At 45.1% G+C, this 57,671-nt stretch carries 54 protein-coding genes and 1 pseudogene (2 of these 55 only partly in view); 29 read left to right on the forward strand and 26 right to left on the reverse strand.

The genetic code is table 11. The features are described from left to right. From OKC24_RS00590 to OKC24_RS00600, 3 genes are all read left to right on the forward strand, one after another. A protein-coding gene (locus OKC24_RS00590; RefSeq protein ID WP_130144196.1) for a LysR substrate-binding domain-containing protein crosses the window boundary here: on the forward strand, nt 1–550 show its 3' portion. 344 nt of this gene lie to the left of the window's left edge; only the last 550 of its 894 coding nucleotides appear in the window; the start codon falls outside the window, past its left edge; the stop codon is at nt 548–550. 62 nt (nt 551–612) lie between these two features. Next, nucleotides 613–1,317, forward strand: a complete 705-nt coding sequence (locus OKC24_RS00595) for a hypothetical protein (protein WP_130144195.1) — start codon at nt 613–615, stop codon at nt 1,315–1,317. Between the two features lie 121 nt (nt 1,318–1,438). Beyond that, a complete protein-coding gene (locus tag OKC24_RS00600) occupies nt 1,439–2,047 on the forward strand; it encodes a glutathione S-transferase family protein (protein ID WP_130144194.1) in 609 nt (202 codons plus the stop codon). 183 nt (nt 2,048–2,230) lie between these two features. On the opposite strand, the gene OKC24_RS00605 is transcribed toward OKC24_RS00600, so the two are convergent. Together OKC24_RS00605 and OKC24_RS00610 are read right to left on the reverse strand one after the other, a co-directional pair. Then, nucleotides 2,231–3,838: a bifunctional 3-(3-hydroxy-phenyl)propionate/3-hydroxycinnamic acid hydroxylase gene (locus OKC24_RS00605; protein ID WP_265464496.1), complete on the reverse strand. Its 1,608-nt coding sequence runs from the start codon at nt 3,836–3,838 to the stop codon at nt 2,231–2,233. 333 nt (nt 3,839–4,171) lie between these two features. Beyond that, a complete protein-coding gene (locus tag OKC24_RS00610; protein ID WP_130144192.1) occupies nt 4,172–4,396 on the reverse strand; it encodes a hypothetical protein in 225 nt (74 codons plus the stop codon). A gap of 573 nt (nt 4,397–4,969) precedes the next feature. On the opposite strand from OKC24_RS00610, the gene OKC24_RS00615 reads away from it, so the two are divergent. From OKC24_RS00615 to OKC24_RS00635, 5 genes are all read left to right on the forward strand, one after another. Then, nucleotides 4,970–5,977, forward strand: a complete 1,008-nt coding sequence (locus tag OKC24_RS00615) for a CobW family GTP-binding protein (RefSeq protein ID WP_130144191.1) — start codon at nt 4,970–4,972, stop codon at nt 5,975–5,977. Nucleotides 5,978–6,042: 65 nt separating this feature from the next. Continuing rightward, nucleotides 6,043–6,573, forward strand: a complete 531-nt coding sequence (locus OKC24_RS00620; RefSeq protein ID WP_130144190.1) for a YaeQ family protein — start codon at nt 6,043–6,045, stop codon at nt 6,571–6,573. Between the two features lie 134 nt (nt 6,574–6,707). Next, nucleotides 6,708–7,340 (forward strand): MgtC/SapB family protein, encoded by a 633-nt coding sequence (locus OKC24_RS00625; protein ID WP_005008113.1) that lies wholly within the window; start codon nt 6,708–6,710, stop codon nt 7,338–7,340. A gap of 100 nt (nt 7,341–7,440) precedes the next feature. Beyond that, a complete protein-coding gene (locus OKC24_RS00630) occupies nt 7,441–7,779 on the forward strand; it encodes an FKBP-type peptidyl-prolyl cis-trans isomerase (protein ID WP_005008114.1) in 339 nt (112 codons plus the stop codon). A gap of 125 nt (nt 7,780–7,904) precedes the next feature. After that, on the forward strand, nt 7,905–9,764 hold the full coding sequence (locus OKC24_RS00635) for a sensor domain-containing diguanylate cyclase (RefSeq protein ID WP_130144189.1): 1,860 nt from the start codon (nt 7,905–7,907) through the stop codon (nt 9,762–9,764). Nucleotides 9,765–9,798: 34 nt separating this feature from the next. On the opposite strand, the gene OKC24_RS00640 is transcribed toward OKC24_RS00635, so the two are convergent. Further along, complete coding sequence (locus tag OKC24_RS00640; RefSeq protein ID WP_130144188.1) at nt 9,799–10,251, reverse strand: GNAT family N-acetyltransferase; 453 nt, start codon at nt 10,249–10,251, stop codon at nt 9,799–9,801. Between the two features lie 131 nt (nt 10,252–10,382). Here OKC24_RS00640 and OKC24_RS00645 point away from each other — a divergent pair, with 131 nt between their 5' ends. Beyond that, nucleotides 10,383–10,613: a hypothetical protein gene (locus OKC24_RS00645; RefSeq protein ID WP_131276018.1), complete on the forward strand. Its 231-nt coding sequence runs from the start codon at nt 10,383–10,385 to the stop codon at nt 10,611–10,613. A 78-nt stretch (nt 10,614–10,691) separates the two neighbouring features. Continuing rightward, nucleotides 10,692–11,171, forward strand: coding sequence for a hypothetical protein (locus OKC24_RS00650; protein ID WP_130144186.1), 480 nt, complete (start codon nt 10,692–10,694; stop codon nt 11,169–11,171). Here the strand turns inward: OKC24_RS00650 and OKC24_RS00655 are convergent. The 3 genes from OKC24_RS00655 to OKC24_RS00665 all read right to left on the reverse strand — a co-directional run bounded on the left by OKC24_RS00655 (nt 11,164) and on the right by OKC24_RS00665 (nt 13,571). After that, nucleotides 11,164–11,742, reverse strand: a complete 579-nt coding sequence (locus OKC24_RS00655) for a TetR/AcrR family transcriptional regulator (protein WP_130144185.1) — start codon at nt 11,740–11,742, stop codon at nt 11,164–11,166. The two genes, OKC24_RS00650 and OKC24_RS00655, sit on opposite strands and share 8 nt — an antisense overlap. Beyond that, a complete protein-coding gene (locus OKC24_RS00660; RefSeq protein WP_130144184.1) occupies nt 11,729–12,652 on the reverse strand; it encodes an alpha/beta hydrolase family protein in 924 nt (307 codons plus the stop codon). The genes OKC24_RS00655 and OKC24_RS00660 overlap by 14 nt, the downstream gene beginning before the upstream one ends. A gap of 121 nt (nt 12,653–12,773) precedes the next feature. After that, nucleotides 12,774–13,571 (reverse strand): crotonase/enoyl-CoA hydratase family protein, encoded by a 798-nt coding sequence (locus OKC24_RS00665; protein WP_130144272.1) that lies wholly within the window; start codon nt 13,569–13,571, stop codon nt 12,774–12,776. A gap of 209 nt (nt 13,572–13,780) precedes the next feature. Here OKC24_RS00665 and OKC24_RS00670 point away from each other — a divergent pair, with 209 nt between their 5' ends. Both OKC24_RS00670 and OKC24_RS00675 read left to right on the forward strand, forming a co-directional pair. Further along, the gene (locus OKC24_RS00670; RefSeq protein WP_130144183.1) at nt 13,781–14,077 is read left to right on the forward strand and encodes a hypothetical protein; all 297 of its coding nucleotides are present in this window, start codon (nt 13,781–13,783) and stop codon (nt 14,075–14,077) included. A 238-nt stretch (nt 14,078–14,315) separates the two neighbouring features. Further along, nucleotides 14,316–14,813 (forward strand): DUF2505 family protein, encoded by a 498-nt coding sequence (locus tag OKC24_RS00675; protein WP_130144182.1) that lies wholly within the window; start codon nt 14,316–14,318, stop codon nt 14,811–14,813. A gap of 118 nt (nt 14,814–14,931) precedes the next feature. Here OKC24_RS00675 and OKC24_RS00680 read toward each other — a convergent pair whose 3' ends face one another. The 3 genes from OKC24_RS00680 to OKC24_RS00690 all read right to left on the reverse strand — a co-directional run bounded on the left by OKC24_RS00680 (nt 14,932) and on the right by OKC24_RS00690 (nt 17,272). Further along, entirely contained in the window at nt 14,932–16,245 is a 1,314-nt protein-coding gene (locus OKC24_RS00680; protein WP_131276017.1) for an MFS transporter, read from the reverse strand. A gap of 159 nt (nt 16,246–16,404) precedes the next feature. Further along, the gene (locus OKC24_RS00685; RefSeq protein ID WP_130144180.1) at nt 16,405–16,608 is read right to left on the reverse strand and encodes an amino acid transport protein; all 204 of its coding nucleotides are present in this window, start codon (nt 16,606–16,608) and stop codon (nt 16,405–16,407) included. An 85-nt stretch (nt 16,609–16,693) separates the two neighbouring features. Beyond that, nucleotides 16,694–17,272, reverse strand: coding sequence for a DedA family protein (locus OKC24_RS00690; RefSeq protein ID WP_131276016.1), 579 nt, complete (start codon nt 17,270–17,272; stop codon nt 16,694–16,696). A 149-nt stretch (nt 17,273–17,421) separates the two neighbouring features. Between OKC24_RS00690 and def the strand changes: the two genes are divergently transcribed. After that, nucleotides 17,422–17,907, forward strand: a complete 486-nt coding sequence (gene def / locus OKC24_RS00695; protein WP_131276015.1) for a peptide deformylase — start codon at nt 17,422–17,424, stop codon at nt 17,905–17,907. A 14-nt stretch (nt 17,908–17,921) separates the two neighbouring features. On the opposite strand, the gene OKC24_RS00700 is transcribed toward def, so the two are convergent. Beyond that, entirely contained in the window at nt 17,922–18,704 is a 783-nt protein-coding gene (locus OKC24_RS00700) for an AraC family transcriptional regulator (protein WP_131276014.1), read from the reverse strand. Nucleotides 18,705–18,808: 104 nt separating this feature from the next. Here OKC24_RS00700 and OKC24_RS00705 point away from each other — a divergent pair. From OKC24_RS00705 to OKC24_RS00715, 3 genes and pseudogenes are all read left to right on the forward strand, one after another. Beyond that, nucleotides 18,809–20,029, forward strand: a pseudogene (locus OKC24_RS00705) (MFS transporter). A 138-nt stretch (nt 20,030–20,167) separates the two neighbouring features. After that, nucleotides 20,168–20,617: a hypothetical protein gene (locus OKC24_RS00710; RefSeq protein ID WP_265464507.1), complete on the forward strand. Its 450-nt coding sequence runs from the start codon at nt 20,168–20,170 to the stop codon at nt 20,615–20,617. A gap of 64 nt (nt 20,618–20,681) precedes the next feature. Then, the gene (locus OKC24_RS00715) at nt 20,682–21,056 is read left to right on the forward strand and encodes an endonuclease domain-containing protein (RefSeq protein ID WP_131276011.1); all 375 of its coding nucleotides are present in this window, start codon (nt 20,682–20,684) and stop codon (nt 21,054–21,056) included. Between the two features lie 93 nt (nt 21,057–21,149). On the opposite strand, the gene OKC24_RS00720 is transcribed toward OKC24_RS00715, so the two are convergent. Together OKC24_RS00720 and metH are read right to left on the reverse strand one after the other, a co-directional pair. Beyond that, nucleotides 21,150–21,980, reverse strand: coding sequence for a TIGR02391 family protein (locus OKC24_RS00720; protein WP_265464510.1), 831 nt, complete (start codon nt 21,978–21,980; stop codon nt 21,150–21,152). 177 nt (nt 21,981–22,157) lie between these two features. Beyond that, on the reverse strand, nt 22,158–25,847 hold the full coding sequence (metH, locus tag OKC24_RS00725) for a methionine synthase (RefSeq protein WP_131276009.1): 3,690 nt from the start codon (nt 25,845–25,847) through the stop codon (nt 22,158–22,160). Nucleotides 25,848–26,312: 465 nt separating this feature from the next. Here metH and OKC24_RS00730 point away from each other — a divergent pair, with 465 nt between their 5' ends. Continuing rightward, entirely contained in the window at nt 26,313–27,932 is a 1,620-nt protein-coding gene (locus OKC24_RS00730) for an inorganic phosphate transporter (RefSeq protein WP_131276008.1), read from the forward strand. 205 nt (nt 27,933–28,137) lie between these two features. Here OKC24_RS00730 and OKC24_RS00735 read toward each other — a convergent pair whose 3' ends face one another. Together OKC24_RS00735 and OKC24_RS00740 are read right to left on the reverse strand one after the other, a co-directional pair. Further along, entirely contained in the window at nt 28,138–29,685 is a 1,548-nt protein-coding gene (locus tag OKC24_RS00735; RefSeq protein ID WP_265464511.1) for a hypothetical protein, read from the reverse strand. 184 nt (nt 29,686–29,869) lie between these two features. Beyond that, entirely contained in the window at nt 29,870–30,037 is a 168-nt protein-coding gene (locus tag OKC24_RS00740; RefSeq protein WP_165381125.1) for a hypothetical protein, read from the reverse strand. A gap of 216 nt (nt 30,038–30,253) precedes the next feature. Between OKC24_RS00740 and OKC24_RS00745 the strand changes: the two genes are divergently transcribed. Next, nucleotides 30,254–30,547, forward strand: a complete 294-nt coding sequence (locus OKC24_RS00745) for a DUF7710 domain-containing protein (protein ID WP_005008173.1) — start codon at nt 30,254–30,256, stop codon at nt 30,545–30,547. A gap of 103 nt (nt 30,548–30,650) precedes the next feature. On the opposite strand, the gene OKC24_RS00750 is transcribed toward OKC24_RS00745, so the two are convergent. Continuing rightward, on the reverse strand, nt 30,651–31,268 hold the full coding sequence (locus OKC24_RS00750; protein ID WP_130144171.1) for a rhomboid family intramembrane serine protease: 618 nt from the start codon (nt 31,266–31,268) through the stop codon (nt 30,651–30,653). A gap of 158 nt (nt 31,269–31,426) precedes the next feature. Here OKC24_RS00750 and nfuA point away from each other — a divergent pair, with 158 nt between their 5' ends. Beyond that, nucleotides 31,427–32,065, forward strand: coding sequence for a Fe-S biogenesis protein NfuA (gene nfuA, locus OKC24_RS00755; protein WP_005008176.1), 639 nt, complete (start codon nt 31,427–31,429; stop codon nt 32,063–32,065). Nucleotides 32,066–32,233: 168 nt separating this feature from the next. Next, nucleotides 32,234–34,282 (forward strand): TonB-dependent receptor domain-containing protein, encoded by a 2,049-nt coding sequence (locus OKC24_RS00760; RefSeq protein WP_265464515.1) that lies wholly within the window; start codon nt 32,234–32,236, stop codon nt 34,280–34,282. A gap of 37 nt (nt 34,283–34,319) precedes the next feature. Here the strand turns inward: OKC24_RS00760 and OKC24_RS00765 are convergent, their stop codons facing one another. After that, complete coding sequence (locus OKC24_RS00765) at nt 34,320–35,327, reverse strand: hypothetical protein (RefSeq protein WP_131276004.1); 1,008 nt, start codon at nt 35,325–35,327, stop codon at nt 34,320–34,322. Between the two features lie 39 nt (nt 35,328–35,366). Next, the gene (locus tag OKC24_RS00770; RefSeq protein ID WP_131276003.1) at nt 35,367–36,401 is read right to left on the reverse strand and encodes an alpha/beta fold hydrolase; all 1,035 of its coding nucleotides are present in this window, start codon (nt 36,399–36,401) and stop codon (nt 35,367–35,369) included. A gap of 415 nt (nt 36,402–36,816) precedes the next feature. On the opposite strand from OKC24_RS00770, the gene OKC24_RS00775 reads away from it, so the two are divergent. Beyond that, nucleotides 36,817–37,431 carry a carbonic anhydrase gene (locus tag OKC24_RS00775; RefSeq protein ID WP_131276002.1) on the forward strand — a complete coding sequence of 205 codons (615 nt, stop codon included), beginning with the start codon at nt 36,817–36,819 and terminating at the stop codon, nt 37,429–37,431. A gap of 65 nt (nt 37,432–37,496) precedes the next feature. On the opposite strand, the gene OKC24_RS00780 is transcribed toward OKC24_RS00775, so the two are convergent. Continuing rightward, the gene (locus OKC24_RS00780) at nt 37,497–38,126 is read right to left on the reverse strand and encodes an arylesterase (RefSeq protein ID WP_131276001.1); all 630 of its coding nucleotides are present in this window, start codon (nt 38,124–38,126) and stop codon (nt 37,497–37,499) included. 47 nt (nt 38,127–38,173) lie between these two features. Here OKC24_RS00780 and OKC24_RS00785 point away from each other — a divergent pair, with 47 nt between their 5' ends. Next, nucleotides 38,174–38,899: an ABC transporter ATP-binding protein gene (locus OKC24_RS00785; RefSeq protein ID WP_131276000.1), complete on the forward strand. Its 726-nt coding sequence runs from the start codon at nt 38,174–38,176 to the stop codon at nt 38,897–38,899. Between the two features lies 1 nt (nt 38,900). Continuing rightward, nucleotides 38,901–41,402, forward strand: coding sequence for an ABC transporter permease (locus tag OKC24_RS00790; RefSeq protein ID WP_265464517.1), 2,502 nt, complete (start codon nt 38,901–38,903; stop codon nt 41,400–41,402). Nucleotides 41,403–41,437: 35 nt separating this feature from the next. Here the strand turns inward: OKC24_RS00790 and OKC24_RS00795 are convergent, their stop codons facing one another. Beyond that, a complete protein-coding gene (locus OKC24_RS00795) occupies nt 41,438–42,253 on the reverse strand; it encodes a rhomboid family intramembrane serine protease (RefSeq protein ID WP_131275998.1) in 816 nt (271 codons plus the stop codon). 77 nt (nt 42,254–42,330) lie between these two features. Between OKC24_RS00795 and mtgA the strand changes: the two genes are divergently transcribed. Together mtgA and ppk1 are read left to right on the forward strand one after the other, a co-directional pair. Continuing rightward, nucleotides 42,331–43,005 (forward strand): monofunctional biosynthetic peptidoglycan transglycosylase, encoded by a 675-nt coding sequence (mtgA, locus tag OKC24_RS00800; protein WP_130144163.1) that lies wholly within the window; start codon nt 42,331–42,333, stop codon nt 43,003–43,005. Between the two features lie 126 nt (nt 43,006–43,131). Then, on the forward strand, nt 43,132–45,213 hold the full coding sequence (gene ppk1, locus OKC24_RS00805) for a polyphosphate kinase 1 (RefSeq protein ID WP_131275997.1): 2,082 nt from the start codon (nt 43,132–43,134) through the stop codon (nt 45,211–45,213). Nucleotides 45,214–45,234: 21 nt separating this feature from the next. Here ppk1 and OKC24_RS00810 read toward each other — a convergent pair whose 3' ends face one another. The 5 genes from OKC24_RS00810 to rubA all read right to left on the reverse strand — a co-directional run bounded on the left by OKC24_RS00810 (nt 45,235) and on the right by rubA (nt 49,905). Beyond that, nucleotides 45,235–45,876: a transcriptional regulator gene (locus OKC24_RS00810; protein ID WP_130144161.1), complete on the reverse strand. Its 642-nt coding sequence runs from the start codon at nt 45,874–45,876 to the stop codon at nt 45,235–45,237. A 690-nt stretch (nt 45,877–46,566) separates the two neighbouring features. Then, complete coding sequence (oxyR, locus tag OKC24_RS00815; RefSeq protein ID WP_005008203.1) at nt 46,567–47,472, reverse strand: LysR family transcriptional regulator OxyR; 906 nt, start codon at nt 47,470–47,472, stop codon at nt 46,567–46,569. A 13-nt stretch (nt 47,473–47,485) separates the two neighbouring features. Beyond that, nucleotides 47,486–48,424 carry an esterase EstB gene (estB, locus tag OKC24_RS00820; RefSeq protein WP_005008206.1) on the reverse strand — a complete coding sequence of 313 codons (939 nt, stop codon included), beginning with the start codon at nt 48,422–48,424 and terminating at the stop codon, nt 47,486–47,488. Nucleotides 48,425–48,480: 56 nt separating this feature from the next. Continuing rightward, nucleotides 48,481–49,662, reverse strand: coding sequence for an NAD(P)/FAD-dependent oxidoreductase (locus OKC24_RS00825; protein ID WP_130144160.1), 1,182 nt, complete (start codon nt 49,660–49,662; stop codon nt 48,481–48,483). Between the two features lie 78 nt (nt 49,663–49,740). Next, on the reverse strand, nt 49,741–49,905 hold the full coding sequence (gene rubA, locus OKC24_RS00830; RefSeq protein ID WP_005008208.1) for a rubredoxin RubA: 165 nt from the start codon (nt 49,903–49,905) through the stop codon (nt 49,741–49,743). Nucleotides 49,906–50,399: 494 nt separating this feature from the next. On the opposite strand from rubA, the gene OKC24_RS00835 reads away from it, so the two are divergent. Beyond that, nucleotides 50,400–50,942 (forward strand): adenine phosphoribosyltransferase, encoded by a 543-nt coding sequence (locus tag OKC24_RS00835; RefSeq protein ID WP_131275996.1) that lies wholly within the window; start codon nt 50,400–50,402, stop codon nt 50,940–50,942. A 44-nt stretch (nt 50,943–50,986) separates the two neighbouring features. Here the strand turns inward: OKC24_RS00835 and OKC24_RS00840 are convergent, their stop codons facing one another. Continuing rightward, nucleotides 50,987–51,493, reverse strand: coding sequence for a YqiA/YcfP family alpha/beta fold hydrolase (locus OKC24_RS00840; RefSeq protein WP_130144158.1), 507 nt, complete (start codon nt 51,491–51,493; stop codon nt 50,987–50,989). A 445-nt stretch (nt 51,494–51,938) separates the two neighbouring features. On the opposite strand from OKC24_RS00840, the gene lysS reads away from it, so the two are divergent. Further along, entirely contained in the window at nt 51,939–53,468 is a 1,530-nt protein-coding gene (gene lysS, locus OKC24_RS00845) for a lysine--tRNA ligase (protein ID WP_130144157.1), read from the forward strand. A 238-nt stretch (nt 53,469–53,706) separates the two neighbouring features. Beyond that, on the forward strand, nt 53,707–55,176 hold the full coding sequence (locus tag OKC24_RS00850; RefSeq protein ID WP_130144156.1) for a capsule assembly Wzi family protein: 1,470 nt from the start codon (nt 53,707–53,709) through the stop codon (nt 55,174–55,176). 436 nt (nt 55,177–55,612) lie between these two features. Here the strand turns inward: OKC24_RS00850 and trpS are convergent, their stop codons facing one another. Beyond that, nucleotides 55,613–56,626, reverse strand: a complete 1,014-nt coding sequence (gene trpS, locus OKC24_RS00855; RefSeq protein ID WP_130144155.1) for a tryptophan--tRNA ligase — start codon at nt 56,624–56,626, stop codon at nt 55,613–55,615. 190 nt (nt 56,627–56,816) lie between these two features. Between trpS and OKC24_RS00860 the strand changes: the two genes are divergently transcribed. Continuing rightward, nucleotides 56,817–57,671: the 5' portion of a DUF808 domain-containing protein gene (locus tag OKC24_RS00860; protein WP_130144154.1), read on the forward strand. Its footprint extends 90 nt past the window's final position; 855 of the gene's 945 nt are visible here — the first part of the coding sequence; the start codon lies at nt 56,817–56,819; the stop codon falls past the right edge of the window.

Consider the following 57,671-nt stretch of genomic DNA (forward strand, 5'->3'; position numbering starts at 1 on the left):
GCAGTTTCCGGAATTGAAAATCCATTTTCATAGTCTGACGGATGCTGAGCAGCTTAAATCACTGCATAAAGGGGAAATTGACATTGCGTTTACACGCTATGCTGAAGATGCTCCAGATATTGAGTCTGTGCAGGTATTTACTGAACCGCTGGCTTTAATTATGCCGAAAGACTGTCCTGAGGCTATGCTGCGCCATATCAGCATTAAAAGCTTTAATCAGCAGGAGTTTATTGTCAGTGATGAGCATTCATCGCCAGAATTGTTCCGCATTATTCAGGAGTTTTTCAAGCAGGCTAAATTAAATGTCAATGTGGTGCAGTATTCAACCAATATCTTGCTGAATGTGAATTTGGTGGGCATGGGCGTGGGCTGGAGTTTGGTGCCGTCTTATGTGATTCCGCTGCTGGGCGATAAAATTGTGGTGAAAAGCACTATTGAGCCGCTGCCGATGATTGGGCTGTACGCCAGCTACCGCAAAGACAAGAAAAATGAAGCGATTGAGCTGATTTTAAAAGTGCTGAAAGAGCAGTTTTATATGGGCTTTTTTTAATTGTTGACATGAAATTAAGGAGATATGCATAATGCTATCTCCTTAAATATATTAAATAAAATATGTTAATAAAAAGCTTAGATAATTATAAAATTAGTCTTTATGAGTTTTTAACTTTAGTCTTTTTTATAGGTATTTCTTACGCTTATTTAAATAAAATTATTCTATATGAAGCTCTTGGAATATCATGGCTTATTGGCAGTTTAACGCCAAATTATGTATTGGTTAGTTCGTTAGGTTTTATTTTTTCAACTTTTGTTGGTGCATCCATAGGTTTATTGTTGCCTATGAAAAGACTATTTTTTATAACAATGATTGTGTTGGGATTTGTGTTTAGTGGTTTATATTCGCTTATAAATTATTTTGATTTTTTAAGTGTGCACTTAGATAAGAACTTTAATTTTTTAGCTTTAATATTTTGGTGTCTTGTTTGTATGTTTTGTTTTGGGATTACTAAATTTAATATTGAAATGCATCGGTTAACCAAAAGTATGGGAGGAAAACCAGTACCACTTGCAATAAGTATTTCTCTATTTATAATTCTAGTATTAGGTACCCCATCATGGTTGAGTAAGATTGAACAGAAGAAAATCTTTGAAAAACCTGAAATTTTTTATAGTCAGGTATCTATAAAAAATGATACTCGGAAATGGTTTTTACTTGAATTTATTGGAGATAAAGCACTTATAAAATTAGCAGGAAATGATTTGATCTACAAATATGTTGAATATAAAGACATCGAATTATACGAGGCTAAAAGTAGATAAGATCAAATTTTAAATTTATAAAAAAATAGCTAAGTTAGATACTAGCAAAATACAAATTCATACAGATTAATTTTTCTGCATTTTATACTCTAAAAAAAAACGGCAGAGGAACAATATTTCAATGAAATACTACAGCAATAAACAATCCCGCGGAAATACGCTGCTGCCTTTATTTAAAGAGCTGGGCATAGAAAATGACATTGAAATGGTTGAAGTGGATTATGCCAAAATTCATGATGCCGAATATTTAAAAATTAACCCAATGGGCAAAGTGCCGTGTCTGGTGGATGGGCCGGCCGTCATTAGTGAAACTGCCGCTATCTATGCCTATTTGGCGGATAAATATCATGAAAAAGGCCTAGCGCCAGCGTTGAATGATCCGATGCGCGGCGAATATTTGAAGTGGCTGTTTTTTTGTCACGGGCCAATGACCGAATATATGGATCTCAAATATTTGCAGGTGCCGGAAGCGCAAATCGAAAAATGCCGATCCGCGCTGAGTATGGGCAATGAAGACGCTGTTTTCGCATTTTTAAAGCAGGGCATGAAGCAGGCCAATCCATATTTGACGGGTGAAAAGTTTACCGCTGCGGATTTGTATTTGGCCTATTGGATTGCCTACGCCGTGCAATTTAAAATTCTGCCTTATTTGGACGAGTTTGATCCTTTCATTCAGCGGGTGAAAAAGCGCGATTCAGTACAGAATATTGACTGGCTGCAAAAGCTGTAATGATGAATTTAGTGCTCGCCAAATCAGAAAACTAAGCGCGATTTGTCTATCAATATTACCGGTTTCATCATGAGCCATCGGTCTTTATGGGATGGAAAACAGACCCTATAAAAAAGACCACGCATAGTGCGTGGTCAGGCCTCTGAATATTCAGAAATTTTAATTTTTATAGGTATGACGGTCTTACTTGACGTGAAGCTTAGCAAACAGCTGCTGGCTGACTTGGTCTAAAGTCTGCGGAATGGCGAGCGCTGCCACAAAACGGTCAGGGCGCAGCACGACAACAGATTCAGAGGTTTTTCCGAACCATGTGCGGATATCCGTGCCAATGTCACCAATGGTGATCACGCCTTCAGGCTGCTTGCGGTTGGCATTGTTGAACTGTACCGCAGGAATCACCTGAATGAATTTAACACCCAGTTTTTTCCATTGTTTGATGGCTGCATCCGACAAGCCCCACTGCGGGTCTACACCCCAAGCAATCAATGCAAAGTCATTGCCAATCACTTCATCCAAAAGCACAGTTTCGCCCGTAGCCAATTTTACTTCCGGCTGAATAAACATTTTGCCGACTGGCGAATCTTTAGCGCCACTGGTGACTAAAGCGCCATCATGGTATTTCGGCATTGGCTTGAAGCGCATTTCCAGCAGGTACTGTTTGATGGGCTTGATATAGTTCAAGGCATAGGCAATACCGTCACGCACAAAACCTTGCCATTTTTTAGGCGGTGCGAGCACGTGGCCAGCCATTACAGACAGGTCAATCATCGCTTTGGCATGGTCTTTACGTTCAATTTGGTAAGAATCCAGCAATTCAGCGCCCGCTTTGCCTTGCACCACCAAAGCCACTTTCCATGCCAAGTTGAAAGCGTCACGCATGCCGCTGTTGTAGCCTTGGCCTTGCCATACTGGCATGATGTGGGCCGCATCACCGGCAAGCAGAATACGGTCGACACGGAATTTGTCCGCAATACGTGCATTGTGGGTATAGACACGCTGGCGGATGACATCAATGCCGTCAGTCGTTGGCATCACTTTAGACAGTAATTTTGCAATGTTTTCCGGCTTGCTGAGTTCTTCTTGAGTTTCACCCGGCATCACCATGAATTCAAAGCGGCGGATGCCGTGAGGCAAAGCAGCAGAAACATATGGACGCACAGGGTCACAGCACAAGTAAATATGCGGTGTGGCCAATGGGTCATTGTCGATGTCAATGACGATCCACTGGTTTGGCGCTGTTTCGCCGTCAAAGGCAATGTTTAGGGTACGGCGGACAATAGAATTGCCGCCATCGCAGGCAATTAAGTACTGCGCTTTGACAATTTCGGCTTCACCCGCTTTATTGGTAATGCTTAGGCTGACACCCGACGCATCCTGATGAAACTCAGTCAGATTGCGTGAGAACAGCACTTTAGTTTTGTCGTATTGCTTTAAGCCTTCAAGCAGCACATTGTCGACTTGCGGCTGAATAAATGCGTTGCGGCGTGAGAAGCCGAATTCGCGGGTTAAAGGCTGAATGTCTGCAAAGCAGCGGCCTTTAGGGGTTAAAAAGCGCATGGCGTGGTTAGGTGTGGTATGCGGTAATACTTGATCCACCAAGCCTAAAGATTGAATAGTGCGTAATGATTCATCATCAATACCAATTGCACGCGGGTAATCAATTAAACTGTCCAGCTGTTCAATGATGGTCACTTGAACGCCTTGCTTACTTAAATAGTTCGCAATCGTTAGGCCGACTGGGCCAGCGCCCAAAATAGCGACTTCAGCCATGTAATTCGCTTTATTGCTCATGTGCAAACATCCAATTCTTACGCATTGAGCTTATTAACGGTGAATTAGGGGGATGAGACAAGCTATGCCTAAGTAGATGGGATAGAAGAATATTATACCGAAGGGCGGTATTTATTTTATTAAGATATTGATTGTTAATTATTAAGTTTAATTCTTTCAATAAGCTTTGATGATTCATCGATCATTAATAACTATCATTGCCTTGATCTGCTGTAAAAAAACCGAAGCGCTTAGAAAAGGGCTCCGGTGCTGTTTTTAGGCTAAAACATTGAAAAACAATGTTGAGCTGCGGTCAGCTCAGATATAGCCGCTGATTGATAAGGCCTTGCGATTTTATTGCGCAGGCTGTGCCGGCGCAGCACCTGCATTTGCTTCAGAAGCAGGTTGGGCTGCACTTGAGCTTGCTGCAGCGTCTTCAGCGGCAACGGGCTGTTCTTGTGTACTGACCACAACTTTTTGTTCTTCTTGAACCGGTGACGATTGAGCATTTGAAGCAGCAAAAGAAGTTGCAGTGACTGCAGCGAAAGTTGTAGCAAGTAAAATTTGCGTTAATTTCATGATGGCATCCTTAATTGTATATTTTAGTCATCCGCTCATATTGAGCATCACGCTCGATTTGAACGGATGCCCATGCTAAGAGCCGAAACCACAGCAGGCAATGATTGCAGCAAAAGACGGCTCTACGCGTTACAAAAACGCTGTAATACTCAAAAAATTGTTGATTTATGTAAAATAAAAATTGAAATAAGCGCCTAAAATGTATGTAAATATTTCAATAATATGCATCAGAAGCTTTTAGCGTTACAGCGCAGTTACACAGAAGGGGATTTGCAGAAAATAGCATGCTGAAAAAGCGCATAATAAATGTAACACTTCATTGCAGATTGAGCCCAACCGCAAAGCAATATGTCATTTCAGTCAATCCATGACAGGTTTTGATATTTCATTCCGATCTTCATTCGAATTCTTGTCCCATAGGCTTTGATGCCGCTCTTCAGGCTAAAAAACAGCAACCCATCACGGCTCAGGCGCTCAAGAGATGCGGCAAAGATCAATCCAGCAAATGGGCTTGCAAGGGCGGCATCCAGCTATACAATGTGCCCACTTACATATTCTTTTGCAGGTGATCTTTTGAAGCTTTTTACAGCATCACAGGCTATCCCCGTTCATATTATTTCCGGCTTTTTAGGCGCAGGTAAAACCACGCTGCTGAAGCATTTGCTGAGCCAAAAACCGGAACATGAAGTATGGGCGGTGCTGATGAATGAGTTTGGCCAAATTGGCGTTGATCAGCAGCTGCTGCCGCAGGATCAGGGCTATGCCGTCAAGGAGCTGTTGGGCGGATGCCTGTGCTGCAGCAGTCAGATGCCGATGCAGATAGCGCTGTCGCGCTTACTGTCAGAATCGAAGCCAGACCGTTTATTCATTGAGCCGACAGGGCTGGGGCATCCAGCACAGCTGCTGGAACAGCTGACTGAGCCGCATTGGCAGCAGCATTTGAATATGCGCGCGCTGGTCACTGTCGTGGATGGTTCCCGGCTGCATGATTTGGCTTGGAGCAAGCAAAACCTGTATGCAGATCAGCTGAAAGCCGCGAAAGTTGTCGCGGTGTCTCATGCAGACAGCATGACTGAAGACGATGAACAGGCTTTAGCCGCATTGCAGGCTGAATATCAGCCCTATCAGCAGCTTTGGCTGAAAACCGCAATGGGTGAGCTGGCGCTATCCGATATTGATTTGCCCTATGCCGGCACTGCACGGAAAATACAGCCTTTGTTACAGGTGCAAAAGCAGATGCGTGATGATGAGGCGCGGCCGGAAATTAAGCAGCTGCCGTATCATTATGTCGAAAGCGCGCAGGGCTACAGTGTAGCGGGCTGGAAAATGCCGAAGCGCTGGAACTTCGATTTCTATGATTTGCTGGATTTGCTGTGTGAACAGCAGGATTGGCTGCGCATCAAAGGCATTTTTCAGACCAGCCAAGGCTGGAAAAGCTTTAACTTTAATCCGAAACAGTTTAATTATCAGTCTGCGCCAGAGAATATCGATAACCGCTTGGAAATTATTTATCAGCAAGAACGGCAATGGCTGGAATTTGAAACCCTATTGATGAACTGCCGTACAGATGAGGGGAAATAGCCGAATCTTTTCTGCAAAGTGCGGTTAAATCTTATATGCTAAGCGCCAAATTCGAGGACTTGATCATGGCGCTGAAAGCGACAATTTATAAAGCAGATTTGAACATTGCCAATATGGACGTGCATCAGTACGGTGATTACCAGCTGACTATGGCGCTGCATCCATCTGAAACCATTGAACGCCTGATGGTGCGGATTTTAGCGTATGCGCGCTATGCGGATGAAATGCTGGAATTTACCAAGGACCTGTTTGAAACCGATGAACCGGCATTGTGGGAAAAAGACCTGACGGGTCAGCTGGTGAAGTGGATTGAAGTCGGCAGCCCGGATGAAGACAAAGTGAAAAAAGCCTGCGCGCGCTGCAGCCAAGTCGCGATTGTAACTTATGGCACTGCTGTCGATGAATGGTATAAGCGCAACAGCAAGCTGAAAACGTTAAAGAATCTTGAAATTTGGAAACTGTCTCTGGCGACGACAGAAGCGATTCAAGCGTTATGCGAACGCACTATGCAGCTGCAGCTGAATGTGATGGATGGTGAATGGACGCTGATTGGCGATAATGCTCAGGCCGTGATTGAGTGGGAGCAGCTGCAGTAGGCAGTAATTATACTGTTGCCGCTGTGCATGAGAACAAAATGAGCCCCAAAAAAAGATGCAGGCAAGGCTTGCATCTTTGCCCTAAAGCTGGGTATATCTGGATCAGAACATTATCATAATAAGGGTGCAGCGGCATGTACGCAGATTATTTGGATCTCATCCATCTGCTGATTGCGTTAGGGATAGGCGCGGTGATAGGCGCAGAGAGGGAATACCGCAGCAAATCAGCGGGCCTTCGCACCATGATTATGGTCAGCCTCAGCTCATGCTTATTTACGATATTGTCGCTGAAAATTGGCGTTGAAAACCCTGACCGCTTAGCCGCCAATATTTTAACGGGCCTCGGCTTTCTGGGTGCAGGGGTTATTTTTAAAGACGAAAACCGCATTTCAGGCATTACCACCGCGACCACGATTTGGATGACAGCAGCCCTTGGCATGGCGGTAGGCGCAGGCTATATTGTGCTGAGCCTGTTTGCTGCATTTATTGTGATGATTGTGCTGGTGATGCTGATTTACGTGCAGGAGCGCATAGAGCAGCTGCATCAGGCGCGGACATACCGCATAGTCTGTCCATACCGTCAAGAAACATTGGATAAATACGAAGAATTATTCAAAACCTTTGATATGCACGTGATCCGCAATACGCAGCATAAAACAGAACATAAAATTACAGGGCGCTGGGTGCTGATCGGCACGGCAGAAAATCACCGCAAGCTGACCGAATACTTACTGGATGATGCCAGCATTATGGAACTCAGCTTTTAATGAGGTGGGGCTTTTAGCCAAACGGTGCAGAAAACCGCAGATTTTCGCCAGCAGCGGTTTATAATGCAGCACGGTAAAGCTTTATTTGAGGTGTATGAAGATGTCAAACGAATTGGAAATTATTGATTTAAAAATCGGCGAAGGCAAAGAAGCCGTTAAGGGCGCGTTAATTACAACGCATTACACTGGCTGGCTGGAAGACGGCACCAAATTCGATTCATCGATTGACCGCGGCAATTATTTTGAAACGGTTATTGGCACTGGCCGTGTCATTAAGGGCTGGGATCAAGGGATTATGGGCATGAAAGTCGGCGGCAAGCGCAAACTGATTGTGCCTGCGCATTTGGGCTATGGCTCACGCAAAATGGGCAATATTATTCCAGCAAACTCAAATTTGATTTTTGAAATTGAATTATTTGATGTGAAAACGCGTGATTAATCTTTAATCTGCGTCAAAAAATTGACCGGCAAGGATGCTGTTGATCAAAAAATAGAAAAAATATTTGGAAATCATCGAGTTTCATTTTACATTGAATTTTATGTCGATAAAAGGAATAGGACTCCTTGCGTTATTTGCATGATGCAATCCGTATTTTTCAGGGATTACTGCTGCTGAGCTGTGTCATTGTTTTTGGGCAAACTGCTGTGTTTGCCCAATATGAGCCTGTACCAGCATCTTTTTATGAAAAATACCGAGACAGCATTAATGATGTGCAATTCACAGAAAACAGCAGTACCCAGCTGCCAGGGCAATGGCTATTTTATCCGCGGCATTTCTTAACTGAATCCAGCACCATATTGGCCGCACAGCCTGTCTTTTTACCAGCGTCATTTAAAGAGTTGACCGGCAGCAATGAAAATTACGGCACATTTGTCGGCTACTTTAAAATCCCGAAAGAATTCATCGGGCGCCGCATTGCCATCAAAATTCCAAACCAATACGGGGCATACCGGGTTTATCTGAATGGTGATTTTCTCATGCGCTTGGGTGAAGTAGGAACTTCGCCCGATACCCAATTTCCCGAAAATGCCCCTAGAATTGCCTATTTTGTCGCTGAAAAAGAATATTTCACCTTAGCGATTCAAGCTTCAAACTTTTCCAGCCTGCATGGCGGCTTAGAAAACCCGATGCGGATAGGCTTATCGAAAACCATCAACCGCCAGTTCCAGCAGCTGATGATGAGCGTTTCTGTCATCTGCGGGATTGTACTGGGGGTAGGCCTGTTTAACATCTTATTTTCAGTATTCCGCGGTTCAACACAGCGCAACAGTAAAAGCATTTTTGTCTTTGGTATTTTTATTGTGTTTTTGGCGCTGCACAACTTTTTTTCTGCGCCCTATGCCTATACGGCAGTGACGGAAATCAACTGGCTGTGGGGCACGCGCTTAGAATATCTGTTTACCTATTTTACGGTAGTTTTTTTTATCAGCTATATTCACCTGCTCAATGCGCGCTATCTGCACCGTTTGATTTATCAAATCGCCATGCTGCTGCTGGGGCTGAATATTGGGGTGACGCTGGTTGCGCAGCCTGAAGTTTTTGAGCGCTTGGCGCTGTATTGTTCAGTATTTAGCCTATTTGTATTGGCCAATTTTATTTATGGCTTTTATCAGACTCTCAAGTTAAAGGAGTCCTATTCTGTCCTGAATTTATGCGCGGTCATTTTTCTATGCGTGACTTTCTTAAATGATTTCATGCTGCTGATGAATTGGATTGATTCGGTGAATTTATCCTTTGTCTCGACCAGCCTGTATGCCTTGCTGATTATGTTCCAGCAGTCACGAAACTATGCCTATCAGACCTATCATACAGAGCAGCTGAATAACAACTTGATGGAGTTGAATGCGCTGCTGGATCAGAAGGTGAAATCGCGGACGGAACAGCTGCATGAGCTGAATGCAAAACTTGAACATCAGGTGAAAGTGGATGCGCTGACTGGCGCATATAACCGCCGCGCGCTGAATGATGAAATTCAGGAGCGCTTTTCTGAAGTCAAACGTCTGCCGCACGGCACCTTAATGTTCGCGATGCTGGATGTGGATTATTTTAAAAATTACAATGATTATTATGGGCATTTGAAAGGCGATGAAATTCTAAAGCAGCTGGTGCAGGTCATTGCGAAAACTTTGCCGGCTTCGGCTTTTCTGGCCCGCTATGGCGGCGAAGAGTTCGCCATTGTGATGCAGAATGTGCCGCTGCAGGTTTCATTCGATCTGATGGATAAAGTCATGAATGCTATCCGTTTGGCCCAGTTTGAACACTGCAAGCGCGGTGACCATAAAAACTTTGTGACCGTCAGCATGGGCATGGCGTGTATGGACCGGGAGCAGCATTATAAGGATATTCATGCCTTAATGAAGGCAGCGGATGAAAAATTATACGAAGCGAAACAGGCGGGGCGTGATCAGCTGAAAGCCGCCTAGCTCAATCTCAGCGCGTGCTGTAGATTTAATTCAGTTAAGCCAAATATTTAACCAAATGGGTAAGCGCCGTGCCAGTTTCATCTTGCTGCGGCTGATGGTGCTGAAAGCCGCATTTTCTGTAAAAGGGCAGTGCGGTATGCGTGCTGTTCAGAGTGATTTGAGCAATGTTCTTTTCGCGCAGGCAGTCAATCATATTCATCAGCAATGCTGTGCCAATGCCTTGCTGCTGCAGTTCAGGGCGAATGTAATTCAGCAGAATTTTTCCATGATCATTCACAAGAATAAATCCGGCGATCTGCTTCTGTTCAAGATATACCCAGCTGTCATTGTAAAGCATTCCAAGCAGCAGGCTGGACTGATTGGTTTTTTCCAGCCATATTTGAATCTCACTTTCATTGCGCTGATGGTCTTGAATGCAGGAGCGGACACTTTCGTGGATGACCCGTATGATTTCAGGAATATCTTCAATCCTTGATTCGCGTATCATAATTGTTCTTATCGAATTGAAAAAGTCGGTACATTTCAAAAGATAAATCCACTTTTAGAAAGTTGAATTATGTTGCTTTATGATGCGTTTCTGAAGCATCTGCTGTGCAATGATGGAGTTTTATCTCAGTTTTGTTTCAGTATTTTAATGGTTTAAATAATAAAGTGATTCAAATCACATTGCTGCGTTTGAATCCATTGGGCGGTTTTAAGATCAGACTGTCTCAAAATGATTTTGAAGGCGGCAGGAAAGAGCCTGTCGGAAATATTCAGCAAGTGCAGGCGCGCTTGACCGCAATGCTGAGAATAAATCTGTCCCTGAAGGCCCGCTTAGGTATAAAAGCGGTTTCAGTCATGTATTGAGATTGTTTAAAAAACATTCAATTCCGCCGTGTTATACTTCATAAAAATATAAAATTAAACTGTTGCGGGGATTCAGTTATGGTCAAACTGTTATTGATGCTATGCGTCGTGATTGTGATTACTGTGGCTTGGGTAATCGGCTTTAAAATTTATAAAACACAGAAAATGAGTCAAAAGTGGCGTAAATATCAGGCGCCTGAGAAACGCGCCAGCGTGACCGATACCGCTGCTGCTGAACGCGGCGGAGATGCCGTGGCCGTGGTGGACGCCTATGAGCAGCAGCTGTTTGATGATATTGCGGCACTGTTCATGGAGAGAGGGAAATGGCATGATATCGCCGATGCGGCGCAGGTGCAGGCTGAGGTTTTCCGCAAAATGCCTGTCAGTTCAAAAACCCAAATCCGTAAAATGGATTTGGATGAATGGTCAATTTATTGGACTTTTTACGACCAGTCTTTAGAATATTATGTTGGGAAATACGGTGTGTTTTATGCGCATGTTGACCGCTTCGGCGAAGAGCATAAGCATGATATCCGAACGCAGGGCCGCTTTAGCTGAGCATGGTATCGCCTCTGTTCAGCTGGCTGATAATCCGCTGCTGCAGCAAACTTAAATAGCCTGCTTCAGGCCGAATGCGGGACATTAAAATGGCGCCTTCATAATCGGCAACAGACAGCTTTGCCCAAATCTGCGCTTGCGTTTCGTGCATGCATTGGCAGAAGAAGATAAAAAATGCCTGCTCCCAGTCCTGAAAAACATCTCTCAGCTTTTTTTGAATCATCTCCGGCAAATTAGGCTGTTCTGCACTGAGAATGCCCGCCAAACAGCCCATGCCGCCAAAACTGAAAAAATACTCTGCATTGGCGTGTATTTGCCTATAGGCGGCTGTCAGATTGCTGTGCGTCTGGCGCAGCTGCAGAAAGATTCCGTTGCGCAGCTGCTGATGTGTGGTATCTAAAATTTCATACAGCAGCGCGTCTTTGCTGCTGAAATCATAGTAAAGCGCTGCTTTGCTTAATCCGCAGGCCTGCGCCAGCATGCTGACACTGGTGCCTGTATAGCCATGCTGTTTAAAGCATAGTGCAGACTGCAGCAGGAGCTGTTCGCGGCTGAGCTTACGCGGACGCATGCTTTGCGCTTTCCAAAGTGTGCATGGTTTTGAATTGATGCAGTGCCTGATCCCAGATTTTCTCTGCGCCTTTGCGGAAATAGCCCATATGGCCAATGGCTTGCATGCCGTAGTCTTGTGCCTGCATATCAATAAACTGCATAGGCGCATTGCGGTAATGCTGCATAAAAGCATGGCGTGAAGCAGGCAGCGCCCAATCATCGTCTAAAGCCGCCACAGCAAAAATAGGGCTTTTCACTTGCGCATACTGAGTTTTCAGGGCGCGCTGTTCTGGGTCGGCAAAAAAATAGGTCGGATTTTTGCACCATTTTCGCCATTGGCGGTAAACATCTACAGGCAAGTCTGCGCCCATATTCAGCTTGCTCCACGGCAGGTAACCAGTTAGGGCGACCAGCGGCGGAAAGACAATATTCCAAATTACCTGAACTTTAATTTTCTCTTTCAGCGGCATATAGCCATGCCAGCCAGCGCCTGTGCCATAGCATTGCATGGCCTTGACCAGATGATGATTGCGGGTGAGGCCCAGCGCCTGGCCGCCGTAGGAATGCCCAATCATATAAATCGGCAAGCCGTCTTTCGCTAAAACATCAATGGCGCTGCTGAGGTCATGGCGTCCCCAGTCTAAATACGACATGCGGAAGCCTTTCAGGCTTTGCGGCGATGAAGCGCCAATGCCGCGGTAATCGAAAGTCAGCACTTGAAAGCCTTGCTGCGCGGCATATTCTGCAAAACGGCGGTAGAAGCCTTGCGGCACGCCTGTAGCGCTGGAGACCACAATGCTCGCATGCGGTTCTGGCGGCGCATACAGCAGGCCGGATAGCGGATAGCCGTCCGCTGCGGTAAATGCAATTGTGCTGGATTGAATTTCAGCCTGTGCTTTTGACGGCGTCATGTAGGTATTTTCGCTCATTTTTTACTTCTTTATTTTTAAATATTTTCGCATTTTTCGGTAAGGCCTGTATGGGCCCGCTATTCTTCAGCCAATGAAAGAAATTCGACAACATGAATGGTTTTGAGCAGCCGGCCTTAAATTACTGTCCTTTAAATTGCGGCGCTCTGCGCTGCAGCATCGCCATCACGCCTTCCTGTGCATCCTGACTGTGCAGCAATGGGTTCAAATGCTGCTGCAATTGCGAAAAAGCAGTCTCGGGGCCATGCAGCGCGGCTTCCTGCGCCGAAGCCAGTGTCGCTTGAACCGCTAAAGGCGCTGCGCGGCAAATGTGTTCCGCCAATTCAATCGCGCGGGCCAGCGGCGATGCCTCGGTAATCTCGGTAATCAGGTTTAAGTCTAAGGCGGTGTGCGCATTAAAACGGTCGCCGGTCAGCAGATAGCGCATGGCTTTGGCCCAGCCGGCAGCCTGTACAAAGCGCACGGTGGCGCCGCCGAAAGGCAAAATGCCGCGCTGCACTTCCATTTGCGAAAATTGGCAGTTGTCTTGCGCAATCACCAAATCTGCATTCAGCATCAGTTCAATGCCTGCGGTATAGCAATAGCCTTGCACAGCGGCAATCACAGGTTTGCTGCGCTTGCGGGAAGTGGTGCCCCAAGGGTTAATTTGAGTGTCCGAAAAATCGAAAACGCCTGATGTGAGCTTAGGCTGAAGTTCTACTAAATCCAGCCCCGCGGTAAAGTGTTCGCCATGCGCAAAAATCACCGCACAGCGTAAATCGGGACGATCTTCATATTCGGTCAGCGCCAGCGACAAGTCATGAATCATATGGCTGTCAAAAGCATTGCGCTTTTCAGCACGGTCCAGTCCAATCAGCATCAGCTGTCCGCGGATCTCCCGGCTGACTTTGCCTTGGCTGCTGTGTTCTTGCAGTTCCATCATGCAGTTCCTTTTTTATTGATCATTCTTTAGGCTGAATCTATTTTTAAACGATCGTTAGAATACTGTCAATGCAATAAAAGTGACTGCGCCATTCAAATAGGGCTGCGCGCCGGATTCACCGTTTTAAGTTCAGTCATGCAAACGCAGCGGTGTGTGTTATAAGCGCTATACTAGGGAAAATTGAGAAATTTTGTTGAGGATGGAAGATGCTCATCGACTTTCAGCACGAACAGCAGAAAAAATTTGATGCGCTGGCATTTGAAATTTTGCAGCAGCCCAGCGCCTATTTAAGTTTTGACTGCATCAGTGATTTTTATCAGGCGGATTGGCTGCAGCAGTTCCCTAAGGGAACGGTGTGGTCGGCAACCGGTTTGGATGATGGCGCAGAGGAATACTGCATCCGCATTGAGTATAAAACGCAGTTTTTATGGATTGATTATGCTGAAAATCGGCTGTCGGTACTGTATGAGAAAGCAGGTGAAAAGCATCTGTATCAATCTTAGCGGAGGGGCAGCGCTGTTCGGGTTAAGAAGCGCATGCTATTTTTATTTTTGACAGCAGGTCTTTTTAAGTCAGGGTGCAGAAGAATATCAGGCCGCATATTAGGGGGTTGGCATTGCTGCGCAGATTGCCTGCATTTGAGTCAATGACAGCCTAAGAATAACAGGATTTAATACGCTGCAAGCTGTATTGTGCATCAGCAATAAAAACAAATAGAGTAATTAAGAATAGGAAAGTAAAATGGCGCATCAATTTACGGTGAATGCTGCAATTCAGGGCGTTTCATTGGATGATTTTAAACGCTTGGCCGAAAATATTTCATTGCACGAAGCGGTGTGCAGACGAATTCCAGGTGAAAATTTAGAAATTTTAGAATCGCAAAAAGCCGGTGATATTTATACGCTAAAGCGTGCGTATAATTTAGAAGTGAATCTTCCAGATGTCGCAAAAAAATTTTTAAAGGATGCATTCCGCTTAAAGCGTACCGATGTCAGCAATTTATCTCAAATGACCTCTGTGGTGACTTTAGATCCGAATTTGCCTTTAGAGGCCAACTGTCAGCGCAGCGTCACTGGCGATGATTCGCAAATTAACTTTCAGCTGGAATGGACCGTTAAAGTGAAGGTGCCTTTGATTGGCGGGATGCTGGAAAAGCATGCAGAAGGCGAAATCCGCCGTTTCAGCCAGCTGGAAATTGAGATTGTGGAAGATGAGCTGCGCAATAATTTAAAGGCTTAAACTCCGAATATTTAAGTGCTGAAAGCTGGGGTGCATGTATGTTTCACCATATAGGCCTAAGCGGAAAAAGAGCGGATCATCCGCTCTTTTTTTTGTTTTTTAATTTCAGTGATTGTGTTTAGCTGAACTCTGTTTCCGCGGCATTGCTTTGGCGGGCAGCCTGCTTTTCAAAACGCGCCCGATACAGCAGAGCCGTTAAGAATGCCGCCAAGCACACCGCCCAAATGTAGTATAAGGCGCCAATTTTGCTGTAGACGCTGAGCCATTGAACTAAAGGCAAGGTCATGCCGCCAGCGATCGCATAAGCCAGGTTATAGGAAAAAGAGATGCCCGAGAAACGGATCTGCGCAGGAAACATTTTCACCATGCTGTAGGACACCATACCGACGGTTCCTGAGCTGAAGCCCAGCAGCATATACAGCATAAATACGGTCGATGGCGAGACATGGCCTAGGCTGTGATAGAACACGCCAGCTATTGCCGCTACAGAGAATGAACCGAACAGCATGACTCTGCCTGCACCCAAACGGTCCGCCAATAAGCCTGCTGCTATACAGCCTGCCATTTGCATGACAATGGCTGCGCTTTGCATTTTAAACGCATCCGCGCGTTCAAAGCCGAAAGCGCCAGTCAGCAGGTTCGGCATGGCTAAAATCAGCACCACCACGCAGCCCGTTAAGAACCAGGTAAACAGCATGCCTATGGCCACAGCGGTTTTGTGCTCTGCCAAAACCTGTTTTACCGGCAGCTCTTTCGCCAGCGTTTTTTTCGCTTGCATGGCTTTAAACACGGGGGTTTCTTTTAGGTAGCTGCGCAGATACAGCGCCACAAAGCCAAAAATGCCGCCAACAATAAATGGAATGCGCCACGCCCAGCCATGAATTTCGGTTTCACTGAATTTAAGCGAAATAAACAGAGACATCAATGCGCCCAGCAGGATGCCTAAAGACAGCCCTGCAGTCAGCAAGCCATTGGCAATGCCGATTTTTTTTTCAGGCACATGCTCTGAAACAAAAGTCCATGCTGCTGGAATTTCACCGCCAATCGCAATGCCTTGCACCACGCGCATCAGCAATAAAAGAACTGGAGCCGCATAGCCAATGCTTTCAAAGGTCGGCATCACACCAATCATTAATGTCGGCATTGCCATCAGTAAAATAGACAGGCTGAATAAGCGCTTGCGGCCAATCAAGTCACCAAAATGCGCCATGACCACACCGCCTAGCGGGCGGAAAAAATACCCTGCTGCAAAAATGCCGTAAGTATTCAGCATGGCCCAAAATGGACTGAGTGTGCTGGGGAAAAATAATTCAGAAATGATTTTGGCGTAAAAAACATAAATCACAAAATCATAGAATTCCAAGGCGCCGCCTAAGGAGGAAAGCCCCAGTGTGCGTTTGTCTTCATTGGTCAAGCGTGGCTGAACGTCCATGCAAATCTACCATGTGCGGTTGGCTGTTAATAAAGTGAAATTTTAAAGAACTGAGAAATTGTTGAATAATCAATCTTTATTGCATCGTAAATAACTTTTTTTTATCAAACTGTAAAATTTATATTATTTAAAGGGAGGATTTTTTGTATGGGGCGGCCTTTAAAGCCGGATAAACCTCGGGGCGAGAATCAGTAAAAGCCCTATAGCCGTCATGACTGCGGCGCTGTCAATAAAATAAGGGTAGATCATCAGCGCCAAACCGCAGATGAGGGGAAGCGCCTGCTGCTGTTTTTTGCCGTAAATAAAATAGCCAAAGCCAATTGAACTAAAAACGACACTGAGCAATAGCGCTGCTGTATTCATTGCAATTCCCCTAAATAATCTGAGATATACCAAAGCGTGATGAAGCCAGCCTTAATGAAGAACAGTTATTTATTGCCCAGCGCGCTTATTCAGAATGATCCTGCAATTTAACGACTCTGCCGTAGATGATGCGGGCAATAATAATGCAGCTGATGACGGCGGCGATAATGAAGATTTTCTTTTGATGCGGCAGGAGCATATGCCAAAACACATGCAGCCAATGGCTGACCTGCATGCCAACACTGATCACGACAAAGGCCCAGATAAAGCTGGCCAGTAGATTGACGGCCAAATAGCGCATTGCAGGATAGCGCAGAATGCCGAAACTCATAGGAATAATCGTTCTGAGGCCCCATAAAAAGCGCATCAGTAAAATAGACAGGGTTGGAAAGCGGACAATCATTTGGCTGGCGCGTTTAAATTTTTTATTGAGCTTTGGGCGGCTTCGGATGAAATTGTAGCCATATCTATAGCCGATAAAATAATAAAACTGATCCCCGAGAAAGCCGCCAAACATCGCAATGCCAACCAGCGGCCAAAAAGACAAAATGTGCTGATGCACGGCATAGGCGCCAAGCATGAGCACGGTTTCGCCTTCAAAAAAAGAACCGATTAAAACAGCAAGATAGCCGTAATGCTGCACCAGCGAGGACCAGTCAAACATAGGGAGTTTACTTATCAGTGAATGAGGAATCTTGCAGAAGCGGTCTTTTTTACCTTATCAAGCTTAAGCTATGATTAAAGCATGCAAAATATTCATAGACTTTTTTCTGTACAGTCTAGTTTACGCCTTTCATTCGCAAGAGATCATGTATGAGCACAGTATTGCCGGTCGCCCAGCGCGGTGAAGATATTTTAAGACTCAAAGCCGCCCGCGTCTCAGATGCGGAGTTTAATAGCGGCGGGCTCATGCAGCTGGCTTCTGCCATGATTGCGACCATGCTGGAGCGGAGCGGTGTAGGCATTGCTGCACCGCAAGTCTATATTTCGAAGCGGGTGATTATTGTGGCTTCACGGCCAAATTTACGCTATCCCGATGCGCCTGAAATGGACGCCGTGGTCATGGTCAATCCTGAAATTTTAGAGTTTTCTCAGGCAACGACCTTAGGTGAAGAAGGCTGTTTAAGCGTGCCGAATGAACGCGGTCAGGTACAGCGTACGCAAAGCATTAAGGTGCGGTATCACACGTTGACCGGTGAGGTGATGGAAAGCACTTTTGAAGGTTTTCCTGCGCGCATTGTGCAGCATGAAATCGATCATCTCAACGGTATTTTATTTGTCGACCGCCTGAGTGCGTAGGCACGAGTATCGTTCTATTCATCCTGATATTTAAACTGTTGCGGGGTTTGTCCCAAATGACGTTTAAACATGGTGCTAAACGCACTCGGATTACTGTAGCCGAGTGATCTTGCAATCTGCGCAACAGATTCACCACTGGCAATTTTACTTAAGGCATGGGCAATATGCATTTGCTGAACCCATGCCCGATAAGACAGCCCCGTTTCCTTTTGAAACATGCGCATCAAGGTTCTGGAGCTGGTGCCAATTTCATCTGCCCAGGCGCTTAAATCTTTTAACTGATCGGGCGTACTTAACAGCGCTTGGCAAATATTCATTAAGCGTCGATCTCGCGGCCATGGAATTTGAATCGGCAGCAGATTGGCTTTATGAATTTCATCAAAAATCAAAATCTGTAAAGATCGAGACAGTTCATCAGAGCTGATCAGTTCAGAGGGTGGAATGTGTTCAATTGCATTGAGCCGAATGAGCAGTTCATGCAATAACTTGCTGACCCGAATAATAAAACAATGTTGCCCCAGCAATGCAGCTGCATCGGCCTGAACCAATGCGGTATTGAGTTTAACTCGGCTTAATGAAATCACACTGTGTTCGACATGGGTCGGAATCCATAGCGCACACATCGGCGGCACGATCCAGACGTGGTTTGGAGTGAACACTTGAATCATTCCTGTCGAAGCATACAGGAACTGTGCCCGCGAATGGGTATGCGCGGGGGTAATCTCTCGATAGGTATGCTCAGAAGAAAGCCCAATCACCAATTCGGACATTTCGGTTTGAATCAGAGAATTTGGCATGTATGGTTTAAAATTGTCAGTTATACAATGATTATTGGAAGATAGTCTTATGAATGACATTTTACAATCAATGCCTGATGAAAAATACATGGAGTTTGCGAGGGATGTCGTCTTCAATTCAAATGAAAGAGGGGATGGGCGAAGCTGCGATCAATGAGCAGCCGCAAGGCATGATCATAAAAGTGGTGGGAGCTGTGGCGGTTGCACATCTGCTCAATGACTTGATTCAAGCCGTTTTGCCAGCCATTTACCCGATGCTGAAAACCAATTTTTCGCTCAGCTTTGCACAAGTGGGGCTGATTTCATTGGTTTATCAAATTACAGCATCACTGCTGCAGCCTTGGATTGGACTGTATACCGATAAACATCCGAAACCTTATCTGCTGCCACTCGGCATGGTGGTGACTTTTAGCGGTATTTTGCTTTTGGCTTTTTCGCCGAATTTTATCGTATTGCTCATGGCATCGGCATTGATTGGTGTGGGTTCCTCGACCTTTCACCCTGAAGCTTCACGTGTGGCGCGTATGGCTTCGGGCGGGCGCTTTGGCACAGCACAATCGACTTTTCAGGTCGGTGGCAATACAGGTACAGCCATAGGGCCTTTATTGGCAGCACTGATTATTGTGCCTTTTGGACAGCACGCTGTGGCATGGCTGATTGTATTTGCCTTACTTGCGATTTGGGTACTGTTCGGTGTCAGCCGTTGGAGCATCAGCCACAGTAAAAAATAGTTGGCTGCCAAAGCGCATCAAGTGCAAAGCAAACTGCATGGGCGTCAACTCGTCATCGCGCTGTCGACCATTTGCGTGCTGATGTTTGCCAAATTTACGTACATCGCCAGCATCAGCAACTATTTCACTTTTTATTTAATGCACAAGTTTCAGCTCAGTTTACAAAGCGCACAGTTGCATTTGTTTGCCTTTTTGGCAGCGGTGGCTCTGGGTACATTTGCAGGTGGGCCGATTGGAGACCGAATTGGGCGTAAAGCGGTGATTTGGGTGTCTTTTGCCGGCATGGCGCCGTTTGCGTTGATGATGCCGCATGCCAATCTATTTTGGACCACCGTGCTCTCGATTATTACGGGCTTAGTACTGTCCTCTGCCTTTGCAGCCATGGTGGTCTATGCTCAAGAAGCCGTTCCGGGACGAGTTGGCATGATTGCAGGTTTGATGTTTGGTTTAATGTTCGGTGTGAGTGGCATCGCCGCAGCAGGCTTAGGATATTTGGCTGACGTCAAAGGCATTGAATGGGTATTTGGCGTGTGTTCGTTATTGCCTTTACTCGGTTTAGCGACCTTCTTTTTACCGAAGACCCAAGCAAACTAGTTGAATACTGCTGATCTTCAATTTTAATCGCGCTATCTTATCAAACGAAGATGGCGCGATTGCATTTTGGCCTGACGATGATGATCGGTAATAACGGCATTCAATGTATGTGTGTTTTGACTTAGGAGGATTGACGTAATGACTGATCTGAATGGTGTACTCAAATTTTCCTTGGGCGTAGACCAACTTTTATTTGAAATGGATGGACAGCATATTCAGCTGGACCAAGGTTTAAGCTTTATACAGTCAAACAGTATGCGTCATGGGCTGTTAGATGAACTTGCGATTGAGTCGATGATTTATCTGATTGAAGAGCTGTTAGAATCCGTTCAGATGAAGTATGTCCAACCCAAGACCGCCATGACTTCAGATGACTTATTCAAAAAGGTTTTAGCATTATTTTTCCCAGATCAGCAGCAAATTGACCGCGTGCAGCTTGAAAGTTCTTTTAATACCTTTGTTGAGCGCAGGGAATACTATGTGTCTAAGGTGGCTGATAAAGGTTTCTCTAGTTTGGTTTACTTTATTGTACTGCGGGAGATGATGCATCACTGGAATGTGGTGGAGATGAAGTTAGAACAGCTTTGATTTTGAGTGACATTTATTATCCCAAGATTCTTAAAAGAAGATTAGAAAAACCAAGTGAGTTGTAATGCAGCCTTATAATAAAAATTTGAAACAACCGTCTCGTGATCTTAGAAATAATATGACTGATGCTGAAAAGCGTTTGTGGTCAAAGCTTCGCGCTAAGCAAATTTTAGGTTTGCAGTTTTATCGGCAGAAGCCACTTTTAAATTTCATTGTGGACTTTTATTGTCCTGCTGCCAATGTAGTGATTGAGTGTGATGGTGGGCAGCATTTTACCGATGAAGGTTTAGAAGCTGATCGGGTTAGAGATGAAACTTTGGCGCAGTTGGGGTTGAAAGTGCTGAGGTTTGATAATGGGGAGGTGATGAGGGAGATTGACGCGGTGGTTGAGAAGATTTATTTATATTGTTTGAAAGAATCTCCCTCTTGCGAAACATAGTTTCTCATCTTTAAAAAGGAGGGACTTCACGTGAATTTGATGATGGTATTGATTCGCGGGGTTCCTCCCTTTTTAAAGGGAGGTTAGGAGGGATTAAAGATATCCTTCATAGATTTTTTTAGCTTCTACAGTTTTATCAAGTTTTCGATGAATAAGTGAAATCATTGATAAAATATCGAGGGCATCTAATTCATTTATTTCCCAAGTTATTTTAGGAGCATGTGCTGTAGTATTTCTAAATGTTCCAAATACACCTTTGAGTAAGTTCATAAACCCTTTTTGTTCACTTTCATGGCTTTCAGTTGTTAGATTATTCAATGCTAAATAGGGGATTTTCCCCTTATAGGAAAATGCTTCATCAACTAAAATACCTCCATCAGAAGTTAAGTTGGTTTTTATTCTAATTTTCTCTGCAATGCTTTTAGTTGCTTCAAATACTGCATGAAAGTAATTATCAACAAGTAATTCAGCTTTACAAAAAGTAAGTACATCATGATGTATTTTTCGATCTAATAATGTTTTTCTTAAATTTTGAGCTCTTTCTTCAGCTTCAGAAAATGTTTTTACGTGATAAGTTTGTTTGAAGTCACCACTTTCAGTAAGTTCTAATCCTTTAAATGCAAGGGCTATATTGAGCTGATTTCTAGTTGTAAAAAACCATTCTTGATTTTGGATATGTCTTGAAGGACACATCACATGTTTTAAAAAATTGAGAATATTATTAGCACATTTGTCATTATTTTGCTTTAAAGCTAAGGCATCGTATAAACGCTTTCGTTTAGTTGAATTTAATTGAGGGTCATAAATATTACACTCTGCCAAGTATTTGGAAATTTGAGTACCTGTTAAACCAGTATTTGTTTCACCTAGAATATCAGATATAGATTCTAAACTTGCTAGTTTAAATGCTTTTATAGTCGCCATTATTTTTAAAGATGAAGTGAAAAATTATGACTTGAATTTAGCAAAAATAATCATTTATTTCATTATATTAATCCCTCCCAACCTCCCTTTAAAAAGGGAGGAGCTGTCACGTCACTCATTTGATACGCAAAAGTTCCCCCTCTTTTTAAAGAGGGGTTAGGGGAGATTTAAAAAAACTTAAGAAACCGAATCATCCAAATTAGGCGCTAACCAACGCTTCGCTTCATCCAGTGTCCAGCCTTTACGAGCCGCATAATCCTCAAGCTGATCGCCTGCGATTTTACCCACGTTAAAATATTCAGACTGTGGGTTTGCATAGTAAAAACCGCTGACACTTGAAGGCGGCCACATTGCAAAACTGGTGGTTAATTCTGTACCAATTTTAGCTGTTGAATCTAACCAACTAAACAAAGTCGCTTTCTCAGAATGCTCTGGGCAAGCCGGGTAGCCCGGTGCAGGACGAATCCCCACATACTTCTCTTTAATCAAATCTTCATTGCTTAAAGACTCAGACGCTTGGTTGCCCCAGAACTCTTTACGGATGCGCTCATGCAAATGCTCCGCAAACGCCTCGGCAAAACGGTCACCTAAAGATTGCGCCAAAATTGCAGAATAATCATCGCCTTTGGCTTTATACTCATTTGCCAATTCTTCTGCGCCAAAGATCGACACGGTGAAACCACCTAACCAATCCTGTGCTTGATCTTTAGTGGCAATAAAATCCGCCAATGACAAGTTTGGCTTGCCCGTCACTTTATCTGACTGCTGACGGATATGATGGAAGGTATACGTCACTGCAGCGCCATTTTCATCGTACACTTCTACAGAATCTGCTGCAGAACGGTTGGCAGGGTAGATGCCAAACACTGCACGCGCATCGAAGCGTTTATTCTCAATGATGTCTTTCAGCATCTCTTGCGCTTGATTATACAAGTCAGTCGCCGCTTCACCGACCACTTCATCTGTTAAGATTGCTGGGAATTTACCCGCCAAACTCCAAGAAATAAAGAATGGTGTCCAGTCAAAATATTCCACCAACGTTTCAAGCGGATAATTGGTGATAGTCTGCGTGCCGATAAAGTTTGGCTTGGCAGGCTTATGGGCTGTAAAGTCAATTTTCAGGCCATTTTCAACAGATTTAGCATAAGTCAGCTTGGCTGCTTTCGGCTGCTTATTGGCAATACGCTCACGCACTTTTTCATATTCAGCACGCGTTTCTTCAACAAACTTTGGCTTCATTTCTTTAGACAATAATGTTGTTGCAACACCTACCGCACGGGAAGCATCCGCCACGTAAATCACTGCATCATTTGAATATTGCGGGTCAATTTTCACCGCAGTATGCGCTTTTGATGTGGTGGCGCCGCCAATCATCAGCGGCACATGGAAACCTTTACGCTGCATTTCTTTGGCGACAAACACCATTTCATCCAGCGACGGTGTGATCAGACCTGACAAGCCAATGATATCGACATTTTCATCAATCGCTGTTTGCAGAATTTTCTCCGCAGGCACCATCACACCCAGGTCAACGATGTCATAACCGTTACAGCCCAGTACCACACCGACGATATTTTTACCAATATCATGCACGTCGCCTTTTACCGTCGCCATCAGGATTTTACCCTTAGGCTGCGCACCGGTTTTTTCAGCTTCAATGTACGGGTTTAACCATGCTACCGCTTGCTTCATCACCCGTGCAGATTTCACCACTTGAGGCAGGAACATTTTACCTGAACCGAACAAGTCACCGACCACGTTCATGCCGTCCATCAGCGGGCCTTCGATCACATCCAAAGGACGTACCGATTTTAAACGCGCTTCTTCGGTATCTTCATCAATATATGTGGTGATACCTTTGACCAAAGCATGTTCAAGACGTTTTTCGACAGGAAGTTCACGCCATTCCAAGTTTTCAACTTGCTTTTGCGCGGCGCCTTGACCGCGGTATTTTTCAGCGACTTCAAGCAATTTTTCAGTTGCATCATGCTGACTTTCACCTTGGTTCAGGTTCAAGATCACATCTTCAACCGCAGCTTTTAACTCAGGGTCAATGTCATCGTAAATCGCCATTTGACCTGCGTTGACAATCCCCATGGTCATGCCTTGTTTGATGGCATGATAAAGGAACACAGAGTGGATCGCTTCACGCACAGGCTCATTGCCGCGGAAGGAGAACGATACGTTAGACACACCGCCTGAAATCATCGCATGCGGCAAGTTCTGCTTGATCCAGCCTGTGGCTTCAATGAAGTCCACAGCATAGTTGTTGTGTTCTTCGATCCCTGTCGCCACAGCAAACACGTTCGGGTCAAAAATGATGTCTTCCGCAGGGAAGCCCACTTCATTGACCAAGACATCATACGAACGCTTACAGATTTCTTTTTTACGCGCAGCTGTATCCGCCTGACCATTTTCATCAAAGGCCATGACGATAATCGCAGCGCCGTATTGACGGCATAAACGTGCTTTAGCTACAAACTCGTCATACCCTTCTTTCAGGGAAATCGAGTTTACGACCGGCTTGCCTTGTACGCATTTCAAGCCTGCTTCAATGATGTCCCATTTCGATGAGTCAATCATGATCGGCACTTTGGAAATTTCAGGTTCAGATGCAACCAGATTGAGGAAATGCACCATCGCGCCTTGCGAATCCAACATCCCTTCATCCATGTTGATGTCGATGATTTGCGCGCCGGCAACCACTTGCTGCAAGGCAACATCCAGCGCTTCGGCAAAGTTTTCTTCACGGATTAAACGCAGGAATTTTTTCGAACCCGTCACGTTAGTGCGTTCACCAACGTTCACAAACAGAGAATCATCGGTAATGTTGAACGGCTCTAAACCGCTTAAACGGCAAGCAGGTTTAGTTTCAGGCACTTGGCGCGGCGTGATGTCTTTCACGGCATTGTAAATGGCGCGGATATGATTCGGTGTTGTACCGCAGCAGCCGCCAGTGATGTTAATCAGGCCGCTTTCCGCAAATTCTTTGATAAATGCCGCGGTTTCTTCAGGGGTTTCATCGTAGCCGCCAAAGGCATTCGGCAAGCCCGCGTTTGGATGCGCTGAAACAAAAGTATCCGCCACATCGGAAATGGTTTTGACATGCGGACGCATCGCGTCTGCACCTAGGGCGCAGTTAAAGCCAATCGACAATAAATCGCCGTGGCGTACAGAATTCCAAAACGCTTCTGCCGTTTGACCGGTCAGTGTACGGCCAGAGGCATCGGTGATGGTGCCTGAAATCATCAACGGCAATTCACGGCCGATTTGATGGAACACTTCTTTAACTGCAAAAATGGCCGCTTTACAGTTCAAAGTATCAAATACAGTTTCAATGAGCAGAATATCTGCACCGCCTTCAATCAAGGCATGCGCCGCTTCAATATAGTTTTCTTTCAGTTCATCAAACGTAATGTTGCGGAAAGCAGGGTCGTTTACATTTGGAGAAATTGAGCAGGTGCGTGAAGTTGGCCCAAGCACACCTGCCACAAAACGCGGCTTGTCAGGGGTCGAATATTTTTCACAGGCTGCTTTGGCAATGCGGGCCGCTTCAAAGTTAATCTCATGGACAAGCTCTTCCATGTGGTAATCCGACATGGAAACTTTCGTGCCATTGAACGAGTTGGTTTCAATAATGTCTGCGCCGGCATCCAAATACGCTTCATGAATGCCTTGAATAATCTGCGGCTGAGTCAGCACCAAAAGGTCATTATTGCCTTTGAGGTCAGATGCCCAGTCGGCAAAACGCTCACCACGGTAGTCGGCTTCTTCGAGTTTATGGCGTTGGATCATGGTTCCCATTGCGCCGTCAATAATCAGGATGCGTTGGGCGAGAAGCTCTTTTAAGGTGGCAAGTGTCGACATTCAAAACTCTCAGACGGTTTTTAAAAACGTGCAATATATTAACAGATTGTCAATATGATTACTGATATTCATGGTTTATGCGGCCGTCAAAAAAAAGATATTGGATGTTTTTTCGGCAGCTGAAGAGTAGCTGAAGCATGTTGCTGTTCTGATGGTTCAGTTCATGATTTTGCAGCATTGATCGCGCATCATAGTGTTTTGTTAAGCGGTAATGGCAATTGTGACGGAAATATTTCAAAATAATTTCAGTGCTGAAATATTTCAAACTGTAAAGCTGCTGATCTTGATATATGGATTTAAATATTTGAAAAATAATAATTAACATAAATTCTTTAGCGGTATTTGGGTGCGGAATCAGATGCAATAAAGTATGAGAAACTGCTTTATATGACAGCGCTTTGTCATATAATTGTCACAATTAAACTGAACAATATGGGGATTCTTAAATCCTCCATTCCTGCTTGCATGAATTCTAATCAAACTCCCGTAGATTCAGCACAACCCTCGACAGCCGTTAAGTCGACGAATGTTCATGTGCCTACACCGAAATTTTTTATGCCGGTTTTTTTGACGGTAATAATTTCGACGCTGATTTATATCGGCTTTCAATTAACTTCTGATTTGGCACACGTTCCCGCATTAAGTCTTTATTCAATGATCTTATTGGGAACAGCGTTATTTATTGCACTCGGTTTTGAGTTTGTGAATGGTTTTCACGATACAGCCAATGCTGTAGCAACAGTCATTTATACCAATGCATTATCTGCGCCTGTCGCAGTGATGTGGGCGGGTTTTTGTAATTTTCTGGGTGTCATGGTGGCCAGCGGGGCGGTCGCCTACGGCATTATCGCTTTGCTTCCTGTTGAACTGATCATGAATGTCGGTTCAGGCGCCGGTTTTGCCATGGTTTTTGCCATGCTGATTGCTGCGATTCTGTGGAACTTAGGCACTTGGTTCTTAGGCATTCCAGCATCAAGTTCACACACTCTGATCGGTTCGATCCTGGGTGTCGGCATTATGAATTACCTGCTGCATGCTGGCGCGGGCGCCAGCGGCGTCGATATGGAGCAAGTGCTTAAAGTCGGTAAGGCGCTGCTGTTTTCTCCATTGATTGGCTTTGCATTTGCAGCGCTGCTGTTTCTTTTGGTGAAAAAAGTCTTCCGCAAACAGCTGGAGCTGTTCCATCCGCCTGAAGGCAATAAGCCGCCGCCGCCATTAATCCGTGCGATTTTGATTTTTACCTGCACAGGTGTGAGCTTTGCGCATGGTTCAAATGACGGTCAAAAAGGCATGGGCTTAATCATGCTGATTCTGATTGGCTGCGTGCCGCTGGCGTATTCTTTAAACAAGAATTTAGACAGCAAGCATATTCAGTCATTTGAGCAGCTTTCTGCTCAAACAGCGGCGATCATTTATCCGCAGCATGCTGATATTCCTGATGAAAAGGCGCGTGCAGTCATTACCAAATATATTCAAACCAAAGAAGTGAATGCGCAAGTGGTTCCGGCTTTGGCAAGTTTGACGGATCATTTGGGCGAACGTGTGGCAAAATATGGCGATGTGCATGAAATTCCTGAAGCGGAAATTTCTGTCATCCGCAATGATATGTACTTGAGCACAACGGCGTTTAAGCGTTTAGACAAAGCGGATCAGCTTCCGGCGATGGATGCGGATCAGAAAAAAACGGTTAAAGAATACCGCAGCAATTTGGATTCATTCCTGCAGTATATCCCGACTTGGGTGAAAGTTGCGGTGGCGCTGGCTTTAGGCCTGGGTACTATGGTGGGCTGGAAGCGCATTGTCGTCACCGTGGGTGAGCGTATTGGTAAAAACCATATGACCTACGGTCAAGGCATGTCTGCTGAATTGGTGGCAATGTCGACGATTGCAGCGGCTGACGGTTTAGGCATGCCGGTATCAACCACGCACGTATTGAACAGTGCGGTTGCCGGCACCATGGTGGCGAATCGTTCTGGCTTAAATATGCAAATGGTCCGTACGATTTTATCGGCGTGGATCTTTACATTGCCGGCTACGATTTGTTTATCCGGCGCGTTGTACTGGATTTTGCTGAAAGTATTCTAAAGCCTGTTTTTAGGTCTTCAGTACTGATAGAAAAACGCTGCCAATGCAGCGTTTTTTTATGGGAAATAGTGAGAGGCGGCGCTTAATCTCAGCCGTATTGGATGGGCATTTTTCCGCAGTATTATCTTCAATTTTGACTATTTAAAGGCTGCGCCCTGATCCCTGCAGATGTTTTAAACTGTACATAGAAGAGGGCAGCGGAGCCTTACTTTTTCAGTTTTGCCAAGACTTTATTTAAGGGCAATTTATCCGCAGCAAAGCCGTATACTGCGGCAAAAGGCAGGGCTGTGCGCGCTAAATATGCCACACGCCATAAGCCGCCATGATTGGCGCCTTTCATCATCAGCTCCAGCGGATGCTGCAATTCTACTTCCGGGTTGGCTGCGGACTGTGGATTGCGCAGGTCATGAATCCATAACGCCGCCATGATGGCATTGGTAGTTTCGGGTTTAAAGGCTTCCACATCAAACAGGCTGGCGCCATTAAAAGCCGCTTTCAGCAGCGGATTTTTAGTGACTGAATGCGTGGTAGTTGATGGCGCAATATTGATGCTGACGCGCTGGCCATTTTGACGCGCCAATGTCGCGCGCCATTGCTGAATGCGTTTTGCCAGAGCATAGTTTGGCCCCTGCTCAACCACAAGACAGTCAGCAATGCCATATTTTTGCCCATTTTCAGACTGAATCACACTGTGCAGGTTTTGCTTGAAAAAGTGCTGGCGCGAGAGGGCGGAAATGCCCGTGCTGATCAGCTGCTGCGCTTTGGAGCGCTGCGTGAATTTATCAGCAGACGCATGGATCACTTCTTCAGGCACGGCATATACATCAGTCGGGGTGCACATATACATCAGGCTGGTGTCGGCTTTCTGCGCGCTGACATACTGCATGATGGCATCCATCGCCATGGATACGCGCACGTGCTTTTCACCGTCTAAATAGGCAATGGCGGCCAAATCCAGCTGATGTTCGTTTTTCACCAGCCACTGTGCAATTTCAGGAATCTGAGTCAATAAATTTGCGCCGAGTTTTTCTTTTAAAATGGCTGTTTCGGTATTTTGCGGCATGGCCTCGGCTGAAGGCGCATACAGAGTGGCATTGCCTTGCTGTACGGTGTCTAAAATTTTGCTCCAGACACGGCTATTGGGCAAATCCAGCGCAACAATATTGGCTTTCCATTTAGACAGCCAGGTTAAAGGGCCTGCTTCAGACGCAGCGCCAAATAAGACCATGGTGCGGTCAGATAAATCAAACCATTCAGGATGTGACGCCGCCTCACGTAAAGCATCAGCATGGCTCGGTTCAATAATGCCGTCATCCTGCCATTTCTGGATCTGCGCCAGCAGCGCTTCACCTTGCAGTTTTTGACCATGATAGGGCACATACCAATCGGGCGCTGCTTCACTTTCACCTTTGAGTTTAACCGTATATAAAGGCTGGGCTTCCAGCTGCATAACATCTTTCAGCAAATGCTTCTGGCCATTGCGGAAAAATTCAAAGGTGTGATGCGCCTTATTTAAACCAGCTTCAGCAATTTCAAGCGGCTTTTGGCTGTTTTGAATGCCATGTTCCACCAGCGCTTTAAAATATTGCGGATACTGCTTGCGCCAGTTTTTTTCAGCGGCAGCTTTTTGCGAAGCGCTGTGATCTACACTGGCTAAGGCTTCGGCAATAATTTCCCGCCCTGCTTTAGAGGTGCTGGGTTTTTGCTTTTGAGATGGATTTGGAAATTGAAGACCGTCTAAAGAATTGGACATGCAAAATATCTCACCTGATCTAATCATTACTATACAGATGTATACATTATCTATGCCAAATTAAATTCCTCGGTGGCATAAGGTTCCAAAATTTGATGATTTATCGTGAAATACGCAGAACTTTAGTGGTATGAAATACTTTAAAAGCCTTCAGCTTGAAGGCTTTTTTACAGTTTAGCTGTATTCAGCAGTGTCCTTTTTTAGCTTGGCCGGGCGGACAGAAATCGCCATGGCCATGCGGGTGAGAGCCGCGGTCTGGATCGACAATAATACTGCCTTCCCGCGTATGAACTGCGCAGGCTGATAATAGGCTGCAGAAAATCATGCCGAACATTAAAGCTGTTTTTTTCATATGAAATTTCCTTTTTTATTCTGGTCACTTTTTATGATAAGCGGATTTTGGTGAAGATCCAGATGAAATTTGCAGCGGAATGCCTGAGTGGCCTGCAATTTGTTTAAAACTACACCTGCTTACAATTATCTGGCATATTTAATAAAAAATAATTGAAATGTGACTTGAGTCACATTTATGATTTAAGCAGAAAAACAAGAAGAGCAGGGTGGCTTTATGAATAAATCTAATCAAGTCTATGTCTTTAATGGGCAAAAATCAGGTTTGGCATCGGCTGTGTTTTCCAGTTACCGTCAGGCTGAATTTTGGATAAAAAGAAATTATTTAAGCGGTATTTTAATCGAGTATCCATTGAATGAAAGCTGCTATGACTGGGCAAAAGCTCAAGGCCATTTTAAAGAACGCTCCGCCATAGACCGTGCGCCCATTTTCATCGCTAAATTTGTGTCTGCCTATCAGCGGAACTGGCATTTTGCGAATGGCCAGCTTGTTGAAAATATTGATGGATAATCAGATCTATTGAAACTGATCAAAACCGCAATTTTCAAAATAAAAAAGAATTCCGCATACCGCGGAATTCTTTTTTATGGCCGATCTTGATTATTGGAATGTTCTAAAAAGGAATCTGCATTAACTTGTTCAGGAAGTGCGGCAGCAGGCGAGGCTCAATAATAATGGTCATAATCACGCCATAGGCTGCGCCCCATAAATGCGCGCTGTGGTTGATATTGGAATTGCCGCGCTTGCCGGACCAAACGCTGTAAGCCACGTACAGCACTGCAAAAATAATTGCGGGCACAGGGATGAAAAATACGAAAATCAGTTTCCACGGTTCAAATAGAATATAGGCAAACAGTACTGCAGAAACTGCGCCAGACGCGCCCAAACTTGCCCAGCGCGCATCATTTTTATGCTGCAGATAGCTCGGAATAATCGCGGCGATCAGCCCGCCCAGATAAAACAGCACAAAGCCTAAATCAAAAAAATACTGGCGGTAAAAGGATTCGATAATGCTGCCGAAAAAGAACAGCGTAATCATATTGAACAGCAGATGCGCGCCGTCCGCATGCACAAAGCCGTGCGTGATAAAGCGGTCGTATTGCCCGCGCTGCATGGCTGGCGGCCAAAAAATCAGCCGGTTCATGAGGTTCTGATTTTGGAATGCCATAAAAGAAACAATGACCGTAATAATGATTATAGTGACGGTATGGTTTAAATGTAAATCCAGCATAAATTGGCGGTCTATTGATCAATATTTGCTGATCATAATGCCATTAAATGCCCGATAAGCGTTAGCTTTCAATATAATTCCGACAATTTTGGTTGATTTTTTCGTAATAAACCGCATCTTAAGCTAAAATAGCCGCTTCAGCTTGAGGAAATATTGTCATGTCGACTGAGAACAACAGCACAGCAGTTGCTGAAGAAATTCCAAACCTATTGATTACGCCAACTGCTCAAGAGTATTTGAAGGATCTTTTGGATAAGCAAAACACGCCGGGTATTGGTGTGCGTGTATTTGTGGAAAATCCGGGTACGCCTCGTGCTGAATGTTGCATGGCTTACAGTGCGCCTGAAGAAGTTGTGCCGACAGATTATAAACAGGATTATCCCGATTTCCCTGCCTTTGTCGATGCGCCATCCATTCCTTATTTGCTGGATGCTGTGATTGATTACAACAAAGACCGTTTTGGCGGGCAATTAACTTTCCGTGCGCCAAACTCTAAAGTGCCGCGTGTCGGCCCTGATGCATCAGTAGAAGAGCGCATTACTTATGTGCTTCAGTCTGAAATTAATCCGGGCCTTGCAGGGCATGGCGGCAACTGCGCATTGGTTGAAGTGGTTGAAGATGCCGAGCATGGATTAACAGCTGTGCTTAAATTCGGCGGCGGCTGTCAAGGCTGTTCATCCATTGACCTGACTTTAAAGCAAGGTGTAGAAACTACGCTGAAACAGCATGTACCTGAACTTGCACGTGTTGTGGATCAAACGGATCACAGCAATACGGAAGGCGCTTATTTTAAATAAGCCATTTGAATAAACAAAAATAGCCTCAAGTTTGAGGCTATTTTTTTACACAAAATGAATGCTTATAATGATAATAATTATCAATATTAATTGCATTATGTTTATATTTTGTTAATATTGCCCGCAAATTTACTTTATTTCTCCATTATTTTTTGTGGGTATACGTATATGAATAAGCCGTTATTACAATCCGCTTTGGCTTTTGCCGTGATGTCAGCAATGAGTGCAGCCGTTCATGCAGAAGGGCAAATGGTGCAGGAAAATGTGACAAAATTAGAAACCATTGTGGTAACAACTGCGGGCGGCTTTGAACAAAATATTGCAGACGCGCCTGCGTCAATCTCAGTCATTACTGGTGAAGAATTACAAAAAAAATCATATACCGACGTGATTGATGCAGTCAAAAACATGCCGGGCGTATCCGTGCAAGGCGGCGGCAATAATAAAGAAATCACCATTCGCGGCATGGGCGCAAGCTATACCAAGTATCTTATTGATGGACGTCCTGTCAGTGCCGGCAGAGCTGTGAACGGCAATGGTACGGATGGCGGGAAAATTGGCGCCTATTTGCCGCCAATTGACATGATTGAGCGTATTGAAGTGGTTCGTGGCCCAATGTCATCCCTGTATGGTTCAGATGCCATGGGCGGTGTCATTAATATCATTACCAAAAAAGCGTCTTCGAGCGATTGGCACGGCAGTATTTCTCCAGAATATACAAAATCAAATAATGACTATGCCAATGACAGCTATGGTGTTGGTTTTTATGCCGCTGGCCCATTAATTAAAGATAAATTGTCATTAAGCTTGGACGGCAATTTCCAAGGCAATGATGAAAGTGACTATGTTGGCGGCGAGGGGCAAAAATCAGGTTCGAGTGAGTCTGAAAAGAAAGTCAGAAAGTTAGGCACTGGATTGGTTTGGAATGTCGATGAGCACAATGATATTGGCTTGCGCTATGACTTCACGGGTCAGCAGTACACAACGACACTGGGTAAAAGTGTTGGTGCAGCAAGTGAAGCATCGACCAATGAAAACGAAAAAGAGATGTATACCTTAACGCATAAAGCGCACTACGATACATTCAATATTGATTCATACTACCAAGACGAAACAACCAAGAAAGTGTATAGCGGTGCTGTAGCAGATGAAAAGCAAGAAGACTTAAAAGTATTTAATACGCAAGGCACGTTCTTCTTGGGGAATCATACTTTAACTGCGGGCGGTCAATACCAAACAGAAAAAATTACCGATACCACCAATGGTTTAGCCAGCGTTACGGGCTTGACTACACTTGACCGCTGGCTCTTTGCTTTGTACGCAGAGAATGAGTGGAACATTACGGATGATTTCGCGTTAACACTTGGCGCTCGATACAATAAAGACGAATATTTTGGTGGAGAAATCACCCCGCGAATTTATGGTATCTATCATTTAAATGATGTCTTAACTTTAAAAGGCGGGATCAGCACAGGCTACAAACAGCCGACGATTAGTCAAATTTCTGAAGGTTTTGGCAGCCGTACAGGTAAAGGCAGTGCGGTGATTATCGGCAATCCTGATTTGTCTCCAGAGAAGAGCACCAGTTACGAGTTAGGCTTTAATTTTTCAGATCCAGAGCTGGGTTTAAGCAGCAGCTTAATGGTCTTTAAATCAGACTTTAAAGATAAGATCGTGGAAGACCGTTTGTGTGATACCCCAGGAACCACAAACAGCTCACCTGTTCAGGACTGGAAATGTTCAGCAAATGGCAAACCATACCGCTTTGTCAGCCAAATGAAGAACGTTGCAGAAGCTGAAATGAAGGGTATTGAATTCGCTTTAGATTATGATGTGCTTTATAACTTGCGTTTGAGCACAAGTTACACTTACACAGATTCAGAGCAGAAGAGCGGCGAGTTTAAAGGTCAGCCTTTAAATAAAATGCCAAAACACATGCTGAATGCTGGTGTGGATTATGATGTTTCAGACCGCTGGAATATATGGATGGATTATAACTATCGCGGTAAAACCAGTGATTATTTAAGCCGCACATCAATGAGCAGCGGTACACCGGCTTATGGCACCATTGATGCTGGTGCAGTGTATAAAGCGAGCGAAAAACTGAGCTTAACTGCAGGCGTATATAACCTTGCAAATAAAGAAGTGACCAATAGTGAATATGATATTGTCCTAGATGGCCGAAGATATACTGTAGGTATGAATATCAGATTCTAATCTGCAATAAAAAAGCCGCGTAAAGCGGCTTTTTTATTTATTCAGCTATGGCTAAAATTTTTAATGTGGTTTCAGCATAATAGAACTGCTCTAAATAATGCCGAGCACGTTCACGCAAATATTCTGAACGGATCATCTGCTGAATGACAGGGTTGAGTAAGCCTTGCAGCTCTGTCTCAATCAGCGCCTCATCAATGTTTAAATCCCGCAGCAATAAATCAAAAGGACGCTCTGCATTTCGGATATACCACGCATAGACGCCGTCATGCACTTGCTGTTTTAAATATCCGCTTTGACGGATAAAGTCCCAAATCTCTGCACCCATGCCAACCGTTTGCGGTAAATCTGGCACTTCAATATAGTTTTTCAGCACTGACACCGGCATGGCTTTAATTTTATGCCACAAATTGGCCTGAAAATGATACAGCTTATGATCGTCAAAGTGCTGATTGAGGACAGTTTCACTCATTTGGCTGAGTTTAAGAATATTCTTCTGCAGGTATTTGCCGACAGCATCATCTAAATTGGTATCGGTGACATTTTCTAAAACTGACTTGCCCATTTTCATAAAACGCGACACGCCCGGGACGCTTTTTGCGATAACCGAATTATCTAAATAGTCCTGAATGGAGTGCTGAATCAGCTGGCTGATCATGGCGGAAAAAGCCGGGCTATTGACTACGGTCTTAATCAAGCGCTGGCGGTGGCCGCTTTTGCTGGCCACATATTGCGCAATTTTATCAATAGTCAGTACCGAAATAACATCCGCAATCTGCGTGGTTTCATTGATCGGGTGAATCAGCGCGAATTTAATGTGTTCTGCAATTTGTTCTATCAGAAAACCGCTGGCAGGCGTGTCTAAAATTTGCTTTTCAATCAGGCTGTGGATTTGTTCAAAAGACCACAGCTGCTGCAAGGGCTGCTTTCTGAACCAGTGATAAAAATTTAAAAACTCAGATTGGACAGTGCCAGATTCAGCAAAGGTCTGGTCTAAAAAATTAAGATGAGCTTCGATCAATTGCTCAATCATTGGATTCTGCTGCATGCTGTCCCTGAATCCCCAGTCTATTTAAAACCGGGTGAATTAGTTTAAAGGAATAAGTTTATCCATCAGTGGATTTTTAAACTTCTGGCTTTTTGCAAGGAATGGCAAGTAATGGTCTGCAACGGCCTGCTCCGCTTCAATAATGGGTACATGGCCCACATTGTTAAGGATGACAGGTGCTTCAGCGCGTTTCAATAATGTTTTTAATTCATTTGCCGCTTCAACATTAATAATTTTATCCTGCCTGCCCCATAGAATCAGCGTTGGCGCTTCGACTGACTTGGTTAAGCGGGCAAAGCTGTCTGGGGTATAAATCCGGTTTAAAGTGACCACCTGATCAATCATTTTCTGAGTTTGCTCCGCTTGGGCAATCAGCTGCTGTTCTTGCGCTTGCTTGAGCTTAAAAGGCACAGCAGGCGGATTTTGCATCAGCTGGTGCATCACGCCGTCAAAATCACCCGGCTTGGATACAATCAGCTGCTTTAAGGAGGATGGATTCTGCGTATAAGGCGTCAGCGCATGCTTATAAATGCCGGCGCTGTTCAGCAGAAATAAGCTTTGCGTATCAAATGGATACTGCGCAGCATAAACCGTCGCAATCGAACCGCCCAGTGAATGTCCAGCAACATTCAGCCGATCTTCTATATCAATTTTTTCAACAAACTGGCGCAGCTGCTCAGTGACGTTTGGAATGGAGATGTCAAAATTTTCAGGAACTTTCGTATCGCCATTGGTGGGCAAATCGGGAATGATGACATGATAATAGGGCGTCAGATAGTGCGCCACGCGACTCCAGTTGTCTCGGTTTCCAGCCAGCCCATGAATCAGCAAAATGGAGGGGTTGGCGCGGGAGCCGCCTTCATTATAGCTCCATGTAATATTGCCGATCTGCACTGTTTTTGAGCTGAGGCCGGCGGCTTTGCGTTCCTGCACTAAATAGTTTTGCAAAATTGCGGGCTGAGCAGTTGCCGCTGGGTGATTGCCGGCGGCAAAGCTGGGCTGAGAAAATATGAACAGGCCGCAAAGGCTTGCACATTTCAATACCCGGCCGAAAGTCGAATGTAGTCCCTTCATTGACTGATGTTACCCCTAAAAAACAGCAGGAATTTGTTCTTTCATTTATTTAAAAATTAACTGAATGAGCACATTCGCTTAATTGAATTATTTATGAAGATAATTGTAGTTTAAATGTTGTGATTGTCACGCGCAGCTTTTTGACGGAGTTAATTGAGCTTGAATAAAATGTGAACTGTGTCTTGAAAATGACCGAAAAAATTAGATCAAAATATTTCGGATTGGCATTTTCTTCCTATTTATTCCCAAAATATCCTGCGATGGGCAGCGGAATGCAGAAAAAAACATAGCGCAGCTGCAAAATTGATCCTGTGAAAATATGCGTGAAGAAAAGCCGATTCTCAGCTGTTTTTGCAAGTGACATTCACCAGACAGGGGATTAAAATAATCCAACTTAAAATCAGGGTGGAAGACCATGCTAACAGCAGAAGAAGCTTTAGATCGTTTAAAAAAAGGGAATGAACGTTTTGTAAATGGTCAAACGCAGCATCTTAAGCTTTTGACGCATCAGCAGCGCGCAGAAATGGCGGAAAGCCAAGAACCGTTTGCCATTGTATTGGGCTGTTCAGACTCGCGTGTTCCTGCCGAAATGGTATTTGACCAAGGTTTGGGCGATCTATTTGTGATTCGCGTGGCTGGCAACATTGTTGCGCCCTCGCAAGTCGGCAGTGTGGAATTTGCAGCGGAAAGTTTCAGCTGTCCTGTGGTGATTGTTTTAGGCCATACGCATTGCGGCGCAATTCACTCAACGATTGAAGCATTGATGAACCCTAAAGCACCGCCATCAGCAAACCTGATGTCTATTGTGAACCGTGTGCGCCCATCGGTTGAAATTCTGCTGCAAACTGAATTGAAAGATGATTTAGCTAAATTATCGATGCATGCGGTGCGTTCGAATGTATTTGCATCCGTCAATCAGCTGCGTCACGGTTCTGCCGTACTGGAAAACTTAATTGCCCAAGGCAAACTGAAAGTTGTTGGCGCTGAGTATTCATTGGAAACCGGCGAAGTAACTTTCTACGATTTCTAAGTCAAAGTCAAAATGATGTAATGCATCAAAGGCGCTGATCAACAGCGCCTTTTTTTTGTGTGTTTTTAGAGCGCACCGACGATATAGGGATAGGCATTCTTCAGCAGCATCGGCTGCGCTTTGGCATTGGGGTGAATCTGATCACTTTGAATCAAATCCTTTTTGCCTGCGACACCTTCTAAAAAGAACGGCAGCAGCGTCACTTTGTATTGCTGGCTGACGGTTTTGTAGCTGTTTTCAAAAGCTTTGCTGTAGGCTGTTCCGTAATTAGGCGGAATTTTCATGCCCAATAAAATCACTTCAGCTTTGGCCTGCTGGCTTTTTTGAATCAGCTGCGCCAAGTTTTTCTGAATCATCTGCGGCGGCTGCCCGCGCAGGCCGTCATTGCCGCCCAGCTCAATCACCACCACGTGCGGCGCATGCATTTGCAGCAGTTTCGGCAGCCGCGCCAAAGCGCCGCTGGTGGTTTCTCCGCTCACACTTGCATTGACCACTTTATGCGCTTTCGGATACTGTTGGTCTAAGCGTTTTTGCAGCAGGTACACCCAGCCTTGCTGCGGCTGCATGCCATATCCGGCGCTTAAGCTGTCGCCGACAATTAGAATGGTTTTGGCACAGGCCAGCATGGGAAATAGGCTGAAGCCGAGAATAGCCAAATACGGCAGCACCTGATTTTTAAGATAGCGATTTTGCATAAGACTCTGCATAAGATCCTGCATATAACCCTGAAGATAGGAAAGATATGAGCCAAATTCCGACTGACCCATCCATCTTGCCACAAGCGATAATTTCTGCACAGCAATTGACACAAAAGATACAGCTGGGTTCTCAAGAACTGTGCATTTTTGAGCAGATCAATTTAGAAATTTTTGCCGGGGAACAGGTGGCGATTACCGGCCGTTCGGGTTCAGGCAAGTCAACGCTGCTGGGCATTTTGGCCACGCTGGATCAGGCCAGTGCAGGACATCTTAAGGTCTGCGGAGAATCCATTGAGCAGTTAAATGAAGAACAGCGCGCCGCCGTGCGCTTGAAGCATATTGGCTTCGTTTTTCAGTCTTTTCAATTGCTGCCGCATTTGACGGCGCTGGAAAATGTCATGCTGCCGCTGCGTCTGCATCCACACTTTCACTATGCGGCCGCCGAGAAAAAGGCGCATGCATTGCTCACTAAAGTGGGGCTGGCGCGCCAAGCCATGCAAACCCCGAAAGTATTGTCTGGCGGCGAACAGCAGCGGGTTGCTATTGCCCGCGCGCTGGTCAGCGAACCGGCAATTATTTTTGCCGATGAACCCACAGGCAATCTGGATGGTGCGACTGCTAAAGAAATTGAACGGCTCCTGTTCCAGCTGAACCGTGAATTGGGGACAACTTTAATTTTAGTGACGCACGATCCGCAACTGGCAGCCCAGTGTCAGCGGCATTATGAGTTGGCGGATGGGCAGCTGATTGAGCATAGGCAGGGAGGATGAAATGAATGCTTTATTTCGTCCTTTATTGACGCAAAGTTTTAGAAGCACAGGAGGCTATTTGCTGCTGATTGCGCTGACATTAGCAATCAGCGCCACGACAGCCTTGAAGTTCAGCAATGAGCAGGTGCAGCAGGCTGTGGCGCTGCAGGCAGCAGAAATGCTGGCTGGAGATTTGATGCTTTCAGACAATGAGCCGATCGCCCAGTTTTGGAAAGACTTAGCATCCCGGCAGCAGCTGCGGCAGTCCGAAGTCACCATGTTTGGCACCATGGCGCATACAGCAGATCAGTTTGTCATGGTCAATGTAAAAGCCATTGATCCCAGTTTTCCCTTAAGGGGCGAGCTGCGTGTCAGGCCTGCGGCGAAAGCCATTCAGCCGGGTGAAATCTGGCTGAGCCAGCGGGCAATGGATTTGCTTCATCTCAAAATAGGCGATGCGGTGCAGATTGCAGACGGCACATTTAAGGTGGCCGCCAAAATTGCTCATGACTCCAATCAGGAGCTGGGCTTCAGCGGGTTTTCACCGACTGTAATTATTTCACGGCAAGATGTGGCAAAAACCAATGCCGTACAGACGGGCAGCCGGATTGAATACCGCCTGCTTCTGGCAGGCGATGCAAAGCAGACGCAGCAATTTGAACAGCGGTTCAAACAGCTCCGCCCCGTCAGAAAAGAAGGGGAAGGCGATCAGCAGAATGTTGCAAATGCTGAAAATCAATCTGCAGATGAACACAGCAGCCTGCGTCTGATAAATGCCAGTGAAGGCAATACTCGTTTGATGAAGCCGATTGCCAATTTGGATACTTTTTTGCAGCTGGCGAATATCTTAACTATTCTGCTGTGCGGGATTGCCATTGCTTTAACCAGCCAGCGCTATGTACAGCAGAATCAAGACTGCATTGCGCTCATGCGCTGCATGGGCGCATCCAAACAGCAGATTCTTTGGGCCTATTTGTCATTGCTGGCAGTGGTGTTTGGGCTGGCGGTCATTTTGGGCAGCGCTGCCGGCATTGCCTTGGGCTACGGCTTGCTGCAGCTGATGCTGCAGTTGATTCCGCAATTGAATATTGCATTCTCCGCGCTGGATATGATGCAGGGGCCTTTGCCAATTGCGATGCTGACCAGCGCTGCGGTGCTGCTGGGCTTTGTCATGCCTAGCCTGTGGCAATTGCTGCACACGCCGCCGATACGGGTGATCCGCCAGCAGGAAAAATCAGTGCAGTCGATGCTGTGGATGCTGCTGGCAGGCACCGCCAGTTTGGCGCTGTTCAGCGCTGTGCTGACTGAGAATCTGATGCTGACGGCATGGGTAATTGGCGCCATTATGGTTTTATGTACAGTCCTGTATGCTTTTATTTGGGCTGTGTTGAAATTCATCCGAAACTTAAAGATCGGTATTTCTGCCTATGTGCGTACGCCGTATCAAACCGCATTTCAAATTACGGCTCTGGCGCTGGGTTTGAGCTTAATTACGGTATTGGCTGTATTGCGCACAGACTTGCTGGAGCGCTGGCAGCAGCAATTGCCCGCAGGCACGCCCAACCAGTTTGTTTACGGCTTGCCGCCCATGGACATGCCGGCCTTTCAGCAGCAGCTGCAGGCGCATGGCTGGAAAGGCACGCCGCTGTATCCGAACATCCGCGGACGGCTGGTCGCCAAAAATGATCAGCCTTTTGCCGATGAGCTGGTGAAAAACAATAATTCATTGCGCCGTGAATTGAATTTAACGCAAGCTTCGGCACTTCCTGCCGACAATAAAACGGTCAGCGGCGCAGCCAAATTCGGCCATGCCAATGAAGTTTCGGTTGAAATCAAAACCGCGGAAGAACTGGGCATCAAAATTGGTGACCGCCTGACATTCAGTTTGCCTGAGGGCATGCTGCAGGCAAAAGTCGTAAATTTGCGCAGTGTGGAATGGGAAAGCTTCAGTCCCAATTTCTTCTTTATTTTTTCTCCGAAGAGCATGGATGAAAATGCTGGCAGTTATCTGGGCAGCTTCTATGTGCCTGAAGCCGAAAAACCGCAGCTGATTCAGCTGATTCAGCAGTTTTCCAGCACTGTATTTATTGATGTGACCTTAATTTTGGATGAAGTGAAGCGTGTGGTCAGCCTGCTGGTGCAGATCATTACGATATTAGCCGTTTTGGTTGCGCTATCCGGCATTTTAGTACTGGTTGCCTGCCTGAATTTACTGATGGATGAACGCAAGCGAGAAGTGGCGCTGCTGCGTTCATTCGGCAGTTCCAAGCACAGGCTGAAACGCATGCTAAGTCTGGAAATTGGCTTTATGGGCTTAATTGCAGGTGTTGTTTCCTGCCTGTTTGCAGAAGTGATCAGCGCTATTGCCAGCTACCGTATGGAACTGGCCATACAGCCGCATTGGGAAATCTGGCTGATTTTACCCGTGCTGATGACACTGCTTTGCGCGCTGATTGGGCGCTATCGCCTGAGTTACCTGACGGAGATTCCGCCTTTGCAGAGCCTGCGCGAGATGAATCAGTAATTCATCTCAGCTGTTTTGCAGTACCGGCGCTTGGCCTAGCGTATAGCGCTGTTCATCATCAGCACCAGCTCTTGCCAAAGCGGTTCAATATAGACCACCAGAGACAGGCAATACTGATACGTGATCCAGCACAGCGCTGCGCCAATCAAGAGGCTGCAGCAATTCACCGCAGCGCTGTGCTGAATTTTCTGCCCCAAATACCATGCGCCTGCCAGAAATGCCCCCATCAGCATGCCGCCGATATGGGCTGCATTGTTGATGCCGCTAATCATAAAGCCCATGGCTAAGTTAATGGCCATGACGCTGACTAAGGTCTTTTTATCCAGCAGGAAACGCTGCTGAGGCAAGACCGGGAACAGTGACAGTACAGTGAGTGCGGCGCCAATCCCCATCACAGCGCCAGAAGCGCCTGCACCGACACTTGGCAATAATTCGCGGTTGGCTACGCCTAGGCGGATGAGTTCATAGCTGTCTTGAATAGAGACGTAGCCGCTCAGCAGAGAGCCGCTGATGCCGGCTAAAAAGTACAGTCCGATAAAATACACGCGCCCCAGCATCTGTTCAGCAATGCTGCCGAAAATATACAGCGCCCACATATTCAGCATCAGGTGAATCAGGCCAAAGTGAAAAAACATGCTGCTGATGAGGCGGATGGGTTCCGCTAAAAAACTTAAAGGCGCATAATCAGCACCCCAGCGGATAGCATCAGCGGTGCTTGGGCTGCTGATATCCATGCCATGCAGTACTTGCCACGCAAATAGGCCGACATTGACAGCGATCATCAGTGCGGTGAACCACCACAGGTGAATTTCCAGTTTACGGTTTACTTGAGGAGGAGAAAGTTCTGGCATGCTATTCTTTTGGATGATTATTCGTTTAATAACAAGCTTAACATGAAAAAAGCAATTTTCAGGAGCATCAGACTGACATGAAAGCCTTTCTTGCCCGCACTTTACTCATACTTTTCAGTTTAGTGCTTTTGGTTCAGTTATGGATTTTTGCCAGTTTAGCGTGGTGGCGTACCCATCCCGTTGAAACCACAATGATGATGCGCCTGGACTATTGGTCAGACCCGTCAGAACCGATTAAGCACCAATGGCGTGACTATGACAAAATCAGCGATTATGTGAAACATGCAGTTGTAGCGGCAGAAGACGGCAAGTTTCTGCAGCACAATGGTTTTGACTGGGCCGGCATGCAGTTTGCGCTTGAACGCAATAAAGACAAGGGGCGGGTAGTAGCTGGCGGCTCAACCATTTCACAGCAGTTGGCAAAAAATCTTTTTCTTTATAATAAGCGGTCATTTGTACGTAAAGGTCAGGAAGCTGTCGCGACATGGATGATGGAGCGCATGTGGTCTAAGGAGCGCATTTTGGAAGTGTATTTAAACTCGGTGGAGTTTGGTGAAAATATTTATGGCGTGGAAGCCGCGTCACAGCATTATTTTGGCAAAAGCTCGCGCAGTTTAAGCCGTGAGCAGGCTGCATTCTTGGCCGCCATTTTGCCGAATCCAAAATATTATCAAGACCACCGCAACGACCCTAAGCTTAAATACCGTAAGCGCATGATTCAAAAATACATGCGTTACAGCCATATTCCATAAAGCTGTGGCCGAAGTAAAAATTTTTGATAAAAAGCCTGGATTTCTAGGCTTTTTTTTATGAAATTGTCATAAATTTGAAGCATACTTAGCGTTATGCACCGCACTTTCAAAAATCATAGGTTAGACATGAATACGGCAGCTGACACATCTTTGGCATCTACTGAATATACTTATAATGATCGCTACATCAATCGTGAGCTTTCGATTTTAGATTTCCATCTGCGTGTTTTGGAACAGGCGGTTGACCCCTTGCATCCGTTGCTTGAGCGCATGAATTTCCTGCTGATTTTTTCACGGAATCTAGATGAGTTTTTTGAAATCCGTGTTGCAGGCATGATGGAGCAGCTGGATTTGGGCAATGAAAGCCATACGCCGGATGGTTTGACGCCAAAGCAGGTTTTAGATCAAATTTCAGCGACTGCGCATGCGGCGATTGAGCGCCAGTACCGTATTTTGAATGAAGAAATTCTGCCTAAATTGCGTGAAGAAGATATTTGTTTCCTGCGCCGCGGCGAACTCACGCCAGCCCAGTCGGCATGGGTGAAAAAGTATTTTCAGGAACAAGTTGCGCCCGTACTGACACCGATCAGCCTCGATCCTGCGCATCCTTTCCCGCGCTTGGTGAATAAGAGCCTTAACTTTATCATCACCCTAGAGGGTAAAGATGCTTTTGGCCGGCAAATTGATTTGGCTGTTGTGCCTGCACCGCGCTCACTGCCTCGGGTTGTGCGCTTGCCGGATGAGCTGACAGGCGGCAAAGAGCATCATGTGATGCTGTCGGCGATTATTCATGAGCATGTGTCCGATTTGTTCCCAGGCATGACGGCAACAGGCTGCTATCAATTCCGTGTGACACGCAACGCCGATTTAGCCTTGAATGAAGATGTCGAAGACTTGGCGAAAGCATTAAAAGGCGAGTTGAACTCACGCCGTTTTGGCCGTGCAGTACGCTTGGAAGTCACGCATAATTGCCCTAAGCATATTTATGATTATCTGCTGGACGAGTTTGATCTTGAACAAGAGCAGCTTTATAAAGTCGATGGCCCTGTGAACTTAGCGCGCTTATTATCCAACTTTAAGCGCCCGCACTTGCGTTATGACTCGCATACGCCGGTCATTCCCAAAGTGCTGAAAAAAGCTGAGAATATTTTCAGCGCAATGCAGAAGCAGGATATTCTGCTGCATCATCCATTTGAATCTTTCGCGCCTGTGATTAATTTGCTGCGTGAAGCTGCGCGGGATCCGCAAGTTTTAGCGATTAAGCAAACCTTGTACCGCAGCGGCCCCGATTCCGAAATCGTGCAGGTGCTGGCGGAAGCTGCGCGCAACGGCAAAGAAGTAACCGCTGTAATTGAATTGCGCGCCCGTTTTGATGAAGAATCAAATATTGAGGTTGCCAATGTGCTGCAGGAAGCAGGCGCTGTGGTGGTCTATGGCATTGTGGGCTACAAGACGCATGCTAAAATGATTTTAGTGGTGCGCCGTGAAAATAATAAGCTGGTGCGCTATGTGCATTTGGGCACAGGCAATTACCATGCCGGCAATGCCCGCATTTATACAGACTATGGCTTGCTGACTACGGATAAAGAGCTGTGTGAAGATGTGCACCGCATTTTCCAAGAGCTGACCGGCATGGGCAAAATGGCGAAACTGAAAAAGCTGCTGCATGCGCCATTTACTTTGCATGCACAGCTGATCAACTTTATTGACGATGAAATTGCCAATGCCAAAGCAGGGAAGCCTGCACAAATTATTGTGAAGGTAAATGCCCTGACGGAAGTCCAGCTGATCAACAAGCTTTATGACGCGTCGCAGGCGGGCGTTCAAATCGACTTGATTATCCGCTCCATTTGCTGCCTGCGCCCAGGTTTGCCAGGCCTGTCAGAAAATATCCGTGTCCGTTCGATTGTCGGCCGTTTTCTGGAGCATACCCGTGTCTATTATTTCAGCAATAATGGCGATGCCCGTATTTATTGCTCTAGCGCTGACTGGATGGACCGCAATTTGTTTAACCGTGTAGAAGCCTGCTTCCCTATTGAAGATGCGGCGCTGAAGAAGCGAATTTATCAGCAAGGTTTAGTGAATTACTTAAAAGATAATCAGCAGGCATGGCTGCTTCAGGCTGATGGAATATGGGTGCGGGTGCAAGCGGCTGATGCTGAAGAACCGCATAATGCGCAGCGTATTTTACTGGATTTAATCAAGTAATTGAATAAACAAAAAAAGGGCTTAGCCCTTTTTTTGTTTATTCTGCAGGGCGATTTTCCGGAATATATTTTTAATAAAGCTGTATATTTGATATTCAGAGGCTTTTAAAGAGGACGCAGTTTCTGCTGCTGATTCTGAGTGGCTGATGTGTCCTAAAATTTGCGTTTCTGCAGGGCTGAATAAATGATGAGCTGGCAGATTGCTGGCTGAGCTGAACTGCTTTTGCAGCAGTTGAGCCAGCTGCGGATGCAAAATGGCGCCGCCGCTTAAAATGCACTTAAGATGCTGAAATTGCTGTTCTGCAGGCGCATCACTCAGCAAATAGGCATCCGCGCCGAGTTGAATCGCCTCAAGAATTTCAGCCGACTTGAATATGCCTTCATGAATTGTGATGAGATAACTGAACGGATAAAGTTGCTTGATGTTCTGAATGGCGCGCAAATTGCTGCGGTCTTGAATATTTAAAAAAACTAAATTGGGTAAATGTTCAGCGGTGACTTGATTTGCTTGTTCTTCGGAATTTGCAGATAACACCAGTTCTTCAGGGTAACCTAAGTCTTTCAAAATGATATGCAAGACGATGCTGTGCGGCTGCAAGGCCGGCGTGATTCTGCCCTGATGAATGATCAGTACGGGCACAGGCAGAATTAATTCGTTATGCATGAATAGGGTCACTCTAACATCAAAAAATTATGAATATGGTTATGCTTTGTTTTTGAAACTTTGCCTTAGATTGACGTAAATATCTATCCCTAGAAATAGGGATTTAAATCAATGTATTATATTTAAGTTGTTGTTGAATAATATTTATTTTAATAATCATGTATTTTTCTTGTTTAATTGGGCCGCTGGTGATGCAATGTGTAAACTTTGCTGAAGAGGAAGGTATTGGATCACTCTGCCAAGGGCGATATGCAGGCAGAGTAAAAAAACTATAGCTGACTATTCTCTTTTTATATGCGCTGATGCACGGCTGGCTGTACAGTAAATAAAGAGAAGGGGCGGTGCATTCATTTTTGGATATTAGTTGTTAAGTATGATGAAAATCACAAAAACAAATTCAAATTGATCATTTAAAAGGGATTATATTTGCTTTTAATCAAATAATTGTTAAAAAATACCCAAAAATAGGGATAGGACAAAAGCTGATGGCGTTCTAGTATAGCCGCATCTTCTGACTTATCTGGCTAGGAAGAAGATTTATCAAGGATACAAATGATTTGATCTTCGAGTTTGAAATCATTTGTATTATTTCCTTAAAAGGGCAACCGAATTGGCTTGCCTTTTTTCTTTTTTTCAATTGAAAAAAAGGAGCCATGCAGGCTCCTTTTTAATATAAGAATTACAGTCGTATTAATGCAGATTGTGCATGATTTTTTGCATGATTTGCAGTAAGACGTCGAACTCGCTCTGCAGCGGCGTACTCTTGCGGGTAATCAATGCCAATGTCCGGCTAGGGCCTGCTTCAATGGGTTTAACAGCTATGTTTGCATCGGCTTTAAGCATATTGGCATGCAAAGCAATTTCCGGCAGCAGGGTAAAGCCTAGGTCTGCAGAAACCATTTCCACTAAGGTCGGCAGTGAGCTGGCTTTTAAGCGGTGGTCATTTTTACGCTCGCCAACCGGGCAGGCGCTTAATGCGTGGTCACGCAGGCAGTGGCCTTCCTCCAGCAGCATCAAGCGTGATAAATCTAAATCATCTAGAGAAACGGCATTGGCAGCGTTTTGGTCAGCTCGGTTATAAACTAAATATAAGCTTTCTTTTGCAATTTCAGCAACTTTCAGGCTGCGTGTATCAAATGGCAATGCCAAAACAACCATATCTAAGTTGCCGTGCTCCAATTTTTCAACAATTTTCTCACTCTGCGCTTCATGCAGATGCAGCTGAATTTTCGGCAGCTGCTTGTGCACTTCATCCAGCAGCTGTGAAAGAATAAATGGCGCAATGGTGGGAATAATGCCGAGATGCAAATCGCCTGTGAGCGGCTCACTCATTTCACGGCTCAGGCGCATTAAGTCCTGCGCATCGGCCAAGAGAACACGTGCTCGGGCAACAACCTGCTCACCAAGCGGTGTTAAACGGACATTTTGACGGTCGCGTTCAACAAGTACGCCGCCTAACAAACGCTCAAGCTCCATAATGCCGCCAGACAATGTGGACTGGGTGACAAATGAACGGCGCGCAGCTTCAGTAAAATGCAGCGTTTCTGACAGCGTTACGAGATATGACAGCTGTCTTAGAGATGGTAATGCAGCCATAGTGACCTAATGTTTATGAATTAAAGTGATCAGCAAATAAACCGCTAATATATGGAATAAAATGCGGAGGGATATCATGCCCCATTCCATCAATTAATTCAAATTTAGCGCCGGAAATTGCTTTCGCAACAGCTTTGCCATGGCTGGGCGGGAGCAGGCGATCGCATGACCCGTGAACAACCAAGGTTTCTTTCTGTATTTGTTTGTCCAGATTCAGCAGTGAACCTGTACATAATATTGCTAAAAACTGTTGAAGTACACCCGCTGGATAATAACTTCGCTGATATAGCTTGCGGGCGGTTTGGATGGCTTCCAGCTGATTGATATAGCCAGGCGATCCAATAATGTTGAAAACCTTCAGGCTATGATTGACGATTCCTTCTTCGTCATGTGATTCAGGCTTGCCAATCAGGCTGAATAATTGCTTTGGGAACGGCGGCGGCAAGAGCGGCTGATTGTTGCTGGTGAACATTAAGCCCAGCTTATTGATTTTTTCAGGATATTTTGCCGAAAGGATTTGCGCAATCATTCCGCCCATTGAGGCGCCAATGATATTCACTTTGTCTAAACCCATGCGGTCAATCAGCAGCGAAACATCTTCTGCCATATCATGCAAATTATATGGCGCGCCTTGATTTTCCAGCCCCAGCATAAATCGGCCCATCAGTTTGAGGGTATTCAGGCGCGGGCCTTTATTTCTGATTTTTGAAGACAGTCCAATATCGCGGTTATCAAAACGGATAACCCGGTAGCCTTGATCGATCAGGGATTTGCAAAAGAAATCGGGCCAATACAGCATTTGAGCGCCTAAGCCCATGACCAGCATGATTGGCGGATGTTCTGGGTTTCCCCCAGCTTCTACGTGCAGCTCAATGCCATTGCCTAAATCGACTTTGGTTTCATGCATAAATGCTGTGTACGGAGAATTGTTAAATTGTAATGCGCTATTCATTATTATTCTCCCCATATAAGGACGTTTTATGTGAAAAACGTCCTTATATTAAACGCTTAAATGGATGCAGGAATCAAGTCCGGAACCTGCTTGGTTAACGCAAGGCGCTGTTTGCCAGCGGCAGCGCCCAGCAGCACGAAGCCGCGCAATGTGCCTGCGCTGTCAGTCGCTTTCGCCAGCATGCCGTCTTCTGTTTCCTCTGTTTCCCATGTGACGTCGGCATCCACGGGCGCAGGCAATACCGTCAGCGGCGCAGCAGGCGTTTTCACCGCGACGGGCATAGCCGGATAATGCACCGCGGTCTGCTCGCCGTTAAGCGTCTTCGCCAGCGCGCGCGCCTGCTGCATGATCGGCATGACGTAAGGCAGCAGGGTGCCATTGACTTCGGCACAGTCGCCCATGGCATAGATATCAGGCAGGTTGGTTTCTAGGCCGGCATTGGTCAAGATGCCGCGGCTGGTATGCATGCCAGCCGCTTTCGCCAAGTCAATATTCGGCTGCAGGCCAATTGCAGAAAGAACGGTATCCGCTTTCAGGCTCTGTCCATTGGCTAAAGTGACTAAATAGTGGCCATGGCTGGCTTTGGAAATTTTTTCGACGGTAGTCCCCAGTACAAAGTGAATGCCGGTCTCTTCTAAATTCTCTTTAAATGCCTCTGCAACATGCGCTGGCAATAAGCGGCCCAGCGGCTGTGGCGCAAGGTCAATGACGGTGACGCTGTGGCCTGTATTTTGCAAATCATTGGCAAATTCACAGCCAATTAAGCCTGCGCCTAAAATCACCACACGCTTATCGGTACTTTGATCGATTTGGCTGCGGAAGGCTTTATAGTCATTCAGGCTGTTTACGACATGGATGTCATCGCTGCCATCACCTGCGATCGCAAGACGGATTGGATTTGCGCCGACTGCTAAAATTAATTTGGAATAGTTTTGAATTGCTGCTGAACCCTCAGTGTTCTCAAGATGCAGCTGATGCGCGGCGGCATCAATCGATTTCACCCAAGTGTGGTTGATGATTTGCATATTTAACTGCGCAGCCATTTTTGCTGCATCGCCTAATGCAATTTGCTCTGGCGCCTTTTTGCCCGTATAGGCATTGGATAAAGTGGGTTTTGCGTAGTTCGCTGCGTCATCGCCACAAATCATGATAAGTTCTTGTTCGGCGTTCAGCTTGCGGAATTCACGTGCAGCTGCATAGCCCGCCATACCTGAACCAATAATGACAATAGGGTGCATACTCTACTCCAAGCGCATTAATCTATTTTTAAAGACGTAAAAAAAGACCATAACGGCATGGTCTTTTGTTTTTATGAATTAAATTTCAACCATTTCAAAGTCGGCTTTTGAAACACCGCAATCCGGGCAAGTCCAGTCATCTGGAATATCGTCCCATTTTGTGCCGGCGACAATACCGTCTTGCGGCCAGCCTTCTGCTTCGTCGTAAATCCATCCGCAAACGATGCATTGATACTTTTTCATTTGATTCTCCAAAAACTGATCTAAACCGGGGATCAGCTAAAATTCCAGATACTGCAAGACTCTAATAATATGACTTTAACAGCAAACTCTTGGCGTAAATTTTTACGCAGTTCTGATCATAAAGTAAAGTGAATAAGAGTTTAATCAGCGAAATAAAAAGCAGAATGTCCAGCAGGGACAAAAAATGTCAGAAAAATCACGATTTACATAATTTTTGTCTGACAATTTAAAGGCTGAGTACAGCAATCAGATTCAGCATGCGGCGGGCGCCAGTCTTAATGAAGACTATCTAGACTAAAGTCGTGAAGCTTTTTGAATGGCTATTTGTTAAATTATGATCAGGATATTGCATAGCTAATATTTATTTAAAAAATGATGATAATAAAATCAATGGCTTATGTAATTTAGAATCGCTTGTAAATTAAAATTGGCTGTTCATTGTTCGAATTTAGCGTTAAAATTCATACATTCCTTTCTTATTTTATATTTCTCCTATGAGCACTTTGTCTACTGTATTGTGGTCGAACATTCGTACTGTCCAAAATTTTCCAAAACCAGGCATCTGTTTCTATGACCTTACGCCGTTATTTATGAATAACATTGGACAGTTGACAGATGCTTTGATCGAAAGCATTCCTGCTGAGCAGTTAGCGGAAGTGGAGAGTTTTGTTGCTGTTGAAGCGCGCGGTTTTGTGCTGGCCAGCCTGCTGGCGCAGCGCACTGGAAAAGGCCTGATTTTAGTTCGCAAAGCGGGTAAATTGCCGCCGCCAGTGGTTGGTGTGGGCTACAGTTTAGAATACGGCTTAGACCGTTTGGAAATGTCTGCAGATATCAAAGGCCAAAAAGTTATTGTGGTTGATGATGTGCTTGCGACAGGCGGAACTTTGCGCGCAGTGAAGCAGCTGGTTGAGAAATGCCATCATCAAGTGCTTGGCGCGAGTATTTTCCTGGATTTACCCGATTTGCATCAAGATTTAGGCATGAATATTTGGTCTGTTTTGGATGAAAAATCTAGACCGGAATCAAACGCAGCCTAAAACTGCCGCCTGAATAAAAAAGCCCTGCTTCAAACAGGGCTTTTTTATTTGCTTAAGAATGACTGTTCAATTTGCTGAATCAGCATGTTGATATTCTCTGGATTTTCCAGACGGTGGTGTCCGCCTTCAATTGCCTGAATTTGCATGTAGTCTTCCAGCTGTTCCTGAACATTATGCATATCCAGCATTTCATCTCCGAGTTCTAAATAGGCCAGCTGCGGAATGTCATTGTCTAAATCATCATTGCATATGGCGGGATAGTCTTCTCTGAAGTTGGGAGTTAGGCTGGGGTTGGCAATGACGCAGGGAATGCGGTGCGCTGCAGACATTTTAAGCGCCCAATAGCCGCCTAAGCTATGGCCTACAATAATTTCCGGCTTAATTTTCTCAATGATTTCATGATAAAAGTCGGCAACTGTCTGAAAATTCAGGTTGCGGTAATCGACATCAATGCAAAATTTCTGCTTTGCATCAATTGCATGGAATTTTGTAGATTCACGCGATGAATCTAAGCCATGCAGAAAGAGTATTTTTGATACACATGCACTCATTTTTTTTGTTCACACTGGCTTTATCTATGAATAATGAAGGTTGAAAATAAGTTACTTTTCAACAAAACTTGCTTAATATTGTAGTGCGGGAGAGCAAATAAATAATTTAGATTTTGGTCTAATCTACTAAGGGCTTAGAGTTGGCTTAAGGCAGGATTCAAGAGGCGGCAATTCAAGGATAAAGTTTTATTTTTTATATTGTAAATTCAATCAAGCTCTCTTGAATTTTGACCAGCATGCGAAACGGCTGCTGGCTTTGCTGGCAATAAAAATCAATCAGCTGCAAGGCAATGGTAAAAAATTTGGGGGAGGAATGAATTTGCAGAAATCTGGCTGCAATGCAAGCGCAGAATTGCAATTGAAATGATTGGATTGCCTTCGAATTTTGATGTATTTCTGCTATGCTATGCGACTTCCAATTTTATTTAATCTATTCGAGGCAGAGATGACGCAAAATAACGCTCAATCGACTTCTGAACAACACATTTCCGAAAACGATTTAATTGCACAGCGTCATGCCAAATTAAAGCAAATTCAGGACCGCGCAAAGGAAACTGGCGTTAGCCCTTGGCCGAATACATTCAAGCGTGAGCATTATGCTCAGGACTTGCAGGATCAATTCGCTGAAAAAACAAAAGAAGAAATTGAAGCCGGTGAACCAGTTCATGTTTCAGTAGCCGGCCGTGTGATGCTGAACCGCGGTTCATTCATCGTGATCCAAGATATGACCGGCCGCATTCAGCTGTATGTGCCGCGTAAAGAACTTGCGCCTGAAATTTTAGAAACTGTAAAAAGTTTAGACCTTGGCGATATTATCGCTGTTCAAGGCTACATTGGCCGTTCAGGTAAAGGCGATCTTTATGTTCATATTGAGCATTTTGAGTTATTGACTAAATCACTTCGTCCGCTTCCAGACAAATTCCACGGTTTGACCGATACCGAAGTGAAATACCGTAAGCGTTATTTAGACTTAATCGTGAACGAAGAAACACGTAAAACTTTTGAAATCCGCGCAAAAGTCGTGTCTGGGATTCGCAATTATTTAACAAATGAACGTTTCATGGAAGTTGAAACGCCAATGATGCATGTGATTCCAGGCGGCGCATCTGCACGTCCATTTGAAACACATCACAATGCTTTGGATATGCCGCTATTCTTGCGTATTGCACCTGAACTGTATTTAAAGCGTTTGGTTGTGGGCGGTTTTGAGCGTGTTTTCGAAATTAACCGTAACTTCCGTAATGAAGGTGTTTCGACTCGTCATAACCCGGAATTCACCATGATTGAATTCTACCAAGCGTATGCAGACTACAAAGACTTGATGGCTTTGACTGAAAGCATGCTTGAGAAGCTGGCAATCGACATTCTAGGTTCTACAGATGTGCCGTATGGCGAAGAAGTCTATAGCTTCAAAGGCCCATACAAGAAAATCTCAATGTTTGATGCGATTCTTGAACACAACCCAACATTCACGCCAGAAAACGTGGCTGACCGTGAATTCCTTGCAAAATTCATCAAAGAAGAATTGAAAGAGCAAGTAAAACCAGGCTTTGGTTTGGGTAAACTTCAAACGATTGTATTTGAAGAAACGGTTGAAACCCAGCTTCGCCAGCCGACATTCATTACGGAGTATCCTGCGGAAACTTCGCCATTGGCGCGCCGTAATGATGACAATCCGCACATTACGGACCGTTTTGAATTCTTTATTGGCGGCCGTGAGCTGGCCAATGGCTTCTCGGAATTAAATGATCCAATCGATCAAGCAGAGCGTTTCCAAGCGCAAGTTGCAGAGAAAGATGCAGGCGATGATGAAGCGATGCATTATGATGCTGACTTTATTGAAGCGCTGGAATACGGTTTGCCGCCTACAGCAGGCGAAGGCATTGGTATTGACCGTTTGGTGATGCTGTTTGTGAATGCGCCGAGTATCCGTGATGTGATTTTGTTCCCGCACATGCGCCATAAAAATGTATAAATATTAAGCCCTAAAAAACCCGCCAAGTGCGGGTTTTTTTTGTTTTTAGTAGTGGGATTTTAGGTTTAATTTAACCATTTGCTAAAAAAATAGAGAAATAAATTATTTTTAAGTTATTGTATTTTTAGTGTTATTTTGTATTTATTGTGTAATTAAATAAATTAAAATGCAATGTTTAGGTTAAAAATCATGAAAATAATACACAATTATATTGAATGATCGTGATCTTATATAACGCATGAAGAGAAAAGTCTTATCCGCATTGGCTCTTGCTATGGCTGTTCAGTCTGCTTGGGCGCAAGGCATTGTTCTGAATGATGAAGCGCTCCGTTCAGATTTAAACTGGCTGAATCAGCAGGGTGTGATTCAAATCAGCACCTCAACATGGCCAATGAGCGGTGATGAAATTGCGCGTGCTTTATCTCAGGCGCAAGTGGATACTGCGGCACAGCAGAAAGTGATGCAGGCCGTGCAAAATAAGCTGAATGCGGACAATGCAATGATCAAGGCTGAGCTGTTCGCCGAGTCTGATCAAAAAAATATTCCGCAGAATTTTGGCGATCATCAAAAGGCTCAATATCAAGGCGCATTAGAGTTTAATGCAGGTGCTGAAAACTGGGATGTTAAATTGCGCGCCAATGCAGAAAAAGATCCGCAAATAGACAATGATCAGGATGTAAATTTAGAAGGCTCTTATTTAGCTGGAAAATTATGGAACCAATGGCTGATTGCTGGACAAATACCAAGCTATTGGGGACCGGGTCATGACGGCAGCTTAATCCGCGGAGATGCCAGCCGCCCAGTGTATGGTGTGACTTTACAGCGTGCAGACCAGAACGCATTTGAAACGAAGTGGTTATCTTGGGTTGGGCCTTGGCAGTACCAAGCATTTGCTGGGCGCTTAGATGATTATAAAGCTGTGCCTGATGCGAACTTGATTGGTTTGCGTATTACGGCTCAACCATTGCCATATTTGGAATTAGGCGCTTCACGTACTTTCCAAATTGATGGTGAAGGGCAGCCAGGCAGCGCTAAAGCTTATTGGAATGCATTTATTGGCAAAGACAATGAATGTAATGAGCAAGGTTGTCGTGGTGAAAACAATCCGTCAAATCAAATTGCTGGTTTTGATGGCCGTTTAAATCTGCAGCCATTAGTGCAAGTGCCTGTCAGTTTGTATGGTCAATATGTCGGTGAAGATGAGGCAGGCGGATTACCAGCCAAGAAAATGTATCTCGCGGGTGCGGATTATTCTTCAGCACTGAACGAAATGCCTTATCAGCTTTATGCTGAATGGGCAGATACTCGTACTAATGGCGAATCACGCGGTATTTCTTATAACCATCATATTTATACTGACGGATATTATCAGCACGGCTATCCGCTCGGCCACGCCATGGGCGGTGACGGTCAAATGGTGTCTGTCGGCGGCAATATCCGCATCGATCCGATGAACCGTGTCAATGGCCGTGTGCTGTTTGCCAAAATGTCAGGTGTCGACAGCCGGCCGGATGTGCGGAAAATCAATGCGGCTTTTCCGGCAGCAGATGAAATCAAAGCCTTGGATTTAACCTGGACACATTATCTGCGTCCAGATTTGCCATTGCAGCTGAATGGCTGGGTAAGTGATTCAGATCGGCAAGGCAACGATGCCGGCGCTTCAGTTGGGATTGAATTGCCTTTAGATAAGCGGCTGTTCAGCTACTAATTTACATGCGGCAATGATGCAAAACAATAATCCCGGCTTAAGCTGGGATTATTATTGGCGTGATTTTTATCTATTTATAGAAATCAGGTATTGGATATCGCTGCGGTAAGCGTGAGCAGCGCTGAATCTAAGGCAAAAAAATACGCAATGATTGGGGTTTTCATTGCGTATAACAACGAATCTGCTTTCACAGATCCGGTAAAGGAGAAATGTATGACTTCAAGTTTTCTTAAAACTTGGGATCATTTTAAGATGAACGATGAGTCATTTCATTAGCATTTAGGTTAGTATGTGTTAATCAGTGTGAGTAAATGATAATTTTTGTGACTTGTATCTCTATGTTTTGTAATCATTGCTTCAGCATATCTAAATAAAAAAGCCTTTCGTAAAGAAAGGCTTTTTTATTCACAAACCGTGAATGCGGGTGAGCAGCGATTTAGAAGTGGAACACACCCAAGCCGGACTTCACTTCATCTAAAGTTTGCTGTGTGATGTCACGGCATTTGTCTGTGCCTGCTTTTAGGATATCCATGATGTAATCCGGATCTTTGGCAAGTTCCATGCGGCGTTCACGAATCGGCGTAATCAATTCTTTCAGCACGCCTTCAAGGCGTTTTTTCACCGTGCCGTCACCCAATCCGCCGCGGCGGTAGTGCGCTTTCAGCTCTTCAACCTCTTCTTTATTGGTGTCAAAGGCGTCTAAATAGGTAAAGACCACATTGCCTTCAACTTGGCCTGGATCTTCAATGCGCAAGTGATTTGGATCGGTATACATCGCATTTACCGCTTTTTTGATGTCCTTGTCAGATGCATCCAGCACAATGGTGTTGCCCAATGACTTAGACATTTTTGCTTTGCCGTCAAAGCCGGGCAGGCGGCCTACGTTGGATAAAAGCGCTTTGCATTCAGGCAGAATATCATGGCCAATTTGGCGGTTCAGGCGGCGCACGATTTCATTGGTCTGTTCAATCATTGGAATCTGATCTTCACCGACAGGCACGACAGTCGCTTTAAATGCAGTAATATCCGCTGCTTGCGCCACCGGATAGCATAAAAAACCTGCTGGAATGTCGCGCTCAAAGCCGCGCATTTGAATTTCAGATTTAATCGTTGGGTTGCGTTCCAAGCGTGACACAGTCACAAAGTTCAAATACAGCATGGTCAATTCGTTTAACGCCGGCAAACAAGATTGAACGCAAATCGTTGTTTTTTCAGGATCAATGCCAACGGCTAAATAGTCCGTTGCGACTTCAATAATATTGCGGCGGACTTTTTCAAAGTTATCCGCATTATCTGTCAGCGCTTGAGCATCAGCCAGCAGAAGGTGCTGATGGTGAGAATCCTGTAAACCTACGCGTGAACGTAAAGAACCGACAAAGTGACCAAGGTGAAGTTGTCCAGTTGGACGGTCGCCAGTCAAAATCACTGGACGATTATCTAAATTGCTCATTATTTATTCCATAATAGCAGCCAGCGCTGCTTAGGTTTCTCAAAGAATGGCAACATTGTACGGCATTATTTTTTAATATGTCAGTCACAATAAATCGCAGATGAAAAATATCCATGATTTAATCAAGTAAATACAATATAAAATTTTAAAACACATTAGAATTGCAGAAAAATGACCAGGAAAAATAACAATGGCCAGCAGCCTTTTATTGCTTTTAGATGATATTGCGACAGTGCTGGATGATGTTGCTGTAATGAGTAAAATGGCCGCCAAAAAAACGGCGGGCGTTTTAGGAGATGATTTGGCGTTGAATGCGCAGCAGGTTAGCGGCGTGCGCTCTGAGCGTGAGCTGCCTGTTGTTTGGGCGGTAGCGAAAGGATCATTTATCAATAAATTGATTTTAGTGCCTGCCGCATTGCTGATCAGCGTGGCTGCGCCGTGGCTGATTACTCCATTATTGATGATTGGCGGCTTATTTCTGTGCTATGAAGGCGTAGAAAAAGTGCTGCACAGCCTGCAGCATAAAAAAGCCCAAACCGAAGATGTCGCCAGTCAGGAAATGCAGCAAATTGAAACCGATCTGGTGACATTTGAAAAAGAAAAAGTCAAAGGCGCCATACGGACGGATTTTATTTTATCTGCTGAAATTGTGGTGATTTCATTGGGGACTGTGGCGACAGCGGCATTTACCAGCAAAGTAATGGTCTTGTCGGTGATTGCAATTGTGATGACTGTAGGTGTCTATGGTTTTGTGGCCATGATTGTGAAAATTGATGATCTGGGGCTATATTTAACACAGCAAGCCTCTGAATTTAAAAAGGCCATTGGCCGCGGTTTGCTTGCATTTGCACCTAAGCTGATGAAGCTGCTGACCATTGTCGGCACCATTGCCATGTTTTTAGTGGGCGGCGGCATCATTACGCATGGTGTTCCGCAGCTGCATCATTTGATTGAAGGTTCTGTAGATTATGCAGAGCATATCCCTACGGTTGGTAGTATTGTCGGCGCTTTAACACCAACTTTGATTAATTTAGTCACTGGCTTT

Source organism: Acinetobacter entericus (genome assembly GCF_026168575.1).
In the GTDB taxonomy this organism is placed as follows: domain Bacteria; phylum Pseudomonadota; class Gammaproteobacteria; order Pseudomonadales; family Moraxellaceae; genus Acinetobacter; species Acinetobacter bouvetii.

Excerpts from the sequence above, each read along its gene's own strand:
- OKC24_RS00595 (WP_130144195.1), top strand. The coding sequence starts at position 613 with ATGTTAATAAAAAGCTTAGATAATTATAAAATTAGTCTTTATGAGTTT.
- OKC24_RS00600 (WP_130144194.1), top strand. The coding sequence starts at position 1,439 with ATGAAATACTACAGCAATAAACAATCCCGCGGAAATACGCTGCTGCCT.
- OKC24_RS00605 (WP_265464496.1), bottom strand. The coding sequence starts at position 3,838 with ATGAGCAATAAAGCGAATTACATGGCTGAAGTCGCTATTTTGGGCGCT.
- OKC24_RS00610 (WP_130144192.1), bottom strand. The coding sequence starts at position 4,396 with ATGAAATTAACGCAAATTTTACTTGCTACAACTTTCGCTGCAGTCACT.
- OKC24_RS00620 (WP_130144190.1), top strand. The coding sequence starts at position 6,043 with ATGGCGCTGAAAGCGACAATTTATAAAGCAGATTTGAACATTGCCAAT.
- OKC24_RS00625 (WP_005008113.1), top strand. The coding sequence starts at position 6,708 with ATGTACGCAGATTATTTGGATCTCATCCATCTGCTGATTGCGTTAGGG.
- OKC24_RS00630 (WP_005008114.1), top strand. The coding sequence starts at position 7,441 with ATGTCAAACGAATTGGAAATTATTGATTTAAAAATCGGCGAAGGCAAA.
- OKC24_RS00640 (WP_130144188.1), bottom strand. The coding sequence starts at position 10,251 with ATGATACGCGAATCAAGGATTGAAGATATTCCTGAAATCATACGGGTC.
- OKC24_RS00650 (WP_130144186.1), top strand. The coding sequence starts at position 10,692 with ATGGTCAAACTGTTATTGATGCTATGCGTCGTGATTGTGATTACTGTG.
- OKC24_RS00655 (WP_130144185.1), bottom strand. The coding sequence starts at position 11,742 with ATGCGTCCGCGTAAGCTCAGCCGCGAACAGCTCCTGCTGCAGTCTGCA.
- OKC24_RS00660 (WP_130144184.1), bottom strand. The coding sequence starts at position 12,652 with ATGAGCGAAAATACCTACATGACGCCGTCAAAAGCACAGGCTGAAATT.
- OKC24_RS00665 (WP_130144272.1), bottom strand. The coding sequence starts at position 13,571 with ATGGAACTGCAAGAACACAGCAGCCAAGGCAAAGTCAGCCGGGAGATC.
- OKC24_RS00670 (WP_130144183.1), top strand. The coding sequence starts at position 13,781 with ATGCTCATCGACTTTCAGCACGAACAGCAGAAAAAATTTGATGCGCTG.
- OKC24_RS00675 (WP_130144182.1), top strand. The coding sequence starts at position 14,316 with ATGGCGCATCAATTTACGGTGAATGCTGCAATTCAGGGCGTTTCATTG.
- OKC24_RS00680 (WP_131276017.1), bottom strand. The coding sequence starts at position 16,245 with ATGGACGTTCAGCCACGCTTGACCAATGAAGACAAACGCACACTGGGG.
- OKC24_RS00685 (WP_130144180.1), bottom strand. The coding sequence starts at position 16,608 with ATGAATACAGCAGCGCTATTGCTCAGTGTCGTTTTTAGTTCAATTGGC.
- OKC24_RS00690 (WP_131276016.1), bottom strand. The coding sequence starts at position 17,272 with ATGTTTGACTGGTCCTCGCTGGTGCAGCATTACGGCTATCTTGCTGTT.
- def (WP_131276015.1), top strand. The coding sequence starts at position 17,422 with ATGAGCACAGTATTGCCGGTCGCCCAGCGCGGTGAAGATATTTTAAGA.
- OKC24_RS00700 (WP_131276014.1), bottom strand. The coding sequence starts at position 18,704 with ATGCCAAATTCTCTGATTCAAACCGAAATGTCCGAATTGGTGATTGGG.
- OKC24_RS00710 (WP_265464507.1), top strand. The coding sequence starts at position 20,168 with ATGACTGATCTGAATGGTGTACTCAAATTTTCCTTGGGCGTAGACCAA.
- OKC24_RS00715 (WP_131276011.1), top strand. The coding sequence starts at position 20,682 with ATGCAGCCTTATAATAAAAATTTGAAACAACCGTCTCGTGATCTTAGA.
- OKC24_RS00720 (WP_265464510.1), bottom strand. The coding sequence starts at position 21,980 with ATGGCGACTATAAAAGCATTTAAACTAGCAAGTTTAGAATCTATATCT.
- metH (WP_131276009.1), bottom strand. The coding sequence starts at position 25,847 with ATGTCGACACTTGCCACCTTAAAAGAGCTTCTCGCCCAACGCATCCTG.
- OKC24_RS00730 (WP_131276008.1), top strand. The coding sequence starts at position 26,313 with ATGAATTCTAATCAAACTCCCGTAGATTCAGCACAACCCTCGACAGCC.
- OKC24_RS00735 (WP_265464511.1), bottom strand. The coding sequence starts at position 29,685 with ATGTCCAATTCTTTAGACGGTCTTCAATTTCCAAATCCATCTCAAAAG.
- OKC24_RS00740 (WP_165381125.1), bottom strand. The coding sequence starts at position 30,037 with ATGAAAAAAACAGCTTTAATGTTCGGCATGATTTTCTGCAGCCTATTA.
- OKC24_RS00745 (WP_005008173.1), top strand. The coding sequence starts at position 30,254 with ATGAATAAATCTAATCAAGTCTATGTCTTTAATGGGCAAAAATCAGGT.
- OKC24_RS00750 (WP_130144171.1), bottom strand. The coding sequence starts at position 31,268 with ATGCTGGATTTACATTTAAACCATACCGTCACTATAATCATTATTACG.
- nfuA (WP_005008176.1), top strand. The coding sequence starts at position 31,427 with ATGTCGACTGAGAACAACAGCACAGCAGTTGCTGAAGAAATTCCAAAC.
- OKC24_RS00760 (WP_265464515.1), top strand. The coding sequence starts at position 32,234 with ATGAATAAGCCGTTATTACAATCCGCTTTGGCTTTTGCCGTGATGTCA.
- OKC24_RS00765 (WP_131276004.1), bottom strand. The coding sequence starts at position 35,327 with ATGCAGCAGAATCCAATGATTGAGCAATTGATCGAAGCTCATCTTAAT.
- OKC24_RS00770 (WP_131276003.1), bottom strand. The coding sequence starts at position 36,401 with ATGAAGGGACTACATTCGACTTTCGGCCGGGTATTGAAATGTGCAAGC.
- OKC24_RS00775 (WP_131276002.1), top strand. The coding sequence starts at position 36,817 with ATGCTAACAGCAGAAGAAGCTTTAGATCGTTTAAAAAAAGGGAATGAA.
- OKC24_RS00780 (WP_131276001.1), bottom strand. The coding sequence starts at position 38,126 with ATGCAAAATCGCTATCTTAAAAATCAGGTGCTGCCGTATTTGGCTATT.
- OKC24_RS00785 (WP_131276000.1), top strand. The coding sequence starts at position 38,174 with ATGAGCCAAATTCCGACTGACCCATCCATCTTGCCACAAGCGATAATT.
- OKC24_RS00790 (WP_265464517.1), top strand. The coding sequence starts at position 38,901 with ATGAATGCTTTATTTCGTCCTTTATTGACGCAAAGTTTTAGAAGCACA.
- OKC24_RS00795 (WP_131275998.1), bottom strand. The coding sequence starts at position 42,253 with ATGCCAGAACTTTCTCCTCCTCAAGTAAACCGTAAACTGGAAATTCAC.
- mtgA (WP_130144163.1), top strand. The coding sequence starts at position 42,331 with ATGAAAGCCTTTCTTGCCCGCACTTTACTCATACTTTTCAGTTTAGTG.
- ppk1 (WP_131275997.1), top strand. The coding sequence starts at position 43,132 with ATGAATACGGCAGCTGACACATCTTTGGCATCTACTGAATATACTTAT.
- OKC24_RS00810 (WP_130144161.1), bottom strand. The coding sequence starts at position 45,876 with ATGCATAACGAATTAATTCTGCCTGTGCCCGTACTGATCATTCATCAG.
- oxyR (WP_005008203.1), bottom strand. The coding sequence starts at position 47,472 with ATGGCTGCATTACCATCTCTAAGACAGCTGTCATATCTCGTAACGCTG.
- estB (WP_005008206.1), bottom strand. The coding sequence starts at position 48,424 with ATGAATAGCGCATTACAATTTAACAATTCTCCGTACACAGCATTTATG.
- OKC24_RS00825 (WP_130144160.1), bottom strand. The coding sequence starts at position 49,662 with ATGCACCCTATTGTCATTATTGGTTCAGGTATGGCGGGCTATGCAGCT.
- rubA (WP_005008208.1), bottom strand. The coding sequence starts at position 49,905 with ATGAAAAAGTATCAATGCATCGTTTGCGGATGGATTTACGACGAAGCA.
- OKC24_RS00835 (WP_131275996.1), top strand. The coding sequence starts at position 50,400 with ATGAGCACTTTGTCTACTGTATTGTGGTCGAACATTCGTACTGTCCAA.
- OKC24_RS00840 (WP_130144158.1), bottom strand. The coding sequence starts at position 51,493 with ATGAGTGCATGTGTATCAAAAATACTCTTTCTGCATGGCTTAGATTCA.
- lysS (WP_130144157.1), top strand. The coding sequence starts at position 51,939 with ATGACGCAAAATAACGCTCAATCGACTTCTGAACAACACATTTCCGAA.
- OKC24_RS00850 (WP_130144156.1), top strand. The coding sequence starts at position 53,707 with ATGAAGAGAAAAGTCTTATCCGCATTGGCTCTTGCTATGGCTGTTCAG.
- trpS (WP_130144155.1), bottom strand. The coding sequence starts at position 56,626 with ATGAGCAATTTAGATAATCGTCCAGTGATTTTGACTGGCGACCGTCCA.